This window comes from Streptomyces sp. NRRL S-340, from assembly GCF_000720185.1.
Taxonomy (GTDB): Bacteria; Actinomycetota; Actinomycetes; order Streptomycetales; family Streptomycetaceae; genus Streptomyces.
Genome location: NZ_JOIY01000032.1, coordinates 1 through 57,671, shown reverse-complemented (window position 1 = coordinate 57,671; position 57,671 = coordinate 1). Strand labels below are relative to the sequence as shown.

Sequence of the window (57,671 nt, the reverse complement as noted above, 5' to 3'; positions counted from 1 at the left end):
GAGACCCTCACCGACCAGCTGATCGCACACAACCGGGAGCACCTCGCGTGGGCCTGACCGCAAGCGTCCTCGCCATCGACGCGGGCAACAGCAAGACCGACGTCGCGGTCGTGGCGGCCGACGGGAACGTCCTCGCCACGGCCCGCGGCGGCGGGTTCCGGCCGCCGGCCGTGGGCGTCGAGACGGCGGTGGACGTCCTCGCGGACGCCGTCGGGCGCGCCTTCGCCGAGGCCGGCGTCACCTCGGTCGCGCACGTCTCGGCCTGTCTGGCCAACGCCGACCTGCCCGTGGAGGAGGAACAGCTCGCGGCGGCCCTGCACGCGCGCGCGTGGGGCACGACGGTGGAGGTCCGCAACGACACGTTCGCCGTCCTGCGCGCGGGCGTGGCCGAGCCGCGCGGGGTGGCGGTGGTCTGCGGCGCGGGCATCAACTGCGTCGGCATGCGTCCGGACGGCCGCACGGCCCGCTTCCCCGCGATAGGCCGCATCTCGGGTGACTGGGGCGGCGGGTGGGGCCTGGCGGAGGAGGCCCTGTGGTTCGCCGCGCGCGCGGAGGACGGCCGCGGCGAGCCGACCGCGCTGGCCCGCACGCTGCCCGGCCACTTCGGGCTGGAGTCCATGTACGCCCTGATCGAGGCGCTGCACCTCGACCACGTCGACCAGGAACGCCGTCACGAACTGACGCCCGTCCTGTTCGCGACGGCCGCCGGGGGCGACCCGATCGCCCGCTCGATCGTGGAACGCCTGGCGGAGGAGGTCGTGGCCATGGCGGCGGTCGCGCTGACCCGTCTCGGCCTCCTCGGCGAGCGGACGCCCGTGCTTCTGGGCGGCAGCGTCCTGGCCGCCCGCCACCCGCAACTCGACGCGGCCCTGCGCGAACGCCTGTCCGCCCGGGCCCCGAAGGCCGTCCCGCGGGTGGTCACGGCCCGCCCGGTGCTCGGCGCGGCCCTGCTGGGCCTGGACCACGTGGGGGCACCGGCGGAGGTCCAGGAAAGGGTACGGGCGCACTTCGAACGCTGAGCGTGCCGGGAACGCCGAACGGAGCGCGTAGGCGCGGCGCGTGTGACGGGCAGGACCCCTCGTGGTGTCCTGCCCGTCACACGTGCCGCGTCCGGCCCGGGCAGGCCACGGCCGCCGTGCGGAGGGAACCGAACCGGCCCGGGCGGCGTATTCATGGGCAGGGGGTGGTGCGGGACGTTCGTCGTGGGCTCGGCCGGGCGGCCCCGCCGCGATCGGATCAAGATCCAGTGAAGGCCGGTGCGGATGCCGGCCCGGGAAGGGATACTTGCGGCGACGGATGACCACGGGGGGTCAGCAGTGACACACTCGCCGAACAGCAGCGCGGCACCACCGGGCCCCGGCGCGCCCGTGCTGCCCGCCGTGCCGCCGCAGCCCTCCGCGCCCGTCCGGCCGCACGCGCCGGCGGCTCCGGTCCCCGCGCCGCCGCGCCGTACGGCGTTCGCCGAGGGCGCCGAGCGGCTGCGCGCCGCCGCCGTCACCGAGCCCGGCCGGCTGCGCCTGATCGGCGCGCTGCTGGCGCTGCTGGTCGTCGCGTTCGGCGCCGTCGCCGCCTGGCAGAGCACCGACCGGCAGTCGGCCGCCGACGACGTGCTGCACCACAGCCAGCCCCTCAGCTCCGAGGCCGCCGCGATCTTCCGCTCCCTCGCCGACGCCAACACCATGGCGAGCAGCGGGTACCTGGCGGGTCTTCAGGAGACGCGCGCCACCCGCGAGCGCTACGAGGCGGACATCCGCACCGCCGCCCAGGGCCTGGTCACCGCCGCCGCCAACTCCGCACCCGGCTCACCCTCCGCGAAGACCATCGGCGATCTCAACGAACTGCTGCCGCGCTACAAGGGCCTGGTGGAGTCGGCCCGCGCCAACAACCGCCAGGGCTTCCCGGTCGGCGGCGCCTACCTGCGCGCCGCCAACACCATGATGCAGGACCGGATGCTCCCGGCCGCCGAGACGCTGTACCGCACGGAGAACAGGCAGCGCAGCGCGGACTACGGTGACGCGACCCCCTACCCGTGGGCGGCCATCGCCCTCGGGGTGCTCGCCCTGGCCGCCCTCGGCTGGGCCCAGCACCGCGACTACCGGCGGACCAACCGGGTGCTGAACCAGGGCCTGGTGGCCGCCGCGGCGGCGACCGCCGCCGTCCTGCTGTGGCTGGTCGTCGGCCACAGCGTCGCCCGCGCGGGGCTCGACGACTCCCGGCACGGCGTGGAGTCGCTCAACGTGCTGCACGACGCCCGGATCGCCTCCCTCAAGGCCCGCGGCGACGAGAACCTCACCCTGGTCAGCCGCGGCGCCGAGACCCGGACCCTGGCGGACGGCACGGTCATGGACGCCTACGACTGGAAGTACGACCAGGAGATCGGCGGCCTCGCCAGGACCCTGGCCCGGGCCGAGTCGCTCGCCGACGACCCGGCGGGCCGCGATCCGGTGCGGGCGGCGAGCCAGTCGGTGAAGGTCTGGAAGTCCCGCCACGCGCTGGCCCGCGAGGCGGACGACGCCGGGGACTACCGGGCCGCCCGCGACCGGGTCATCGGCACGGGGGCGACGGCGCAGGCGACGGGCGAGTGCTTCGACGGCGTCGACGCCTCCCTCGCGACGGCGCTCGCCCACGAGACACAGGAGTTCGAGAGCGCCGCGAAGGACGGGCTGGCCGCGATGAGCTACCTGCCGGCCGGCTCCGCGGTGCTCGCCCTGCTCGGCGCCGCCGGTGCTCTGCTGGGCATCGGGCGGCGGCTGTCGGAGTACCGGTGAGAGAGGGCGGGACAGGGGTGGAAGGAGGCGTGCGGATGCGAGTGCGGCAACTGCGGTCCGGTCTCAAGGGCTGGGGCGGGGTCGGCGCAATGGCCGTCGTCTGCGTCCTGGCGCTGGCGTTCGCCCTGGCGCTGCCCAGCACCCAGACGCACGGCCGGCGCACCCCCCGGGCCGCCGGCGCCGCAGGGACCGCCCAGGGGATGCAGGCCAGGGCCGGGGACTGCGTGGACGGCGACGCCCAGAACCGCAGCCTCCCGCCCGCGGACGCCGACGGCCCCGCCGTCAGCGCGATCAGGAAGCGCGGCACCCTCGTGGTGGGCGTCGACCAGAACAGCTACGGCTGGGGCTACCGCAACCCGAACGACGCCTCCGACGACCTGGACGGCTTCGACATCGCCCTGGCCCGCCGTATCGCCAGGGAACTCCTCGGCGACGCGGGGAAGATCACGTTCCGGGCGATCCCCACCAACGAGCGCGAGCACGCGGTCGACTCCGGCCGGGTCGACATGGTGGTCCGCACCATGACCATCACCTGCAAGCGCCTGGAGAAGGTGGCGTTCTCCGCCCCGTACTTCCTGACCGGGCAGCAGGTCCTCGCGCCGCGCACGTCCCCGGTCACCGGCTACGACAAGTCGCTCGCCGGGAAGAAGGTCTGCTCCGCGACCGGTTCGACGGCCTACGACCACCTGGCCGCCGACAAGGAGAACGGCACCCTGCCCGCCTCCACCGACATCTCCACCACCGTCCCCAACCAGCTGGACTGCCTGGTGCGGCTGCAACTCGGCGAGGTGGACGCGGTGGTGACCGACGGCGCCCTCGCCGCCAGCCAGGCCGCGCAGGACCCGGCGGTGGAGCTGAAGGGCGGCACCTTCACCAAGGAGTACTACGGCGTGGCGATGAAGCGGGGCGCCGACGATCTGGTACGTCAGGTCAACCGGATACTGGAGAACTACCGCAAGGACGGGGGCTGGAAGCAGGCGTACGACCACTGGCTGTCCCGCACGCTGGGTAAGGATTCGGAGTCGGCGACTGCGCCGGCGCCCGGCTACCGGTGACCGGCACCCGGTGCCCGCACGGGCGGTGACCGGGGACGCCACCGGGCGGCGTACGACCGACGGAACACGAAGAGCAGCGAGAGGTGATCGATGGGCGGCGCGGACCCCGCCGGGCCGGTGCTGGACCGGGACGAGGTGGACCGTGCGCTGGCGCGGCTCGGCGCGGAGCACGAGGCGATCGAGACCTCCCTCCTCGCCCTGCAGGACCACGCGGGCCGCAGACTCCTCGAAGGCGCCCGGCTCACCGGCGTCACCCAGGAGCGCTGGGCGGCGGCGGAGGCCTCGATCACGCTGCTGTGGACGTACTTCGACGCCTACACGGGAGCGCTGCGCACCGCACGGGAGATCCGCTCCCGGCGCCGCTGGTCCAGCCGCGAGGACCTGGCGGAGCTGACCGAGCTGCTGCGCGGCGAGTCCGTCACGGTCCCCGGCTCGGCCGCCGCCGCGGCGAACGGGCGGGGCCCGGCGGGTCCGGGCCGGCTCAGCCACAGCTTCTCGCTGGCCGCGCTGGTGGACCGGATGAACGAGCTGTACGCGAGCAGCCTGGACACGGTGGTCGCCGCCGACGCCGTGTGGTCGGCGCTGCCCGCCCGGATCGATCTGCTCGCCGCCGAACTGCAGCGCACCCGCCGCCTGGCGCACTCGGTCGGCGTCCGCCCCGGCGAACACCCGGCGGGCGACGACCTGGAACGCATCACCCGCACCCTCACCGCCCTGCGCGAGCAGGTGATCAGCGACCCGCTCGCCCACTGGGTGCCCGCGCAGGGCAGTTCGGCGCCGGGCGGCGGCCGGCCGGACACCACGGTGTACGACCGGGAGGCACGCGCGCTGGAGGAGGTGCGCCGGGAGATCGACGCCGTGCTCGGGGTGCGGCAGGACGCCGAGCAGCGGCTGATCCGGCTGCGGGACGTGCTCTCGCGCGCGGACCGCACGCTCGCCGAGGCCCGCACCGCGCGCGGTGAGGTGCTGGCGAAGATCGCCGCCACGGAGGTGCCGGTGGTCAGCGGCCCGCCGACCGCGCTGCAGGAGCAGTTGGCGACGGCCGCCGAGTACCGCAGGCAGGCCCAGTGGCACCGCCTGTCACCGCTCCTGGAGGCGCTGGAGCAGAAGGCGGAGGACGAACTGCTGCGGGCCCGCGAGTCGTTGACGGCGGTGACCGCCCCGCTGGCGGTCCGCGCCGAGCTGCGCGGCCGGCTGGACGCGTACAGGGCGAAGGTGGCGCACAGCGGCCTGGCGGAGGACCCGCTGCTGGTCGAGCGGTACGACGCGGCCCGCCGCATGCTGTGGAGCGCGCCCTGCGACCTGCGGGTGGCCGAGCAGGCGGTGCTGCGCTACCAGCGGGCGGCGGCCGAACTGCTCGGCGCGGCGCGGGTGCCCCGCCAGGGCGGCCCGCGCGACGACGGGGACAGGGGGGAGTCATGAGCCAGGCGGGGCAGACCTGTCAGCGGCCGGCCTGCGGCGGCGCGTACGAGGACGTGGGCGGCGGCGAGCTGTACTGCGACACCTGCGGTCTGGCCCCGGTGGTGTCGGCGACCGGCATGGTCGCCTCGGCGCCCACCGGGGTCGCCGGCGGCGGCAGGGGGTCGGCGGGCAGCGGGAGTCCGGGCTCCAGCGCGCGCGGTGCCCGCGGCACGGGCACGTCGTCGCAGTCCTCGAAGTCGCGCCGCTCCGTGTCCGGGCGGCTCTCGCGTTCCCTGTCGGGCCGCTCCACCAGCCGCTCGGTGTCGGTGCGCGGTTCCGGCTCGGCCGCGAGCTCCTCCGGCCGCAACCGGCTGGGGGCCGGTCTCGTCCAGGTGCCGCAGGTGCCGCGCCCCGACCCGCGGTCGATGGTGCTGGCCGGCCCCGAGGTGCCCGAGCGCAAGCGGTTCTGCTCGCGTGCGGACTGCGGGGCGCCGGTGGGCCGGGCCCGCGGTGAGCGGCCGGGCCGTACGGAGGGCTTCTGCACCAAGTGCGGGCACCCGTACTCCTTCGTGCCCAAGCTGAAGGCCGGGGACGTGGTGCACGGCCAGTACGAGGTCGTGGGCTGCCTGGCGCACGGCGGTCTGGGCTGGATCTACCTGGCCGTGGACCGGGCCGTGTCCGACCGGTGGGTGGTCCTCAAGGGCCTGCTGGACACCGGCGACCAGGACGCGATGGCGGCGGCCATCTCCGAGCGGCGCTTCCTCGCGGAGATCGAGCACGCCAACATCGTGCGGATCTACAACTTCGTGGAGCACCTGGACCAGCGCACCGGGTCCCTCGACGGCTACATCGTCATGGAGTACGTCGGCGGCAAGTCGCTCAAGGAGATCGCCAACGCCCGCCGCACCGCGGACGGCAGACGCGATCCGCTGCCGGTGGAACAGGCGTGCGCGTACGGCATCGAGGCCCTGGAGGCGCTCGCCCACCTGCACAGCCGCAACCTGCTGTACTGCGACTTCAAGGTCGACAACGCGATCCAGACCGAGGACGAGCTGAAGCTGATCGACATGGGCGCGGTGCGCCGCATGGACGACGAGGAGTCGGCCATCTACGGCACGGTCGGCTACCAGGCGCCCGAGGTCGCCGAGACCGGCCCGTCGGTGGCCAGCGACCTGTACACGGTGGGCCGTACGCTCGCCGTGCTCACCTTCGACTTCCAGGGCTACACGAACGTCTTCGTGGACTGCCTGCCCGACCCGGACACCGTCGAGGTGTTCCGCCGCTACGAGTCCTTCTACCGGCTGCTGGTGCGCGCCACCGACCCCGACCCGGACCGCAGGTTCGCCTCCGCGCAGGAGATGGCCGAGCAGTTGACGGGTGTGCTGCGGGAGGTCGTGTCGCTGCAGACGGGCCGGGCGTGTCCGGCGCTGTCCACGCTCTTCGGTCCCGAGACCAAGGTCACGGACACGGAGTTGTTCCCGCCGCTGGAGGGGGACGTGTCCCGGCTGGGGACGCGGGCCCGGCGCGGCCGCGGATCCCCGGCCGCCGCTTCGGCACCCGCACCCGGCACCGCGCCTGCCGCCCCGGCCGGAGCCCTCGCCCCGGCCGCCGACCCCGGTCCGGCCCGAGCCCTCGCCGCCGCCGGCGCCGCCGGCCCGGCGCCCGTGGCCGCGCACGTCCCTGCCGCACCCGCCGCCCCTGCCGCCGTGCCGGTGCCCGTCAAGCCGGCCGGGGCCCCGGCGGCGGCGCTCGCCCTGCCCGTCCCGCACGTCGACCCCACCGATCCCGACGCGGGTTTCCTGGCGGGCCTGCCGGCCTCCGCGCCCGCCGAGCTGATCCACGCCCTGGCCGCCGCGCCCGCCCGGTCGGCCGAGACCCGGCTGCGCGAGGTCCGCGCCCGGCTGGAGACCGGCGAGGCGGCGACCGCCCTGCGGGTGCTGCGCGCACTGGAGGAGCAGCACCCCGACGACTGGCGGGTCGTCTGGTACCGGGGCCTGGCGTCCCTGGTCACCGCCGACCACGAGGAGGCGGCGCTCGCCTTCGACGCGATCTACGACGCCTTCCCGGGCGAGATCGCGCCGAAGCTGGCGCTCGGCCTGTGCGCGGAGGTGCTCGGCCAGCTCGACAACGCGGCCGAGTACTACCGGCTGGTCTGGGCGACCGACCCCAGCCATGTCAGCGCGGCCTTCGGGCTGGCCCGGGTCCAGCTCGCCGGCGGTGACCGCCGGGCGGCGGTGCGGACCCTGGAGTCGGTCCCGGAAGCCTCCATCCACTACACGGCGGCCCGGGTGGCGGCGGTCCGGGCGCGGCTGCGCCACCGTTCGGCGCCCGCCTCCGACACGCCGTTCCTGGAGGATCTGACGGCCGCCGCCGGGCAGGTGGAGGCGCTGCGGGCGTACGGTCTGGACCCGGCGCGGCGCGAGCTGCTGTCGGCGGAGGTACTCGGCTGCGCGCTGGACTGGGTACTCTCCGGGGGCCGGGCCACCGACCCGTCCTCGCGGCGGGTGCTGCTCGGCAGCGACCTGGACGAGCGGGGACTCCGCTTCGGCCTGGAGCGTACGTACCGCACGCTGGCCCGGCTGGCGCCCGGCGGCGAGGAGAGGATCGACCTGGTGGAACGTGCCAACCGTTACCGCCCCCGGACATGGGTGTAGTTGATGTCGCAGATGCCCCAGCAGGCCGCCTTGTCGAACTGCCCGAGCTGCGCGGAGCCGCTTGAGTCGGGTGACCGTTTCTGCGGCGCCTGCGGATACGACCTGTCCGTGGCCGCCGCGCCCGCGCACGACACGCCGACGGTCCAGATGAACGGCGGCGCCGTGCCGCGCCCCTCCGCACCGGCCGAGGGCGGCGCGGGGGGCGGCGCGTGGCCGCTCGCTCCCCGGCCGGACGGTTCCGGCGCCGCGCGCGGGCAACGCCCCGCGGACGTCGCGGGCACCGGATCGGGCGGCGCGCCGCTGCCCGCGCAGGGCGGGCAACCGGAACCGGCGCCACCGGCCCCGGGCGCGGGGCCCGGTCCGGCGGCGGAGCCCGAGGAGTACCCGCTGCAGGCCCCGGACCCGCGATCGGCCGCCGCCGGCGAGGACTTGGCCGGTGCGGACGGCATGCCCGGTGCCGGGGGCGCCGCGGCTGCCGCGGCCGGTGCCCCGGCGGCGGGCGCCGGGGGGCCCGGCGAGGTCTCCGTGCCGGGCGGGAGCACCGTACCCGCAGGGGCCGCCGCCGTCTGCGTGGCCTGCCGGGCGGGACGGGTGGACAGCGACGGGTACTGCGAGAACTGCGGGCACGCCCAGCCCCGTGAACGCGACCACATGGAACGGGAGTCGGGTCCGGTCGCCGCGGTCAGCGACCGGGGCCGGCGCCACCACCGCAACGAGGACGCTTTCGCGGTCGGCAACGCGGTCCTGCCCGACGGTTCGGCCGCGTCGGTGGCCATCGTCTGCGACGGCGTGTCCTCCGCGACCCGCCCCGACGAGGCCTCCCTCGCCGCGTCCCGGGCGGCGATCGACAGCCTGCTGGCCGCCCTGCCGCGGGGCACGCACCCGCAGCAGGCCATGCACGACGCCATCGTCGCCGCCGCGCGGGCGGTCGACGCGCTCGCCGAGGAGCCCGCGGGCGCCCGCGAGCACGCCCCCCAGCAGAACTCCCCCGCCTGCACGCTCGTCGGCGCGGTGGTCACCGCCGGGCTGCTGATCGTCGGCTGGGTCGGCGACAGCCGCGTCTACTGGGTGCCGGTGGACCGCGCGGCCCCGCCGGCCCGGCTCACCGAGGACGACTCGTGGGCCGCGCAGATGGTCGCCGCGGGCCTGATGAGCGAGGCACAGGCGTACGCCGACGAGCGCGCCCACGCGATCACCGGCTGGCTCGGCGCGGACGCCTACGAACTGGAGCCGCACACCGCCTCGTTCAAGCCGGACCGGGCCGGTGTGGTCGTGGTCTGCACGGACGGCCTGTGGAACTACGCCGAGACGGCCCAGGAGATGGCCGAGGTGCTGCCCCTGGACGCGGCCGTGCGCCCGCTGCACGGCGCCCGGGTCCTGGTCGGCCACGCGCTCGACGGCGGGGGCCACGACAACGTAACAGTGGCGCTCGTGCCGTTCCCGGCGCCGCCGCAGGGGGCAGGATCGGGCTGAGGGACACGGGTCCGGCCGGACCGCGCGACGGGGCGCGCCCGGTCCGGTGTCTCCGCACGGGCGGTCCCGAGGACCCGGGGAGCGAAGGGGCGAAGGACCGGGAGCCGGTGGACCGGAGGGCCGGGGTCCCGGGGAGCCCCGACGGCCGCACCGGGCCGGAGGGCCGGAGGGGGCGGCAGGGGGGCCGGCCCGGCAGAGCCGCACAGTCGTCAGCCCCGCTCGCGGGGCCCAGAGGGGGATCTGGGAAGACATGGCCAATTTCTCGAAGTCCAGCGTGCCGCGGTTCTCGGTGGACGTGTACCAGAACGAGTACCTGCCCCAGGGCGGCCGGGAGGTCAACGCCATCGTCACGGTGACGGCGACCGGCGGCGGCACCCTCGGGAGCGCGGTCACCGCCCCGCACCTGTACGCGTCGGGCGCGGGGCCGTCGGCGGCGGTGGTCATCATGGTCGACTGCTCGGGTTCGATGGACTACCCGCCGGCCAAGATGCACCACGCCCGTCAGGCCACGGCGGCCGCGATCGCCACCCTGCGCGACGGCGTGCGGTTCGCGGTGGTCGCCGGGACGCACGTGGCCACGGAGGTCTATCCCGGCGGCGGCCGGCTCGCCGTCGCCGACGCCACCACCCGCGAGCAGGCCAGGACGGCACTGCGCAAGCTCGGCGCGGGCGGCGGCACCGCCATCGGCACCTGGCTGCGGCTCGCCGGCCGGCTGCTCGCCTCGCAGGACGTCGCCATCCGGCACGGCATCCTGCTCACCGACGGCCGCAACGAGCACGAGTCGCCCGACGACCTCGCCGCGACGCTCGACGCGTGCGCCGGACGCTTCACCTGTGACGCCCGTGGTGTGGGCACCGACTGGGAAGTGAAAGAAGTCACAGGGATCGCCTCCGCGCTGCTCGGCACCGCCGACATCGTCGCCGATCCGGCGGGCCTGGCCGCCGACTTCACCGGGATGATGGAGACGGCGATGGGCAAGGAGGTCGCCGACGTCGCCCTGCGGGTGTGGACACCGGTGGGCGCCGGCATCCGCTTCATCAAGCAAGTCGCTCCGTCCGTCGAGGAGTTGACCGGCCGGCGCAGCGAGGCCGGTCCGCGCGCCGGGGACTATCCGACCGGGTCCTGGGGCGACGAGTCCCGCGACTACCACCTCTGCGTCGAGGTCCCCGGCGCGGACATCGGCCAGGAGATGCTGGCGGCACGGGTCTCCCTGGTGGTGCCGCAACCGGACGGCGGCACCCAGAACCTCGGGGCCCAGGGGCTCGTGAGGGCCGTGTGGACCGACGACCTGGCGGCCTCCACCGCGATCAGCCCGCAGGTCGCCCACTACACCGGCCAGGCCGAACTGGCACAGGTCATCCAAGAGGGGCTCGACCTTCGCAAAGCGGGTGATCGCGACGGAGCAACCACCAAACTGGGGCGCGCGGTTCAGCTCGCGAACGCCTCGGGCAACGCCGGTACGGCGAAGCTGCTCGCCAAGGTGGTGGACGTGGTCGACGCCGCGACGGGTACTGTGCGACTGAAGGCGAAGGTCGAGGAGGCCGACGAGATGACTCTCGAGACCCGGTCCACAAAGACTGTTCGTGTAAAGAAGTGATCTGCCAGACAGCGAGCCCGGCCCCTCGGGGTGGGAGAAATCCGGCCGCCGCGGCCGGAACAGGAGAGGGGGAAGCGCCGACATGCCGACCTGCCCGAACGGACACCAGTCGGGTTCCGACGACTGGTGCGAGGTCTGCGGTCACCGCATGGCCGGTGCCGTACCACCACCTCCCCCGCCGCCGCCCCCGGTCGGCGGCTACGGCTTCCCGCCCGCGCCGGGACCGGGCGGCCCGGGTGGCCCCGGCCACCCCGGAGCCCCCAACGGCCCTGGCGGCCCCGGCGGTCCTGGGGCGGCCGGCGGGTTCCCGTACCAGAGCGGGGGCCCCGGTTCCCAGCCGGAACTCTGCCCGCAGTGCCGCACGCCCCGTGAAGGCGGTGCGCCGTTCTGCGAGGAGTGCCGGTGGAACTTCCTGACGAACACCGCCACCTCGTACACCCCGGCCGCCCCGCGCCCGCCGGCGCCTGGCCCCGGCCCGGCCGGCGGCCCCGGTGCGGGTCCCGCCGGCCCGGGTGGCCCCGGTGCTCCCGGTGGCCCCGGCGGCGGTACCGGACCGCGCTTCCCGCAGGCGCCCGCCCCTTCCTACGGCAGTGGCGGTGACACCTTCGGCTACCAGGGCTCCCGGCCCTCCCAGGTGAACCGGCCGGCCGAGCCCATCCCGCCGGGTCCGCCCTTCGGCGCCGACCCCGCGGGCCGTCCGGCAGGCCCCGGCGGTCCCGGTCCTTCGGGCTTCGGTGGCGCTCCCCGCCCGGCCGGACCGCCGCCCGGAGCACCCGGGGGGCCGGGAGGCCCAGGCGGCCACTCCGGCTTCGGCGGCGATCCCTCACGACCGGTCCCGCCGCCCCCCGGCCCGACCCCGCCCGCCGGTCCCGGCGCGCCCAACGGCCCCGCGGGCCCCAACGGCCCTGGTGGCCCCGGTGGTGCCCCGCAGGCCTTCCACCGTCCCGGCCCGCCCGCGCCGCCCCCGTTCCCGCAGGAGGCGAACAGACCGCAGCCCGGCGGCCCGTCCTTCGGCGGTGGCGAGGACGACTGGGTGATCTCCCCGCCGTCGTCCACCGGACAGGGCGGCCCGGCAGGTCCCGGCAACCCGGCCGGCGGTCCCGGCGGCGGCTACGGCTACCCGCAGCCCGGCGCCACCCAGGCCCCGCCCGGCCAGGGCGGCGGCCCCGGCGGCGGTTACGGCTACCCGCAGCCCGGCGCCCGGCAGTCTCCGCCCGGCCAGGGCGGCGGTCCCGGCGGCGGTTACGGCTATCCGCAGCCCGGCGCCACCCAGGCCCCGCCGCCCGGCCCCGGCTTCCCGCAGCAGTCCCAGCAGCCGCCCCAGCCGCAGCAGCCCGCGACCTGGACGGCGACGATCGGCCCGGACCGCGAGTACTTCATGGCGATGATGCACCGCTCGGGCCCCGAGGCCGCGGGGCTGAACCTGCCCGCGTACTCGCCGGAGCAGCAGCGCACGCTCACCGGCAACCAGATCACCATCGGCCGCCGCCGGCACTCCACGGGTGACACCCCGGACATCGACCTGTCGGTGCCGCCGGAGGACCCGGGCGTCTCGCACCAGCACGCGGTGCTCGTCCAGCAGCCGGACGGCAACTGGGCGGTCGTCGACCAGAACTCGACGAACGGCACCACGGTCAACGGCTCCGAGGAGCCGATCCAGCCCTTCGTGCCGGTGCCGCTCCAGGACGGCGACCGGGTGCACGTCGGCGCGTGGACGACGATCACCGTGCGGCGCGGCTGACCGGTGTGCGTGCGGATCAACCCGGCAGGGGCCAGGTGTGCGGCCCCTGCGGGTGGTCCAGCCACGCCCAGGCACGCGCGCCGCTCACCGTGACGCCGTAGCGCTCCCGCGGCGGCCGTCCGGCGCGCTCCCACAGGTCGTAGGCCTCGCGGGCACCGGTGCGCCCGCGGACCAGGGCCAGCAGGAAACGGAACAGCTCGTCCTCACGGGCCCGGGCGGGCACGCCCTCCAGCGGTGGGAGCGGTGCGTCCGGTTCGCTCCCGCCGCCGCGCAGCGGTACGAAGTAGGCGGGCGTCCCGAGGAACGGCCCCTCAGCGTGCGTGGCGTCGCGCACGGTCAGCGCGGCCAGGCCGGTGGCGATCGGGAGCAGGATCCGGGCGCCGGGTGCGCACTGGGCGAGCCAGGCGGGCGGGACCGCGGGCAGCGCGCAGGTGGCGATGATCCGGTCGAAGGGGGCGCGTTCGGGGACCCCGCGGGCTCCGTCGCCGGTGACCACGACCGGGTGGTGGCCGGCGGCGGCCAGGTGGCGCCGCGCCGACTCGGTGATCTCCGGTTCCAGGTCGATGGTGGTGACGAGACCGTCGTCCCCGAGCCGGTGGGCGAGCAGGGCCGCGTTGTAGCCGGTGCCGGCGCCGATCTCCAGGACCCGGTCGCCGTCGGTCACCCGCAGTTCGGCCAGCATCTGCGCCATCAGCGAGGGCTGGCTGCTGGAGGAGACCAGTTCCCCGTCGCGCAGCCGCGTGGCCAGCGGCACGTCGGCGTAGGCGCCCCGCAGCCACCGCTCCCGTGCCGCGGCGTCCGGGCTCTCGCCCCACCGCCGTTCGTAGCCGCGGGGGCCGGTGACGTAGTAGTACGGCACGAAGAGGTGCCGCGGCACCTCTTCGAACGCCTCCCGCCACACCGGGTCCCGGGCCCAGGCCCCGCTCTCCTCGATCTCCCGCACCAGCGCGGCCCGCGCCGCGGCGGCGAGGCCGGCCCAGTCCCTGTCGTCGGTGTCGACGGCGTGCGCGCCCATGGCTCCACTGTGCGGCCCGATCCGCCGCGGGGCGAGCGTCCGCGGCGGGCCGAAGGACTCCTCGCGACCCCCCGGTCCTCCGTCCGGCCGTCTGAGACGATGAACGGGTGAATGAGATTCGGCGCGGCACGCTTCAGGAGCAGACCTTCTACGAGCAGGTCGGTGGGGAGGAGACCTTCCGCCGGCTCGTCCACCGTTTCTACGAAGGGGTCGCGGACGATCCCGAGCTGCGGGCGATGTACCCGGAGGAGGACCTCGGTCCCGCCGAGGAGCGGCTGCGGCTGTTCCTCATGCAGTACTGGGGCGGCCCGACGACGTACAGCGAGCGGCGCGGCCACCCGCGCCTGCGGATGCGGCACGCGCCCTTCACGGTGGACCGCGCGGCGCACGACGCGTGGCTGCGGCACATGCGCGTCGCCGTGGACGAGCTGGGCCTGTCCGAGGAGCACGAGCGGACGCTGTGGAACTACCTGACGTACGCGGCGGCCTCGATGGTCAACACCCCCGACTGAGCGGACGCACCACCGGCCGGCGGCGCGCCCCGCCTCCGCCGACAGGTCCGACCCGCTCCCTTCCCGCAGGGCCGGCGCACGGTTCCGTCACCTGCCGCAGGGGCCGACGTCGTCCCCGCCTACCTGCCGCAGGGGCCGGCGGCGCGCTCCCGCTCGCGTGGCGCACGGCTCGCGGGAAGGTCCCGGCCGAACGGCCCGTCCCCGCCGCCCTGCCGCGCGGCCCGTCCCGTTACCCTGCCCGGCCCGGGGCCGCCCGCCCCTGGCCGCCCTGTCCGAGGCCATCCGCGCCGGGACCGCCCGCCCCGAGGCCACCCGGCCCAAGGCCGGGCCCCCGCCCCCCCCGCCCGGCACCGCCCGCCCCGGCAGGCCCCCGGCCCGGGCAGGCCCGATCACGCCGCCCGGCATGTCCCTTCCGTCCGGTGCGCCCGCTCCTGCCGGGCGGACCGACCGCTCGGAGTCCCGCATTCCGGTCGGCCATCGCCGTATTCCGGTCACAATCCGATCAAGCTAGGTCCACAAGCGCTTACCCGACTCCTGTCTCCTCTGACAGCATCACCCGCAGGTCTGGACAACTTCTGGGGGAGCCGGGTGGGGGGATTCACGGGATTCGTCCTGTCGCGGGCGCGCGCGCACCGGCTGCTCCTGGCCGCCGCCGTGCTCTCGGTCCTGCTGACCACGGCGGTGCTGGCGACGCTCACCGCCTACTCCGGCGCGATCGGGGACGCCTCGCTGCGCCACTCGCTGCGGGACCCGCGCAACGCGGCCGCCGCCACCCTGGTCGTCAAGGCCGACGTGCCGCCGCGGTCCCGCGCCGCCGCCGACGCGGCCGTACGCGAGCGGGCCCGCGGCGCCTTCGACGGACTGCCGGTGACCGTGCGGTCCCTGGCCCGCTCCGGCCCCTACGCCCTCCCGCGTTCGCTCCAGCCGCCCGCCGCCCGCTCCGGCGACCCGGACCTGACGTACTTCGCCGCCCTCGACACCGCCCAGGTGCGGCTCGTCTCCGGGCGTCTGCCGCGCACCACGGCCGGCGGCGACCTGGAGGCCGCCCTGCCGCAGGCGGCGGCGCGGCGCCTGGGCCTGGAGCCCGGCGCCCGGCTGACCCTCGACGACCGGCTCGGTGACCACCAGGCCCGCGTACGGATCACCGGCCTGTACCGGCCCGCCTCGGCCGACGCGCCGTACTGGCAGCTGGACGACCTGGGCGGGCGCGGCATCCGCAAGGTCGACTTCACGACGTACGGCCCGCTCCTCGCCGACGCCGGTGTCCTCGCCGGGGGCCGGGTGAGCGCGGGACAGACCGCCTGGCAGGCCTCGGCCGACTTCTCCACGCTGACCACCGGCCGGACCGGCGCGCTGCGCGACGCCGTCCGCTCGGGCGCGGCCGCCCTGAAGAGGACGAGCGCGACCGGCGGCGAGCCGACCGTCACCACCTCGCTGCCCGACGTCCTGGACCGGATCGACCGCTCCCTGCTGGTCGCCCGCTCGACGCTGCTGATCGCGGCGCTCCAGCTGGCGCTGCTGGCCGGGTACGCGCTGCTGCTGGTGGCCCGGCTGCTGAGCAGCGAGCGCGCCGGTGAGACCCGGCTGCTGCGGGCCCGCGGCGGTTCCCGGGCCCGGCTGGCGGGCCTGGCCGCCACGGAGGCGCTGCTGCTCGCCGTGCCGGCCGTGGTGTGCGCGCCCCTGCTGGCCGGTCCGCTGACCCGGCTGCTGGCCGGGCGCGGTGCCCTGGCCCGGATCGGGCTGCACCCGGACGTCCCGGCGACGGGCGGGCCCGGGGTGTGGCTGGTGGCGGCCGGGGTGGCGCTGGGCTGTGCGCTGGCCGTGACGCTGCCCGCCCTGACGTCGTCCCTCGCGCCCGGCCGGCGGGCCCGCGCGCTGCCCGCGCCGCTGCGGGCCGGCGCGGACGTGGGTCTGCTGGCGGTGGCCGCGGTGGCGTACTGGCAGCTGAACCGGCAGTCCTCCGGCGCGGTCGGCGACAGCGGTACGGGCGCCCTCGGCATCGACCCGCTGCTCGTGACCGCGCCCGCGCTCGCCCTGCTGGCCGGCACCGTGCTGACGCTGCGGCTGCTGCCGCCGGTGGCCCGTCTCGCCGAGCGCCGGGCGGCCGGCGGGCGCGGGCTGCCGACGGCGCTGGCGGGCTGGCAGTTCAGCCGCCGCCCGACGCGCGGTGCCGGTCCGGTGCTGCTGCTGGTGCTGGCCATCGCGCTGGGCATGCTGGCGATCGGCCAGGGCGCCTCCTGGAACCGTTCGCAGGACGACCAGGCCGACTTCCTCGCCGGTGCGCCGGTGCGGGTCCTGGACGCCGGGGCGGGGGGCCTGGGCCGCAGCGAGCAGTACGCGTCCGTCCCGCACGTCGACTCCGCGGCCCCCGCCGTGCGCGCCTCGCTGCCGATGTCCGCCGACCGGACCGGGACCGTGCTCGCCCTGGACACCGCCGGCGCGGCGGGCACCGTGCTGATGCGCGGCGACCTGTCGTCCCAGCCGGTGGGTCCGCTGCTGAAGGGACTGGCGCCCCGGGCGGCGACGGCGGGGCTGAAGCTGCCCGCGGGCACCGCCCGGCTGCGGCTGACGACGGCCGTGCGCAGTTCCCCGGCCGGGCACCCGGCCGCCACGGTGGACCTGGCGGTCACCCTGGAGGACCGCTACGGCGTCCCCTACCGCAAGGCGCTGCCCTCGCTGCCCGCCGACGGCCGCGCCCGTCCCCTCGACGTGGACCTGCCCCCCGCCGCGGGGCCCCTGACGCTCACCGGTCTCGACCTGAGCGTTCCCCAGCCCGTCGACCGGGCCGCGCGCCACCGCCTGACCGTCTCGGCCGCCGAGGCCGACGGCAGCGGCGGGACGGTGACGAAGCTGACGCTGCCCACCGCCTGGACCGCGGTGTCCTCCGGCGGCGCGGACCCCCTCCCCGACGGCAGGAACACCCCGGGCGCCGCCGAGGTGGCCGCCGGCCGCCCGCTGACGGTCGCCTACGGCACCGGCTACGTGCCGCACCAGGACATGTGGGCGGAGGGCTCGGCCGTCGCCGTGCGGCTCCAGGTCACCCAGCCCGCCCAGGAGGAGATCGCGGCCGTGGCCACCGACCGCTTCCTGACCGCCGCCGGGGCCCACCCGGGCCAGCGCATGGACGTGACGTTCGCCGGCCGCAACCTCCCGGTGCGGATCGTGCGCGCGGTGCGGGAGCTGCCGACCACCGCCGGGGCGGCGCAGAGCGCCTCGCCGGACGCCGCGCACGACGGCGGCGGCCTCCTCGTCGACCTGCGGGCGGTCAACCGGATGCTCCAGACCCGCTACGGCGAGAACGCCGAGCCCACCGAGTGGTGGCTGCGCACCGTCCCCCGGTACGCGAGCGCCGTCGCCGCGGACCTGCGCTCCCTGCCCGACGTCGACCCGGCGCGAGTGGTGGTGCGCGAGGAGATCGCCGACAGCCTGCGCGACGACCCGTTCGGCGCCGGACCGGCCGCCGCGTTCACCGCGGCCGCGGCCGTGGCGGCGGCGCTGGCCGCGCTCGGCTTCGCGGTCAGCGCGGCCGGGGCGCTGCGCGAGAGGGACGCCGAGTTCGCCGTGCTGCGCGCCCTGGGCGCCCCGCGCCGCCAGCTCGCCCGGATGCTCGCCGCCGAACAGGGCGTGCTGGTGGCCCTGGGCCTGGTGGTCGGCGTGGCGCTGGGCGCCGTGCTGACCCGGGCCGTGATCCCGCTGATCGTGCTGACCGGGCAGGCCACGAAACCGGTACCGGCGGTGCTGGTCGAACTGCCGGTGGGCCAAGTGGCGCTGCTGCTGGCCGCCGTCGCCGCCGCGCCGCTCGTCGTCACGGCGGTGCTGACCCTGCGCCGGGCCGACCCGGCGGTGTCCCTTCGAGACCGCGGAGGTGAGTGAGGTGAACACCGTCGCTCCCGCCTGGGTCCGGGTACGGCTGCGCACCGCGCCGGGCGCCGCAGCCGCCCTCGCCCTGCTGGTCGCGCTGACCGCGTGCCTGGCCGCCGCCTTCCCGCGCGCCCTGGACCACTACGAGGACGCGGGCCTGGGCCGGGCCGTCGAGCAGGCGACCCCGAAACGCACCACGCTGACGGTGAGCGCCCCGCAGCCCGGTCTCCAGCTCCCGGCCGCCGAGCGGGAACGGGCGCTGCTGCCGCAGGCCCTCGGCCGCCAGTTCGACAGGATCGCCGACGCCGTCCCCGGCCCGCTCGCCGTCGACCGCGGCCAGTCGTCGTACGGCGTGCAGAACACCGCCGACCTGGAAGCGCCGGACGCGTGGATCCCACGGCCCAGCGGCATCCCGGCGCAGATCCGCCTCGTCGCGCAGAACGGACTCGCCGCGCACTCCTCCCTGCGCGCCGGGCGGCTGCCCCGCGCGAACGGTCCGGTCACCGCCGAGACCGCCGAGGTGGAGGCCGCGGTCACCGCCGAGACCGCCCGCGGCCTGCACATCGAGGCGGGTTCGGTCCTCCACCTGCCCGCCGTCTCCCGCGCCCCGCTCGCCGTCCGCGTCACCGGCATCGTCACGCCCCGCGTGCCCGACGGCGCCTACTGGGCGACCGAGTCGCTGCTGCGCTCCCCCGCCCTGATGCGGGTGCCCGGCAGCAGCGACCCGATGTACTACTGGCTCGGCGCGGTGCTGCTCCCGCCGCAGGCGGCCCCGGCCCTGCTGGCCACCAACGGCAAACCGGTCCGCTACTGGCAGATCGCCCCCGACAGCGGCACCCTGCACGCCCACGACCTCGGCCGGCTGAAGTCGGCGGTCGCCACCCTGGAGGCCGGCCCCGGTCTCGGGCGGATGCGCGCGGCCACCGACCCGGCCGCGCAGGCGAGCACCGAACTCGACGACGTCCTCACCTCCTACGACCGCCTGACCGCGAGCATCGGCCCGCTGGTCGCGGTCGCCGCGTTCGGCAGCGCGACCGTCGCCGCGGTGGTCCTGATGATGGCGGGCGGCCTGGCCGCCGACCGCCGCCGCGCCGAACTCACCCTGCTGCGCGCCCGCGGCGCCTCGCTGCGCGGCCTGACCGGACGGCTGCTGGCCGAGACCGCGGTGGTCGCCCTGCCCGCCGGGGCGCTCGGACTGGGCGCGGCGCTGCTCGCCGTCCCCGAGGGCCGCCGCCTCCCGGCGCTCCTCGCGGCCGCCGCCGTCACGGCCGTCGCCTGCCTCGCGCTCCCGTTGCGCGCGGCGGCGGCGCACCGGCTGGTGCGCCTGCACGGCCCGCGCGAGGACACGGTCTCCGTACGTCCCTCCCGGCGCCGTACGGTCGCCGAGCTGACGCTGCTGGTGATCGCCGCCGCGGCGGTGGAGGCCCTGCGCCGGCGCGGAGTCTCCGGCGCCTCCGACGCCTCCGGGAACCAGCTGGTCTCACTGGCACCGGTGCTGGTGGGGGTGATCGCGGCCCTCGTCCTGGTCCGGCTGTACCCGCTGCCGTTGCGCTGGCTGACGGGCCCGGCCGGACGGCTGCGCGGGGCGGTCGGTCATCTCTCCCTGGCCCGTGCGGGCCGTACGTCCGTGTCCGCGGTGCTGCCCCTGCTCGCCCTGCTGACCGCGCTGACCACCGCCGCGTTCGGCGGCTCCGTCCTGGCGGGGGTGGCCGACGCGCGCGACCACGCCGCGCTCATCGCCGTCGGCGCCGACGGCCGCGTCGAGGGCACCGGGGTGCTGCCGGCCGCGCTGTCCGACCGGGTGCGCAAGCTGCCCGGCGTGCGCGCGGTGACCGAGGCGGGCGTCAACTACGAGGCCAAGGCGGGCGACAACCTGACACAGACCACCCTGGCGGCCGTGGCCCCCGCCGACTACGCGGCCCTGGCCCGCCGCACCGGACTCGGCGCGTTCTCCGAGGACGCACTGCGGCGGCCGGCCGGCGACCCGAAGGCGCCGCTGCCCGCGCTGGCCTCCCCGTCGGCCGCCCAGGCCTACGGCACCCGGCCCTTCCCGGTCCGGCTGGACGACGGGACCACGGTCACCGTCCGGATCGCCGTCGTCCGGGACCGGACACCGGCCGTGATCGGCACCCGCTTCCTCGTCGTGGACCGGGCCGGACTGAGCCGCCAGGCCGCCCGCACGAGCACGCTGCTGCTGACCGGCGACCACCTGGACGCGGGCGCGCTGCGCCGGGCGGCGGGAACGTCCGTGGGCGTGCAGCTGCGCTCCGCCGAACGGGCCCGGTACGTCGACTCGCCCCTCCAGTCCGGCGCCGAGCACATCTACACGGCGGCGGTGGCGGCCGGCACCGGTTACGCGGTGCTCGCCCTGCTGCTGGCCCTGCTGCGGGCCGCGCCCGAGCGCACCGCGCTGCTCGCCCGCCTGCGCACCATGGGCCTCACCCGCGCCCAGGGCCGCCGCCTCCTCGTCCTGGAGTCCCTCCCGCAGGCCGTGCTCGCCGCGGCGGGCGGCGCGCTGACGGGCTGGGCGACCATCCGCCTGCTGTCGCCCGGGATCGACCTGACGACCATCGCGCTGCCCTCCAGCGCCGTCTCGGCCGGCGAGAACGTGCTGCGCACCGATCCGCTGTCGCTGGCCCTGCCGGCGGCGGGGGTCCTGGTGCTGGCGGTCGCCGTCGCCGTCGGACAGGCGTGGTGGACGGGCCGCAGGGGCTCCGTACGGGAGCTGCGGGCGGGGGACGCGCGATGAGCCCGTACCCGCCGCCCAGCCGCGCGGCCGGTCCCGCCGGCCGCCCTGGCCGCCCTGGCTGTCGCGACGACGACGACGGCAGCGGCGGGAACCGCCACGGCCCGGGCCGTGACAGCGGTCGCGGCAGCGGGAACCGCCGTCGCCGTGGCCGCACCAGTGGCAGCGGCACCAGCAACTGCCTCAGCCGTAACGGCGGTCACGGCACCGGCGACCGCCGTGGACGAGACCCTCGTAGCCGCCGTAGCCGTCTCAGCCGCCGTGCAGGAGTCTTCCGATGACGACGAACCCCACCCTTGCCGACCTGGCCCGGCGCGCCACCGAGGACCGCACCCGCCCGGCCTACGGCCACGACGCCCTGATCACCTGCGACCGGCTGGTGCGCATCTTCTCCACCGACGGCGTGGAGGTGCAGGCCCTCCAGGGGCTCGACCTGCTGGTGCGCCAGGGGGAGCTGATGGCTCTGGTCGGCGCGTCCGGCAGCGGCAAGTCCACCCTCATGAACATCCTCGCCGGCCTGGACACGCCCACGGCGGGCGCGGCCCGGGTCGGGGACCACGACCTGCTCGCCATGACCGCGAAGGACCGGCTGCGCTACCGCCGCGAGGTCGTCGGTTTCGTCTGGCAGCAGACCTCCCGCAACCTGCTGCCCTACCTGACCGCCGCGCAGAACGTCGCCCTGCCCATGCAGCTGTCCGGCTCCCGCGGCCGCACCCGCCGCGCCAAGGCCGAACGGGCGCTGGAACTGCTGGAGATGCTGGAGGTCGGCGAGTGCCGCGACCGGCGCCCGCACCAGATGTCCGGCGGCCAGCAGCAGCGCGTCGCCATCGCGGTGGCCCTCGCCAACAACCCCGCCGTGCTGCTCGCCGACGAACCCACCGGTGAACTCGATTCCCACACCGGCGAGCAGGTCTTCGCCGCCTTCCGCACCGCCAACGAACGCCTGGGCACCACCATCGTCATCGTCACCCACGACCAGGCGGTGGCCACCGAGGTCCGCCGCACGGTCGCCATCCGCGACGGCCGCACCTCCACGGAGGTGCTGCGCCGCAGCGAGGTGGACGAGGCGACGGGCGCCGAGCGGCTGGTCAGCCGCGAGTACGCCATGCTGGACCGCGCCGGACGCCTCCAGTTGCCGGCCGACTACACCCAGGCCCTCGGGATGCGCGACCGCGTGGCCCTGGAACTGGAGCCGGACCACATCGCCGTGTGGCCGGACGACAGCGAACAGGACTGAACCGGCAGCACGGGGCGATGGCCGCCCGGCGGAGGGTGGCGGCCCGGCGGGCCGGGCGAGACTGCCCGGCGGGCGGTGGCCGCCCGGCAGGCTGAGCAGGACTGCCCGGCGGGGTGGTGGCCGCCCGGCAGCGCGGAGCTGCCCGGCAGGCTGAGCTGAATCATCCAGCGGACGGTGGCCGCCCGGGGGCCGGGCGAGACTGACCGGCGGGATGTGGCCGCCTGGTGGGCAGGACAGGACGCCCGGCGGGAGGTGGCCGCCCGGCAGGCTGAGCAGGACTGCCCGGCGGGGTGGTGGCCGCCCGGCAGCGCGGAGCTGCTCGGCAGGCTGAGCGGAATCACCCAGCGGACGGTGGCCGGGCGGCGCCGTCTCAGCGGACGCTGACGCCCAGCGTGCCGAGGCCGGCCCGCCGTACGGCTATCGACCCGTACGGAGTGCGCAGCCGGAGCCAGGCGCCCGACGAGAACAGCGCGAGGCCGTCCGGCGCGGCGGGCGGGCCGCCGAGGGGGCCGGCGGCGCCGACGGGCGCGGCCGGCCGCAGGAAACCGAGGGACTGCGCGGCGTGCACGGCCCGCACGGGCAGCCCGGTCGGCGCGACCGTCCGGGACCAGATCTCCCGCCCGATCCGGTCGAGTTCACCGCGGGTACGGGCCTCTGGCGCCAGTTCCTCCGTGCGGGCGCGGAACTCGGCGACGGCCCCGGAGACCAGGGCGCGCAGGGAGTCGGCCGGGGGAAGCCCCCGCTCCGCCCGCCAGCCGCCGCGCGGGGGCAGCACGCCCGCCCACGGCGGCCCGGTCACCGCGGCCGGGACGGCGGCCGTTGCCGCCTTCTCGTCGACGGACTCCAGGAGTTCCCCCGCGGAGACGGTCACGTCGAGGGCGACGGCGAGCCCGTCCTCGTAGGGCTTGGCCAGAGCGACCGCGCGTACGGCCAGCACCTCGAAGGAGGCCGGCCGCCCGAACACCGCCAGGGCCGTCCCGGCCGCTTGGAGGCGGACGGCGGCGGCCCGGTCGTAGTGGAGCAGCCGGGAGAGGAAGGCGGCGAGGTCGGCCGCCTCCGTCTCGTCGGCGAGGTGGAGCACCGTCATGCGGCGACGGCCTCCTCCTCGTCCGTGTCCCGGTACTCGCGCAGGAACTCGCGCTCCTCCTCGGTGAGCCTGCGGGGCCGCTGCGCCTCGAAGTCGAACGGCACGATCACCGTGGAGGCCCGGACGTAGACCTGGTCGCCGTCCTTCACCTCGTAGCCGAGGGTGAAGGAGGCGGCCCTGATCTCGGTGACCCACAGCTCGATGTCCACCGGCTCGTGCCGGTGGACGAGCTGCCGCTTGTAGTCGATCTCGTGGCGCGCCACCACGGACCCCTGCTTGAACTGCTTGTCCGGGCGGAACAGGAAGTCGATACGGGCCTCCTCCAGGTAGCGGAGGAAGACCACGTTGTTGACGTGGCCGTACGCGTCCATGTCCGCCCAGCGCAGGGGGCAGCGGTATGTGTGGCGCATCTGCCGGCTCAGCCCCGGGTCAGCTTCTTGTAGGTGGCACGGTGCGGGCGGGCGGCGTCCGGGCCGAGCCGCTCGATCTTGTTCTTCTCGTACGACTCGAAGTTGCCCTCGAACCAGAACCACTTGGAGTCACCCTCGTAGGCGAGGATGTGCGTCGCCACGCGGTCGAGGAACCACCGGTCGTGGGAGACGACGACGGCGCAGCCGGGGAACTCGAGCAGCGCGTTCTCCAGGCTGGAGAGGGTCTCGACGTCGAGGTCGTTGGTGGGCTCGTCGAGGAGCAGCAGGTTGCCGCCCTGCTTGAGGGTGAGCGCGAGGTTGAGGCGGTTGCGCTCGCCGCCGGAGAGGACGCCGGCCGGCTTCTGCTGGTCCGGGCCCTTGAAGCCGAACGCGGAGACGTACGCCCGCGACGGCATCTCGACCTGGCCGACGTTGATGTAGTCGAGCCCGTCGGACACGACCTCCCACAGCGTCTTCTTGGGGTCGATGTTGGCGCGGGTCTGGTCGACGTAGGAGATCTTGACGGTCTCGCCGACCTTGATGTCGCCGGTGTCCGGTGTCTCCAGGCCCTGGATCATCTTGAACAGGGTGGTCTTGCCGGCGCCGTTCGGGCCGATGACACCCACGATGCCGTTGCGCGGGAGGGTGAAGGACAGGCCGTCGACGAGGACCTTGTCGCCGAAGCCCTTGTGCAGGTCGTTCACCTCGACGACCACGTTGCCCAGGCGGGGGCCCGGCGGGATCTGGATCTCCTCGAAGTCCAGCTTGCGCATCTTGTCCGCCTCGGCGGCCATCTCCTCGTAGCGCGCCAGACGCGCCTTGGACTTGGCCTGCCGCCCCTTGGCGTTCGACCGCACCCACTCCAGCTCTTCCTTGAGCCGCTTCTGCCGCTTGGCGTCCTTCTGGCCCTCGACCTTGAGGCGGGCGGCCTTGGTCTCCAGGTACTTGGAGTAGTTGCCCTCGTAGCCGTGCAGGCGGCCGCGGTCGACCTCGCAGATCCACCCGGCGACGTTGTCCAGGAAGTACCGGTCGTGGGTGACGGCGACGACGGTGCCCTCGTACTTGGCGAGGTGCTGCTCCAGCCAGTTCACCGACTCGGCGTCGAGGTGGTTGGTGGGCTCGTCGAGCAGCAGCAGGTCGGGGGCCTCCAGCAGCAGCTTGCACAGCGCCACGCGGCGCTTCTCGCCACCGGAGAGGTTGACCACGGGCCAGTCGCCGGGCGGGCAGCCCAGGGCGTCCATGGCCTGCTCCAGCTGGGCGTCGAGGTCCCAGGCGTTGGCGTGGTCCAGCTCCTCCTGGAGCTTGCCCATCTCCTCGAGCAGCGCGTCCGAGTAGTCGGTCGCCATCTGCTCGGCGATCTCGTTGAACCGGTCGAGCTTGCCCTTGACCTCGGCGACGCCCTCCTGGACGTTCTCCAGGACCGTCTTCTCCTCGTTCAGCGGGGGCTCCTGGAGCAGGATGCCGACGCTGTAACCGGGCGACAGGAACGCGTCACCGTTGGAGGGCTGCTCGAGCCCCGCCATGATCTTCAGCACGGTCGACTTACCGGCACCGTTCGGGCCGACGACGCCGATCTTGGCACCCGGAAGGAAATTCAGGGTGACGTCGTCGAGGATCACCTTGTCGCCGTGCGCCTTGCGCGCCTTGCGCATGGTGTAAATGAACTCAGCCAAGAGAAACCGTCCGGCAGCTTGAATCTGGCAGTGGGCAGATACACCCCATCTTGCCTGACCGCCACCCCTGGATGGAAACCAGTAGGGCGGCGGGGCTCTGAGCTGGGGTTTCGCCGGTGGTGACTGAGGGGCGCCTGTCACTGTCGGTCGCCGTTGGGTGGCCTCGGGCACCCTCGCACGGCCCAGGGACGGCCCAGGGCGGCCCGGGAAACAGAGTCCCGCCGGCACCGCTCCGGGCTATCGTGCCGCCATGACCAGCGCGGCGGAGCCCCCCGTCCTCTTCCTCGACGTCGATGGTCCGCTCGTTCCGTTCGGTGCGTCGTACGGCTCCCCGACGTCTGTCGATCAAGGGAACCCTCTGCTTGATCGACTGGACCCCCGCACGGGATGGCGCCTCCTGGCCCTGGGCTGCCAGCTCGTGTGGGCCACGACGTGGCTGGAGGACGCGAACGAGGCCGTCGCTCCGCGCCTGGGGCTACCGAGGCTGCCCGTGGTGGAGTGGCCGGACACCGGCGCCGAGAGCGGACCCCGGGGTCTGCACTGGAAGACCCGCCCCTTGGTCGAGTGGGCCGACGGTCGACCGTTCATCTGGGTCGACGACGAAATCAGCGCCATGGATCGCTTGTGGGTCAGTGCCCAGCATCCTGGGCCGTCGCTGCTTCATCGCGTCGACCCGGCTCGAGGACTCGGAGACGCCGACTTCGCGGCGCTCGGCGACTGGCTCGCCGCTGAGGGCGCCGGCTGACGGTCGACCGGGATCTCGTAGACGATCTCGCAGTGAGCGGCGGGCACGATGACGTCCGCCGTCTCCACGGGCCGTCCTTGGTCGCTGTAGTAGGTCCGCCGGACGTGGGTGACAAGCGCGGCCTTCTGGATGCCGGGCAGGGATGCCTCCTCGGCGGTGACCTGCCGGGGCTCGGGCCGCTCCACGGCGTGGCTGAGGTGACACCGATCGCGGCGATACGGTTCACGATGCCCGCCCGGCCTGCGGGCCCCCTTCGGGGAGGACGACGAGGGTGCCGGCGGTGAGGTCGTACGGCTCCCAGCTCGTCGACAACTGCACCGGCCTGCCGTCGCCCAGGAACTCGTACGCCGTCCGGACGCACAGGTCTCCTTCGGCGATACCGAGCCGGGCCGCGATGTCCGCCGGCGCCGGAACTTTGGCGTCGATCCTGCTCTTCCAATCCTCTTGCTTGCCCGCGGCCTTCATGTCCGCGCGGAACGGGGACCCGGTGGGCTGCTCACGCGCCGAGGAACGCACGACCCGAACGCGCTGCCGGGCCTCGGCGACGTAGGTACCCGAACCCGCGCGTCCTTCCAGTAGCTCGGCATGGCTGCCGTGATGCTGCGGCATGCGCGAGACGTACTCGCCGACTCGGACTCCGATACGGAAGAACTGCGGGCTTCGACCGCCGGACTGACCGGCTCTCTGCGGGACACGCTCCGAGTAGGTACCAGCCACGGCGAACACTTTCGATGACCGTCTGCAAGGTCGCGGAGCCCGTTCCGCTCTCTTTGCCCGTCCCCTGACCAACGGCCTGGCTCACCTGCGAGCCTGAGAAGGCCCACGGCTCTGACCTGCTCAGGCGCCATGGGCCTATCTCGCTCTTGGCTTACGTTGGAACAGCTCTCAGCTCGGGAAGTGGCGGTCATTAGCGGCTGGTGCGGCATCTGCTCCGGGCGAACGTCTGAGCCATGGAATGGTCGCGCCTCGCCGCCTTCACCTTAGTTCCCCGCTGATCCCAGCTCGGTCTGGTGCGGTTGCGGTGCGGGGATGCCGTACCGCAGGCCGGGTATCCGTCCATGCATGCTCTCGCTCTGGTGTATCACTCCTACCATGCGGCAACCACCGTTTGGGCGTTCGTTCTGTCCGTTTTGATCGTGCTGGCAGTGGGCTGGTACGTCCGTCATCGCCGATAGGTGACTCTCATGGCATCTCCTCCCATACGCTGTGGCTCACGACACGCCGCCGTCACAGCCAGGGGGAGCGTGATGGAGCAGCTTCGAAAGCTCGTTGCCCGTTACGGGGATTGCCAACAGAAGCCCGTGCGCTTCCGCCCGGAAACGTGGCGTCCGCGGTTGGAGTCGCACGGAGCGGCGCATGTACTCGATATCGGCGTCGGGTGTGCGAGCGGGTCGAGCGGCGACCGTCTCATAAGCCGGGGCGACCTGGCTCATCTCCGTGACCGCGCCAGGGGCGACGATCCCGACAGTCTGCGTGACCTGTTCGTGGCCGTCATGATCTGGGGCTCGGGCACCACGAACGGACGTGGGCCACGCTATACAGAAGCTGCTTTGTCCGACGCGCGCATGCCCGCTGTCCTCCGGACCACGCGCGAAGCGGTCAGAGACGGCGACCTGAGCGAGGCCTACCGGCAGTTCGCCCTCAAGGGGGTGGGGCGGTCCTTCTTCACCAAGTGGTTCGCGGCCGTGGACGACCGCGACGCCTCATGCGACCGGGCCTTGATCCTCGACGACCGGGTCTTCAGCTCGCTTAACGCCCTCGGGTGGATCAGTTGGAAGGCGGCCGGCACACGCCACTGGCCAACCCGATACGTTGCCTACGTCAGCTCCATGCATGATTGGGCCTCATCTATGGGCGTCACGGCTGATTGGCTTGAGTGGCTTCTCTTCCATCTGAACGGTCGCGTGGACGAGCCCTGAGTCTAGGAAGCTAAGGACACCGCGGCTTTCTCCGAGGCTGATCTACGGAGGAGTAGTTCAGGTGCCTCGTGGGCGGTCGGCTCGTTCCTCGTAGTTCCCTGCTCACTGTCCTCCCGTTCCCGGCACCGTTCCTGCCGGTGTTTCCGTATGTGCTCGCCAGCCCGGTTGCCCGATGGCCCGGTGGCCGACCCAGAACGCATCGCGCTCTCCCCGTCGTCGGCCGCGCCGCGCCCCTCACTGCCGCTCATCCTCACCCGTGGCCGCCCACGGGCGCCCTCACCCGGCCCGGGGCGGCCGGGGAAGCCCCGGTGTCCGGTCACTCGGCGGACATGACATCGTCGCGCCATGACAGCGGCGGAGGTGCGGGCCGGGCTGCGGCGCCTGCTCAACGAGTGGGACCCGATCGGCGTGATCGATCTTGAACAGGACGAGGATCCTGTCCAGGACGAGTACGACTGCCTCATCCCCCCGCTCCTTGATCGTCTGAGGCGTGGAGCCGACCGGACGGAACTGCGGATTTTCCTGTCCCACGAGCTGACGGACCACTTCGGTCTGAGCCACCCCTACGACGTCGACGGCATGGCTGCCCGCCTCACCACCTGGTGGGCGTCGGCACCTCCCCAGGTCTGACGCACGCCGGCCGCGGAGCCGGTGGCCCGGCTCCTCGGTACGGCACTGACCCGCCCGGCGCTCTTAAGAGCCGCGAAGGTGCCTGGCCGTCGAGGCCGGTGCGGGCGGGTTCGTCAGTGGTCGGCGGTCTTCTTCTTGCGGACGATGCTCAGGGCCGTGGCGCCGAGCACCAGGAGGCTGAGGCCGATGGCGGCGATCAGGGGGGTCGTGTCGGTGCCGCCGGTCTCGGCGAGGTTCGTGCCGTCGGGGACCGCGCCCGCCTTGGCCGGGGCCGGGACGGGCTCGCCGAGCGTCTGGGTCTTCGTGCCGATCGCGGCGCCCTGCGTCTTGCAGTCGAGGACGCCGGTGAAGCGCTGACCCCGGCCGTCCGGGCCGGTGAGCGTGAAGTCGTAGGCCTGGTCCTCCTGCAGCGGGACCGCGATCGTACGGGTCCTGCCCGCGGGGACGCTGTGGCCGGTGCCCATCAGCTCGAAGGTGTACGGCTGGTCGCCCTTGTTCGTCACCCTGATGTCCAGGGCGCCCTCGGCGCAGTCCTTCTGCGCCGACAGGGCCGGTATGGCGCCCTTGTCGGCCCAGGTGGCGACGGCGGTCGCGGAGACCGTCGACTCGCTGGAACCGGCCAGGATCTGCGTCTGGCTGCGGCTGTCGGAGGTGAAGGCGCGGCCGACCGGCACGGTGGTGGACGCCTGGACGGTCAGCTCCGCCGAGCCCGCCGCGTCGCCCGGTGCCGGGGAGGCGCCGTCAGCTCCGGCGGCGGAAGTCTTCGGCACGTCGAAGTACAGCCTGCTGCCGTTCCTGGCCGAGGTGACCGGCTTGCCGTCCTTGCCGACGATCCGCACGCCGCCGGCGTCCACCGGGGGCACCACCGTCACGCTGTTCGCGTCGGTGCGGACGGTCACCGGGCCCAGCCGCCGCCCGGGATGGCCGGAGACGGCGGGCGGGTCGAGACTGAGCGAGGCCTTCGGCTCGGCCAGGTCGCGCGCGCTGCTGTGCAGGTAGTCCGCGAGCTTCTCGGCCCGGGCGTCGGCGGCGTCCACGCGCGCGCCGTCGGAGTAGCGCCAGATCGCCACCTGGGTGCCCGTCGCCGCGTCCTGCTCGGTGAGGTTCTTGACCCCTGCCTTCGCGGCCAGTGCCGCCAGGTCGTTCACCTGGGGGTAGGAGTGGTTCAGGATCCAGCGGATCTTCCCGGCGTTCTTGTTGGCGCCGAGCGAGGTGCCGCTCCAGGGCGTCTCCTGGTACTTGGCGTCCTTCTGCGTGGGATTGTGGATGTCGACGCAGTACGTCTGCAGCATGCCGCCGCCGTCCACGGCCATTTCGAACAGCCCCGCGGAGATCTGGTGGTCACCGCTCTCGTCGTGCAGGACCGCGGCGCCGTACGTCTTCAGGCCGCTCATGGTGGCGGTGGCCCCGCCCTGGCTCTGCGGCGTCCCGTCGGCGGCGGCCGGGCCGGCGGCGGCCAGGACACCGGCGGCGACGAGTCCGGAGGTCAGGGCCACGGCGGCGAGACCGGCCGCCCGCCGCCCGCGCACGGACCGCGCGGAGTACGAAGCACACACAGAATTCCCCTTCGAGCAGGACCCGTTCATGTGGGGGTGCGGTCCCACCAGCAGAATCTCCAAGCCCAGAGAGCTACCTCGGCATCCTATGGACCCCTCACTGCGGCACTTGCTGTCAGGTCGTCAGGTGGCTGATCCGAATCGGAATCGTTATCGCCGCCCGCCGCCCCGGTGAACGGCCGGTATCGACAAATCCGTCCCGACCTGCTTTGTCGGGCGGGTGCCGCGACGGCGCTCGGCGCGCGAGGCGATGGGGAGGCGCGGGGCGGCCGGCCTCGGAGCCCGGGACCGGCCGCCCCGCGTCGTCACGTCACCGCGGCCGGTGCGCGCTCCGGCCGGCCCGCCCGCTCCGCCGGTGGTCCGGCCGGGGCCGGCCCCGGGGTCTCCCAGGACGGTTCGGGCCGCGCCGGGTCGTGTGGTGCCGGAGCGCCGGCCGTGCCGGGCTCCGGCCTGCCCGTCGTCCGCCGGAACGCCGCCGTCCCCCGCGCCAGGTCGTGCCCGATCGCCACGGCGTCGATGTCGGCCGATGTGCGGCTGGTGCCGTCGCGGGTCTCCGTACGCACCTTCAGCCGGCCCTGGACGAGCACGGGGTCGCCCACGTTCAGCGACGCCATCGCGTTCGTGGCGAGCTGGCGGTTGGCCCAGACCGTGAAGAAGTTGGTGTGCCCGTCGGTCCAGGCGCTCTTCTCCCGGTCCCAGTAGCGCGAGGTGACCGCCAGCCGGAAGCGCGCCGACGCGCCCGACGCCGGCTCCCGGTACACCGGCTGCGTCGCCACGTTCCCGACCACGCAGACCGTCGTCTCGTTCATCGTCTTCCCCTCCCTCGCCCGGCCCGTCCGGGCCGGGCGGACACGCGTACGGGGCCGTCCCGTACGGCTGCGTCTGCCGCGCCGACCGCGTCCGCCGCGATCGCCGCGGCACCAGACTGCCGCCGCCGGGACGGGCCCGCAGAGACCTGTGGACCACCGCCCGCCTGTGGACAACTCCCTCACCCGAACAGGTGAAAGGCCCTGACCGGGCGGTGGCTCACGCCCCCGCCCGAAGCCCCCGCCGCCTGTCCCGGTCTCACCCGTCTGCCTCACCTCTCGGCATGGCCTCTCGGCCCTCACCGTGAGGCGCACGGCATCCCTGCCTCACCGCGCCCCCGGCACCACTCCCGCGGCCACTCCCGCCCCGGTCACCCGGGAGTACTGCTCGCGCACCTCCCGGTAGCGCAGGAGTTCCGCCGCCACCGGATCCAGTACCCGGGCCCGGCCGCATCCCCCGGCCGCCTCCCGCAACCGGCGCTCCGCCTCCTGCCCGTACCGTCTGGCCGGGCCGCGGGCCGCGATGCGGCAGCTCCATTCCACGAGCGGCCCGCCGACGATCCCGGCGATCATCAGCAGCACCGGCACACCGAGGTTCGGGGACAGGACGCCGGCGATCTGGCCGACCAGCCACAGGCCGCCGACGACCTGGAGGATCGTCATCGACGCCTGGGCCAGGACGGCGGCCGGCCACCAGCCCGGCCGCGGCGGACGCCCCGGGGGCAGCCCGGCCCGGGCCGCCAGTTCGTCCAGCGCCTCGGGCAGTCCCTGGGCGCCGCGCACCGCGGCCTCGCGGACCGCCTGCGCCCACGGCGCCGGGAGCCCGGCCGCGGCCCGTTCGGCCACCGTGCGCACGGCCTGTTCGACGCGCTGGCGCGCCGTGGCCTCCTCGTCGGGCTGCGCGCGCACCGGCAGCCGCCCGGTGGGGGGTTCGCGCCGGTCCTGGTACCAGCGCCACAGCCGCAGCCACGGGGTGCCGCACGCCCGGCCGGCGTTGCGCAGCCAGGCGCGTTCGGCCGCCTCGCCCGCGGCGGTGGCGCCCACCGCGTCCGCGAGACGGGCCGCGAACTCCTCCCGCGCCTCCTCGCTGAGCCCGGCCCGCCGTCCGGTGGCGTACACGGGCCGCAGATGGGCCGCCGCCGCGTCGACGTCGGCGGCGATGCGCCGGGCCGCGGCGCCCCGCTCGGCCACGAACTGGCCGAGCGATTCCCTCAGTTCGCCGATGCCGTCGCCGGTGAGCGCGGAGAGCGCGAGGACGGTCGCGCCCGGTTCGCCGTACTCCCCGAGGGCGATGCCGTCCTCGTCGAGCAGCCGCCGCAGGTCGTCGAGGACCTGGTCGGCGGCCTCGCCGGGCAGCCGGTCGATCTGGTTGAGGACGACGAACATGACCTCGGCGTGGCCCGCCAGGGGGCGCAGGTAGCGCTCGTGCAGGACGGCGTCCGCGTACTTCTCCGGATCGACCACCCAGATGACCGCGTCGACCAGCCCGAGGATGCGGTCCACGTGCTCCCTGTGCTGCACGGCGGCCGAGTCGTGGTCGGGCAGGTCGACCAGGACGAGCCCGCGCAGCTGCGGATCGGCGTCGGGGCCCTGGACGGGGCGCCTGCGCAGCCGGCCGGGGATGCCGAGCCGGTCGATGAGGCTGGCCGCGCCGTCGCTCCAGCTGCACGCGATGGGCGCGGCGGTGGTCGGCCGGCGGACGCCGGTCTCCGAGATCGGCACGCCCGCGAGGGCGTTGAACAGCTGGGACTTGCCGCTGCCGGTGGCCCCCGCGATGGCGACGACGGTGTGCTGTCCGGACAGCCGGCGGCGCGCCGCCGCCTCGTCGAGGACCCGTCCCGCTTCGGCGAGGGTGCGGTTGTCCAGACGGGTGCGGGACAGGCCGACGAGTTCGCGCAGCGCGTCCAGCCGCGACCTCAGCGGTCCGTCGTAGGCGAGCGGGGGCACGGGCAGCGGCCGGGCGGGGCGCGGCTCGACGGGGACGAGGTCGGCGGCGCTCGTTCCGGTCTCGGTGACGCGGCGGGCGATGAGACCGTCGTCCCAGGCCCCGTCGGATCCGGTGCGGCCCGGTGCGTCGTCGTCCTTCCCGCGCGCGTGCCGGTCGGGGCGCTCCGCGGACCGGTCGGCGTACCGGTCCCCGTGGCCCGCCGAGTGCCCGTCCCCCCGCACTTCCGCGTGCCCGTGCGCGTGCCCGCCCTCCCGCCCGTCCGCGTACCGGTCCCCACGCCCGTCCGAGTACCGGATGCCGTGGGTGCCGGCCTCCCGCGTCCCCGGTCCGTCGGCGTGCTGGACGAGTGCGGCACCCGGCGCCGGCGCACCGCCCCTGCCGTCCCCGGCGCCTCTGAGGCCTCTGCCGTCTCTGTCGTCCCCGCCGCCCCTCCGCTCGCCCGCGTCCCTCATGACGTTGCCGTCCACCCTGTCCGAGCCCTCCGCTCTCTCGCGGGAGCCCTGGAAGCGCCCGGGGGCCGGGCTCCCCGGGTCCCGCATCCCGTGTCCGTCGGCGGGGACCGTGCCCTCCGTGTGGTCCGCGCGCCCCGTACGTGCGGTGCGTTCGGTGTTTTCCGTTCGGTCCTGGTCAGTGACGGCGGTCACCGGTCACCTCTCCTTCAGCAGTACGGACAGCGCGGCGATGAGTTCGGCCTGGGGCTCGGGATGCACCTCCAGGGCGTCGAGCGGGGCCAGCCGCCGCTCCCGTTCGGCGTGCATCACCCGGTCCAGGTAGTCGGCGAGCAGCCGCCCGGCGCGGTCGCGCAGCCGCAGGGCGCCGTGCGCGCCGATCCGTTCGGCGAGCCCCTCCCCCGCGGCCCGCCCCCGGCGGCCCCCCAGCAGCCCGGTGGCGGCCAGGGCGGCGACGACCTCGGGGTCCGGTGCGACGCTGCGGTCCAGTTCGCGCACCTCGTCCTCGGCGTACTCCTCCAGCTCCCGCCGCCAGCGCCGTACGGCCAGTCCGATGCGGTGCTCCGCGCTCTCCGCGGCGGGGGGGTGGTCGGCCAGGCCCGGTGCGGCCGCGGCCGGTTCGCGCCGCCAGGCGTCGTCGATGCGCTCGTCGGCGGCGGTCACCGCGCACAGCAGCAGGGCGCCGAGGCTCTCCACGAGCGCGTCGAGCAGTTCGCCCGCGGTGCAGTCCAGCGGGTAGGCGCGCCAGCGTTTGAGGGCGTCCCCGGCGAGCACGGCGCCCGCCTGCAGCCGGCCCCGAAGGCGGGCGTACTCGCCGTCGTAGGCGCTGTCCACGGCGGAGATGAGCCGCAGGGCGGCCGAGTGCTGTGCGGCGGCGGCACCGGCCAGTTCCGGCATCCGGGACTTGAGCGAGTCGATCAGGCCGTGGGCCGTGCGGGCCATCGCGTACTGGCGGGCCGCGGGGTCCTGCGCCTGGTGGACGAGCCAGGTGCGCAGCGGTGCGACGGCGGTGGCGGGCAGCAGTCCGCCGCCCCAGGCCGACTCGGGCAGTTCGGGCACCGTGAACCGGGGCACGTCGCCGAGCCCGGCCTTGGCGAGCAGGGCCCCGTACTGCCGGGAGACCTCGGAGACGACCTGGTGCGGCACCCGGTCCAGCACGGTCACGAGGGTGGCGTCGTACTCCTTGGCGGTGCGCAGCAGGTGCCAGGGGACGGCGTCCGCGTAGCGCGCGGCCGTGGTGACCATGACCCAGATGTCGGCGGCGCAGATCAGCTCGGCGGCCAGGGCCCGGTTCTCGGCGATCAGGGAGTCGATGTCCGGCGCGTCGAGGAGGGCGAGTCCGGGGGGCACGGTCTCCACCGTCTCGACGCGCAGCACGCGCGCGGGTTCGTCCTCGGGTCCCGGCGGCTCCGGCAGTTCGTCGACGACCGGTCCGGCTCCGGGGTCCTGGCGGGGCACCCACACACGCGCGAGGTCGGGCAGGACGCGCATGCCGCTGAACCAGTGGTGGTCCTCCGGATGACACACCAGTACGGGGGTCCTGGTCGTCGGCCGCAGGACTCCCGCCTCGCTGACCCGTCTCCCGACAAGGGAGTTGACGAGCGTGGACTTGCCCGCCCCGGTGGATCCTCCGACGACGGCCAGCAGCGGCGCGTCGGGCTCCTTGAGCCGGGGCACCAGGTAGTCGTCGAGCTGGGCGAGCAGTTCGTCGCGGTTGGACCGCGCGCGGGGGGCGCCCGGGAGGGGCAGCGGGAAGCGTGCGGCGGCGACACGGTCGCGCAGGGCGGAGAGTGCTTCGAGCAGCTGAGGCCGTACGTCCAAGGTCACCACATGTGAAGAATGCCCAATTTTAGGGGAATTCTGAAGCATATGAGCATGTCTGCGCGCCGACGGAACACAAGGGATGGAACGGACGAGTGGGACAAGGGCGCGGTCCAGGCATAACGAGTGCACAACACCCGGTGCCCGAGGCACCAAAAGCGGTGCACGATTCGTACCTGCCTGCGATTATCAGGACCGCTTCACTGAACCTCCACATCGAGCCACGGAGGCGAAGCAGCAGGGGCAAGGACGCGGGAGCCCTATCCTTGTCCCCGGCAACGTCACGGGACGGCCCGCAACGGGGCGGCACCACGACAGAGGCCACCACACCAGGCCCCCGTAGCTCAGTGGATAGAGCAGGCGCCTTCTAAGCGCTTGGCCGCAGGTTCGAGTCCTGCCGGGGGCGCTCCGCTCTTGCGGTGCTCACGCCCTCCCTCCGGGAGGGCGTTCTTGCTGCCCGGCAGCACAGTAGCGAGTGCGGCGTAGCACCGGCGTAAGCGCGCGCACCGCCGGCGGAACGTCCGGAACTCACCCCCGGGCGGCGCGGCCGGGCCGCGTTCAGGGGCGGTGGTGCGGCCAGCCGGCCAGGCCGCTGCCCTCGGGGGCGCGGCGCGTCGCCTCGGCGACGGAGGCGTGGAAGGCGTAGACGGCGTGCAGGCCGCCGGCCTTGAACACCTTGAGGATGCGCGGATCGTCGCAGGTGAGGACCAGCGAGCCCGCCTGCGCGCGCAGGCGCTTGGTGAGCGCCACGATCAGGCCCAGGCCCATCGAGTCCAGGAACGTCACCCGGCACAGGTCCAGGACGACGTGCCGGTGCCCCTCGTCGATGAGCCGGACGACGGCCCGCCTGATCCCGGGCGACGAGCAGACGTCGACCTCGCCGCTCACGGTGACGACGGTCCACCCGTTCTCCGCGCGCCGCCCGAGGACGCCGTCCCCCGCGGGGGACCGGTCGACGCCGCCCTCCGGGGCGGGCCGGTCGACGCCGTCCTCGGTGGTGGGCCGATCGAGGATGCCGTTCTCCGGGCTGGGCTGTGGGACCGTCCGCACTCTTCGCTCTCCGCCTCTCTCGCCGTCCTCCATGACGCACGCCACACATTCAGCACAAGCAGGAAATATCGCGCATGCCGCGTATGTCGCTCTTCATCCAGTAGACGGTTCCCGCTCCCCGCGCCACAAGAGTGCGATTTTCAGATGGTGAGCGAGAGTCCTCTCGTCACCCGTTCCGCCGCCGCGAGCAGCCGCTCGCCCGCGCTCTCGATCGCGCGCGCCCGGTCACCGTCCGCGCGCAGGGAGACACCGAGCGAGCCCAGCGTCTCGCCCCGGTACACGGGGACGGCGACGCAGACGGTCCCGAGGGAGTACTCCTCCAGGTCGGTGACCGCCGGGGCGTCGGGGCAGGCGTCCAGCCGCCGCAGCAGCTCCGTGCGGTGGGTGATCGTCCGGGGTGTGAGGTCCTCCAGGCGGTGCCGGGAGAGGTACTCCTGGCGTGCCTCGTCGTCCAGCTCGCGCAGGACGCACTTGCCCAGCGCGGTGGCGTGGCCCGCGTCCTCGAACCCCACCCACAGCTCTGCACGCGGGGCGCGGGGCCCGTCGACGATCTCCGCCACGCGGATCTCACCGTCCTCGTAGAACGTGAGGTAGGCGGCGGCCGACAGGTCGTCCCGCAGGGATCCCAGCGTCGGACGGATCCGGGTGAGCCGTGTCTGCGCGCCGCCGACGTCGTGCAGGGCCTCCAGCCGCTCGCCGAGGACGAAGGAGCCGTCCTCGAGCTTGCGCACGTAGCCGTCGTGCACCAGCGTCCGCAGCAGGTGGTACGTGGTGGCCAGGGCCAGGCCCGTCTCCCGCGCCAGCTGCTTGGCCGGCGCGCCGCCCTCGTGGGCCCCGACCGCCTCCATCAGCCGGAACGCCCGCTGCACGGAGGCGATGAGCGTGGGGCCTTCCCGCGCTCCCATACCTCCACCGTGCGGGTGACGGACGCGCTCGGCAAACGCACGCCAGGACGGCCGCGAGCGGAGCGTGAGCCCGTGGAACCGGAAGTGCATGGGCCGCCGGCCTGCCCCGGCCGGCCCCTCGACGACGGTCAGGGGGCCGGTCAGGGGGCCGGTCGGGGCGCGGCGCCCGGAGCGGCCGGGTGGTCACCGTCCGGCGGGCCGGTGGTCACCGCCCGGTTCCGACCGCCCCGGCCCCGGACCCGGCTCGGACCACCGCCGGGTCCGGACCGCCCCGCGTCAGATCCGCTGCCACAGGGCGGGGACGTTCGGCGGCTCCCAGCCCGGGTACGCGGTGTGGCCCTGGATGCACCGGTAGCTCACGCCGTCGTACGTCACGACGTCCCCGGGCGCGTAGGTGGCGCCCGCCTGCCAGCTGGTCTGGCCGCCCCCGCCGGGCACGGTCAGGGTGTAGGTGGTGGTGTGGGTGGCCGTGCCGGTGCCGGTGATCGTGAGCGTGTACGTGCCGGCGGCCGTGTCCGCCGCGACCTGGACGGTGGCGGTGGAGGACTGGCCGGAGGTCACCGAGGCCGGGCTGAAGCTCACGCTCACCCCGGACGGGGCGCCCGACGCCGACAGCCGCACGTTCTGCGCGGCGCCGCCGGTGGTGGCCGTGGAGACGGTCACCGTGGCGGAGGAGCCGGGCCGGACCGTGCCGGCGGCCGGGTCCGCGGAGATCGAGAAGTCGTCCCCGGGCACGGGGGTGTCCCCGACGGCGGTCTTCCAGATCGTGTACGCGACCCCGTCGGCGCTGCGGTTCAGCGCGGTGGCGTTGATGTTGCTCGTGGTGTCGCACGCCGAGTGGTAGCAGGAGTCGTAGGAGCGGCCCGCGGTGCCGCCCCACTTGGCCGCCTCGGAGGCGGACTTCACCGCGTCGGCCCCGGTGGCGTAACCGGAGGTGGGGATGCCGGCCTGCTGGAAGGAGTAGTCGTCGGAGCGGCCCTGGCCCTCGACGTTCTCCTGCGGGGCCAGGCCCAGGGAGTCCCAGTACGCCTTCATCGGGGCGGCGGCCGCCGAGTTCAGGTTGTTGACGAAGTAGCCGGCGTTGGGCGAGGCGACCATGTCGAAGTTGTAGTACGCCTTGATCCGGGCGCGGTCGGCGGCGGAGAGCGAACGGGCGTAGAAGTCCGAGCCGTTCAGGCCCTGCTCCTCGTCGGTCCACCAGGCGAACCGGACCCGGTTCTTCATGACGGGGTTCGCCTGGGCCAGGGTCAGCGCCGTCTCCAGGAGCGTGGCGGAGCCGGAGCCGTTGTCGTTGATGCCGGGGCCCGCGGACACGCTGTCGAGGTGGGCGCCGAACATGTAGACGCTGTTCGCGTCGCCCTGCGGCCACTCGGCGATCAGGTTGTTGCCCGCGCCCGGGGTGCAGCCGGAGGTGCAGGTCTGCTCGGTGACCGTGTAACCGGCGGCCTGGAGCCTGCCCTTGACGTACGCGAGCGAGGCGCGGTAACCGGCCGTGGTGGAGCGGCGGTTGCCACCGTTCTGCGTGGCGATGGTGTTCAGCTGGGCCAGGTGCGCCTGCACCTTGGCGACATCGACGTCGGGCGGGGTGCCCGGGCCGGTGCCGCCCCCGCCCACGGTGAGCGTGTACCGGGCGGTGTGGGTCCTGCCGCCGCCGCTGCCCGTGACGGTGAGGGCGTACGTCCCGGCGGACGTGGCGGCCGAGGTGGAGACCGTCATCGTGGCGCTGCCGCCGGAGGTGACCGTCGCCGGGCTGAAGGAGACGTTCACGCCCGCCGGGGCGCCGGAGGCGGTCAGCGAGATCTGCTGCGCGCTGCCGGTGACGGTGGTGGTGCCGACCGTGGCCCGCGCGGAGGCGCCGGCGTCGACGGTGCCCGCGGCCGGGTCGAGGGCCAGCGAGAAGTCGGACTGCTGGCCGGTGCACGTCGGGTCACCCGGCTGGGCGGGGACACTGATCGCGTCCCAGGCCGCCTTGGCGGCGTTGTACAGGCCGCAGCTCGCGTCGAGGTTCTTCGCCGAGGTCAGCGTGGCGGTGCGGTAGCGCTTGTAGGTCATGCCGCTGGTCTTGAGCAGCATGCCGCCGTAGAAGATCCTGCCCGCCGTACGGATGCCGACGCCCGTGACGGTGGAGTTGTTGCAGGTGGGGCTGGAAGGCTTGCCGCCGCCGGGGCTGGAGCCCTCGGCCAGCAGGTAGAACCAGTGGTTGAGCGGGCCGGCCGCGGCGTGCTCCTCGGTGGAGGGGATCGAGGCGGAGTAGCAGCGGGGGTCGTTGTTGACCCGGCTGGGGTCGTACATGTTGCGGATCGGGCCGCGGCCCTGGAGGTCGATCATCTCGCCGACGGTGTAGTCGGGCGTGTCGTACGGGGCCGGTTCGTCGGCGTACGCCTCGGTCAGGGCGCCCATGATGTCGCCGGTCGCCTCGCCCAGGCCGCTCTCGTGGTTGTCGCCGCCGGGGGTGTAGGTGTCGAGTCCGTGGCCGAACTCGTGGCCGACGACGTCGATCCCGGCGATCCACTCGTTCGCGCTGTTGTGGCCGATGGAGATGGTGGAGCCGTCCCAGTAGGCGTTCAGGTCGTCGAGGCCGACGCGGACCGGCCAGCTGCCGCCGTTGCCGTCGTGGCCGTTGCGGCCGAGCCAGTTCTTGAGCATGTCCGACTCCTTCTGCGCCGCGAACATCGCGTCGACGCAGCCGGTCTCCTTGCTGGTGGGGTTGCCGGTGCCCCAGTTGTCGGTGGCCTTGGTGAACACGCCGCCGCTGTAGTCCGAGCACTGCAGACCGGGGCGGGTGGTGTCGCGCAGCACGTAGCCGCTGCCCGAGCGGGAGGTGTCGATGGTCAGCGGATCGGGGCCGTTCCACTTGCTGGTGCCAGAGCCCGCGCGGACGTCGTCGTAGGAGTCGACGACCTTTCCGGTGCGGGCGTCGACGAAGACGTGCAGCCTGCTGGGCACGTCCGCGCCGGTGCGGCCGGTCAGCACCGTCTCCCAGGCGAGCGTGGCGGTGTCGTTCCTGACCCGGACCACCAGACGGCCCGGGGCGGCCTTCTCGACCCGGGCGAGCCGGGCGCGGCTGGTCGTGGCCGCCCGCGCCGCGGTGACCGTGGGCTCGGTGGGGACCGAGATCCGGGCGGTGGTGGCGGACTGGACGGCCCGGACCCCGCCGTCGCCGTCGGCGAGGACGACGGCGTCGCCGCCCACGACGGGCAGGCCCTCGTAGGTGCGCTGGTAGGCGACCGAGTAAAGCCCCTTGACCCAGGGGGTGACCTGGTGGCGGTCGTACTGCTCGTGCGGGCCCTTGGCCAGCGCGTCCAGGCCGCTGCGCACGGCCCGGTCGGCGGCGGCCACGGCCTTCGCGGCGGGGGTCGGCCGCGGCCCGTCCGCCCGGGGCGCGGAGGCCGGCGCCGCCGCGGCCGAGGCCGGCACCACCAGCCCCCCGAGGGTCACGGCCAGGGATATCCCGGCCACTGCCATCTTTCTCAGCATCGCGGCTCCTTGTGAGAGGTGTGCGGCCTGTCCGGCCGCACGCGAGTCAGATCATGAACACGTCAATTCCATGAACCCAGGGGCACCCCGGTGTCTCCGCGCGGCCCGCGGCGGGCAAGGAGGTGACGCTGACATGACATGGTCTGGACCGGCCGAACCCTCACACCGGCCCGCGCCCGGGTCAACGGTTTCCGGGGCGCGGTCCGGACCTGTCAAAATCCGGCAAGCGGGAGCCCGGCGCCCGCCCCCGCCGGGAGATCCTCACGGGCGCGCCTGCGCCGCTTTCCCCGGCCCGCGCGCCGGCCCGCGCGCCCCGGCCGCGGCCGGCAGCCGCTCGCGGTACTCCCTGACCTCCGGGACGTCGCCCCAGTCCGCCAGGAGCCGGGCGTGCAGGCCGCGCAGTTCGGCGTCGATCATCAGCTCGCGCGAGCCCAGCGCCTCGCCCAGCACCGGACCGGCCAGCGCCACCGCCGCCCCGGGGTCGCCGGCGCACGCCCAGCCGTCGGCGAGCCGCAGGGTGAGCAGCAGCCGGGTGGACCGCATCACCGCGGGCAGCAGGGCGCGCGAGCGTTCGGTGGCCTCGACGGCACGCCGGGCCGTCCCCCGGTCCCCGGTCACCGCGGCGAGGTCGCGCAGCGCGCCGCCGATCGCCGACTCCACCCGCATCTCCCCCTCGGCACCGGCCATCCAGGGCGCCTCCAGCAGGTCCCGCCGCCCGAGGCGGGCGAACCCGCGGCGCGCCAGGGCGATGTGCCGGCGGCACTCGGCCGCGTCGTGGCCGAGGGCGTACCCGCGGGCCTGGTACAGGTACGAGAGGGTGGCGACCCAGCGCCGCCGGCTGTCCACCGCCCCGATGGCCCGCGCGTACGCGAGCGTCGAGCCGGGGTCGTCGTCGAGCCGCACCAGGGTGCACATGTCGCTGAGCAGGGTCGCCCGGGCCGGGGCGTCGTGGACGGCGTCCGCCCAGCCCAGGCCGTTGCCGAACCACGCCATGCCGATGCTGCTCTGCCCCCGCTGCATCCGCAGACGCCCGGCGACCTGGGCGTACTGGGCGGCCAGGCGCAGTTGCCCATACGGCAGCCGGCCGGTGGCGTTGACCGCCTCGGCCCAGTGCACCACGGCCCGCAGCAGCCGCTCCACGGTCGCCACCCCGCCGGCGGTGGCCCGGTCGAACGCCTCGCGGATCAGACAGGCCAGCACGGCGGTGAGGGCGTGCAGCAGCTCCGACTCGGCGACCGCGCCGCCCTGCGGACCCGCACCCGCGTCCGCGCCGCCCACCGGGGCGCCCGGGAGCACCGCGACCGACGGGATCGCGCCGGTCTCCCCTCCTGGCAGGCCGGGCAGTCCCGCCAGGAGGGCCGGTAACCCGGCCTGCTCGGGCACCGCGCAGCCCGTCGTGCCGTGGAGCGGGCACGCGAGTCCCTCGGCGGGAAGTTCCCGGGGCCACAGCCGCGGGTCCCACGCCTCCCGGTCCCCGGCCGCGTCCGCCCCGGGCATGGCGCCGGACAGCTTCCGGTCCAGCGGAGGCGGGGTCCGCGCGGACGGCGCGCCAGGCGGCGCGGCGACGATCGCGGCCAGCTCTCCCCCGGTCTCCAGGACGGAGTCGAGGCGGCGCACCAGACCCGCGGGCGGCTCTCTGAGGCCGCTCTCCAGCTTGCTGATGAGGGTGTGGTGGTAGCCGACCCGCAGACCGAGCTGGAGCTGGGTGAGCCCGGCCTGTCTTCGCCGGGACCGCAACCGCCGCCCGAACTCCCCCCACCCCTGAGCCGCCTCGACGGACATGGCCCCTCCCGGACGAGGCTCGCGCCTCCAGCCGTGTGACACCGGACTTCGCCTCCCGCTACCGGACAGCACAGGGGAGCGGCCACCGCCCCGTCAATCGGGTTGACGGAACAGCCGTCCAATTGGTCTCTACCAGATGTCCAAAAAGGGTGATCCCGGGAGATACGCCGTGACCCGGGCGCAAAGGGGGCGTTGAACCGTGAGTGCGGTCGCGCGACCTGCTGCCGCACTCACCGAGCAAGTTAGGAGAACGTGATGTCTCGCATCGCGAAAGCGGCTGCCGTCGCCCTCGGTACGGGTGCCGTGGTGATCAGCGGAGCCGGTCTCGCCATGGCGGACGCCGGCGCCCAGGGCGCGGCCGTCGGCTCGCCCGGCGTCGTGTCCGGCAACACGATCCAGGTTCCGGTCAACATCCCGGTCAACCTGTGCGGGAACACCATCGACGTGATCGGCGTCCTCAACCCCGCGTTCGGCAACACCTGCGCCAACGTCGGTCACCTCGGCAAGCACGACGACAAGCCGGGCAACTACGGCGGCTGACGTCTCGGCGTCACCGCGCCGGAGGTCGTTCCCGCAGGGCACACCGTCCGCGCAGATTCCACAGGGAAGCCCCGGCACCTCGAGCGCCGGGGCTCTCCCGTGTGCCCGGGAACGGGCCGCCGGGGATCCCCCGTGTGCCCGGGGGCGGGCGTACCGGCCGCCTGCGCCCGGGGGCAGGCGCACCGCCCGGTGCCCGGGTCAGGCGTACCGGTAGATGCGGCTCACGTCCTCCAGTGAGTCCGGGGTGACGTCCCAGGGCGGCATTTTCTGGTGCCGGGCGACGATCCGGCCGTACTGCGCGTCGCCCGGCCCCGGCGGGGACGCGGGCAGGTAGCGGGCGCCCCGGTGGCGGCTCTGCCAGCGCGACCACTGCAGGTCGAGGAAGGCGTGGTGGAGCCAGAAGACCGGGTCGTTGACGGAGGCGGCGCCGAGCATCGCCCCGCCGACCCAGCGGTGCACCCGGTTGTGGTTGCGCCAGGAAACACTGCCCCGGCCGGTGCCCCACCCCTCCAGCTTGTTGCGGAACCCCCTGGTGACCGTCGAGTCCCAGGGCGCGACGTCGTACACGGGGTCCTTCAGCGCCCACTCCAGCTCGCTCCTGGTGGGCAGTTCGATCGGATCGCGGGAGCGGCCCAGGTCCCGGGTGAGGAACTGCCCGTCGGTGACACCCTCCTTGAGCGTCCAGCCGCCGTGCGCGTACGCGAACGGTCCGGTCGTCACGCGGCGGTCGGACGGCCGTCCGCCGCCGCCCATGAGGTCCGCGGTCCAGGGCGCCGAGGTGGTCGTGCGCTGGCGCGTCCAGTCCCAGTAGGGCACCGTCACCGAGGAGTCCACCCGGCGCAGCGCTCGTTCCAGTTCCAGCAGGAACTTGCGGTGCCAGGGCAGGAAGGAGGGGGCCATGTGGGCCGGCCGCAGCCCCCGTTCGCCGTCGGCGGTGAAGTGGGCGACGTGCGTGCGCACGAACTCGTCGTACTCGCCGCGCCGCTTGATCTCCAGCAGCGCGTCCACGAAGCGCCGCTTCTCGGTGCGGGTGAGCCGGGTGACGTTCTTACGCGTGTACGCCACCGTGCTCACCTCCGGTGGCCGGGTCCGCGGACGGGCCGCCGACGGGCCCGGGGGCCAGGTCGCGCAGCCGCCGCCCGGGGCCCATCTCGTCGACGGCGCCGCGGGCCGCCTCCAGGGGCGTGCGGTAGGAGCTGTAGTGGTCGACCATGCTCAGCCAGGTGCCGTCGGCGCGGCGCATCAGGTGCAGCGGACGGCCGTCCACGGTGACGTACCACAGGCCGGTTCCCTCGGCGCTGCGCCGCGGGGTCCACACGCCGCGGATCCGGCGGCCCCGGTAGGTCTCCTCGAAGGCGCTGCCGCCCGGTCCGCTCCAGGGGCCGCCGTGCGGGCCGGTCCCGGGGAGCAGGGGCCGGGAGGCGGCGGTCACCGGCGCCATCGCGACGACGGCCGCGCAGGCGAGCAGCCGCCGCCGCGTCGCCTCCCGCCGCGTTCCGCCCCCGGACCGCGCCGCGCCCGGGTCCGCCGCCGTGCCCGGGTCCGCCGCCGTGCCCGGGTCCCGGGCGGTGCCCGCGGCACCGCCCGTGCCGGTGCGCTTCCCGCCAGTGGCCCTGCCGCTGTCCCCGCCGTCGCTGCCGTTGCCGACGCCCATGGCTCACTCCTCGTCCGGTTCGGTTCTCCGCAGCCGTAACCGCCGAGGACCCCGGACGGTCACCGCCATACGGCCGGACGGTGAACCGGGGACACGGCCGGACGGTGGACCGGGAGGGCGGGCCGGGCCGCCGTCAGAGGCCGGAACCCGTCGTCAGGTCGGCCCCCGGCACGGTCTGCAGCGCGGGGGTGAGGACGCCCAGCTCCGGCAGGGTCAGCTCCGGGAGCCCGGCTCGGCCGGCGCCGGGCCCGGTCAGCGGGCCGTCCACGGACAGCCCCGGCGAGACGGCCCGCAGGCCGGAGGGGGCCGTCCTGACGCCGACGTGGTCGAAGCCGTCACCGAGGACGTGCGCCAGCGGGGCCCGGACGTCCAGGCCGGGCAGCCCGCCCTCGACGGGGAGCCGCGGCACCGCGCGCTCCGGCAGGAGCCTGCCCTCGGTGAAGCGGGGCCCTTCCGGACTGCCCGGGGCGGGCAGCGGAAGCTCCCCGCGCACACTGGGCAGTTCCATGCCGAGCGCGGACTCGGCGCCACCCAGCGGAACGGGGAGAGGGGCGGTGCCGGCCGCGGCGGCGGGAGTCGCGGCGGCTCCGACGGCCGCCGCAGCGCCCGCGACGAGGGCGGCAAGGGTTCCTCGGGTGGTCGGCTTCATGGCAGACACGGTCCCTTTCAGGTCGGGTTCGGGGTGGTCCGCACCGGTCAACGATCCCGGCCTCGCGACCAGCGCAAGATTCCCCCGCATGCCGCAGTAGTACGACGGTGGGACGGAACGACGGGGGCACCGCGCGGCGACGGGCGGGCGGGGCGGCAGGCCGGTTCGGCCCGGACGGCGTACGGCGGACGGCGTGGACGGCGTCGAGCCCGCGGACGCCGGACCGCGTACGGCGGACGGTGTCGAGCCGGCGGAGCGGTGCCGGCGCCCGCGGTCCTGGGCGCGGCGCGGTCTCAGCTCTGCAGCGGGAGCCCGCCGAGCAGCGGGGTCGCGGTGTTCAGGGCCTTGGTGGCGCCGTTCACCGAGTGGAGCAGCGAGCCCTTCTTCTCGGTGTCGAGCGCGTCGGACTGGTGCCTGACCGGCATGACGTCGATGGGGTCCCTGGTGAGCGAGTTCACGGCGCCGTTGAGGCTGGTGGGCGTCAGGTCGGCGGCGTCGTGGGCGAAGGCGGGCGCGGCGGCACCGGCGGCGACCAGGGATCCGGCGAGGACGGCGGCGGCCTTGAGCGACTTCATCGTGTTCCTTTCCGCGGCGACGGGGCGTCACCGGAGGGGACGGGGTCGCCCTGCCTAACGAGCCCCGGGCGGGCCGGAAACCACGGTGCGGGAGATTGCCGAGTCCTCATACGAGACCTTCCGCATACAAGATCTTCCGCATACGAGATCTTCCGCATATGACACCGGCCGCCACCGCGGGGGCCGGAGGCCGCCCGCACGCGACAGCCGCCGTGCCGGCCCCTGGGGGGCGGCACGGCGGCTGGGCGGTCCTCCGGCGGGTCCTGTGAACGGGTCCCGCGGCGGGTGGCCGGACGCGGCTTACGAGCCCGTCGCCGCCGGAGCCGCGACCTCGGGGACGGTGATGTCGGGCACCTTGATCTCGGGGACCTTGATCTCCGGGACGTCGGTCTCGGGGACGGTGGCGGGGTCGGTGAGGGCCGGCAGGGTCGACGGCGGGGCCGCCACCGGTGTCGTCGAGGTGGCCGGGGTCGTCGGGGCAGCCGCCGAGGTGTTCGGCATCGCCGCCAGGCCGCTGCCGGACAGCCCGGAGGTGACCAGGCCGGTGAGGTTCTTCACCAGCCCGTCGACCGCCGGGAGCACCTGGCCGACATCGCCCGAGGTGACCGCCTTCACCAGGCCGTCCACCGCCTTCTGCACGGCGGCCAGCGCGTCGCTCGCCGGGTCGGCGGCACGCGGTGAGGCCGCGCGGGCGTCGGCGGCGGGCAGCAGCACCCCGGTGGCCGCCTCCGGAGCGGCCGGAGCGAGCGTGAAGGGGACGGCGGGGGCGCCGGTCCGGGTGGCCGAGGCGGCGGCGAGTACCGCGTCCGCCTTGGCGAGGGCGTCCTTCGCCGCGGCACCGAGCTTCTGGACGTCGGGGGCGGACGTGGCGTTCCCGTCCGGGGTGAGCACCGCGGTCACCAGATCGCGGACCGGGGCGAGCACGCCGCCGAGGCCACCGAGTCTCTGGACCTGGGTGAGCAGCGCGCCGGCGTCCGGGGCGGGGGAGCCGGACGCCACCGCAGGGCCGTTCTCGCGGGCCGCGTCGGCCGCCATGACGGCCGGGCTGCCGGCCCCGACCAGGAAGGCGGCGCAGAGTGCGGTGGACGCGACACGCCGCGCTGACAGACCTCGCATGGGAGTTCCTTTCGATGAGCACCGGATCTGGTGCCCACCGTGAAAGCGACCGTCGCGCTCCGCAACCGATCATGCGCCCGTCGTGTGACGGGTATTCAGGTCGCCGCGCCTTCCGACCTGGTGGGACGCGTTTCAGGGACATCCCGGCGGCGCGCCGCCCGTTCGGGGGAGCGGCAGCGGCCGCCCTCCCCGCGGGGCCCCGCCGCGCGGTGCGCGGGGCCCGTGACCGGGGAGGGCGGCCACCGGAAGGACGCCGCGCCCGCGTCAGCCGTTGACGCAGGTGTTGCCGAACGCCGGGTTCAGCAGACCGATGACGTTGATGGTGTTGCCGCAGACGTTGACCGGGACGTGGATCGGGACCTGGATGACGTTGCCCGAGATGACGCCCGGGGAGTGGGCGGCGACACCGTTCGCACCGCTGTCGGCGGCGGCGATGCCGGCACCGCCGGCGACAGCCGCGGCGGCGGCGGAGGTAAGGACCAGGCCCTTGGCGATACGCGACATGGAAAGGAACTCCTTGCAGTTGACACACAAACACCCGGGCAGGGACGCCCGGCGCTGTGTCAACGCGCGGATCTCGCTGGGGTTGTGCCGCCGAAAGAGTGATCTACGGATCGGACAGGCTTCACAGTTCCGACACACTTGCCCGGTTTCGTCGCATTAGTCCCGTTGGCCACTAGAGTTGCGGACCTCCCGACCCACCCCTTCGACGGACACCCGAAAGAGGCAACGACGGTCATGCGGCTTCCTCATCGGCCGCGGGTCCTGCACCTCACCCAGCCCGTGGACGGCGGGGTCGCGCGCGTCGTGACGGACCTGGTGCGGGCACAACTCGCGGACGGCTTCGACGTGACCGTGGCCTGTCCGGACGGCGTCCTCGGCGGACATCTCCGGACGCTCGGCGCGGACGTGCGCCCCTGGAACGCGGCGCGCGCGCCGGGGCGTTCGCTCCTGCGCGAAGTACGGCAGCTCGTGCACGTGATCGACGACGTACGGCCGGATCTGGTGCACGCGCACAGCGCCAAGGCCGGGCTCGCCGGCCGCCTGGCCGTACGCGGCCGGATCCCGACCGTCTTCCAGCCGCACGCCTGGTCGTTCGAGGCGGTCGGCGGGGGCACCGCGGTGCTCGCGCGGGCCTGGGAGCGGTGGGGGGCGCGGTGGGCCACGCGGGTGGTGTGCGTCAGCGAGGGGGAGCGCGCGACCGGTGTGCGCGCGGGGATCAGCGCGCGCTGGCACATCGTGCCGAACGGCATCGACCCGCACCGCTTCCCCGCACCCGCACCCGCACTCGCACCCGCACCCGCACCCGCACCCGCACCCGCACCCGCACCCGCCATGGCTGCCACGAGCACCGGGACCACCACGGCCACCCCGGCCGCCGCGACCACCGATGTAACGGCTGCCGACGTAACGGCTGTCGGCGTCTCGGCCTCCGCGCCCGTCGTCGTCTGTGTGGGGCGGCTGTGCCGGCAGAAGGGGCAGGACGTGCTGCTGCGGGCCTGGGGCGCGGTCGCGGAGCGGGTACCCGGGGCACGGCTCGTGCTCGTCGGGGACGGTCCCGACCGCGACCGGCTGCGGCGGCTCGCCCCGGCGTCGGTCCGGTTCGCCGGTGCCGTCGCCGACCCCGTGCCCTGGTACCGGGCGGCCGGCCTCGTCGTGCTGCCCTCGCGGTGGGAGGGCATGGCCCTGGCCCCGCTGGAGGCGATGGCGTGCGGCCGGGCCGTGGTGGTCACGGACGTCGACGGCGCCCGGGAGAGCCTGCCGCCCGCGCTCGCCGCGCGGTGCCTGGTCCCGGCGGAGGACCCGGCCGCCCTGGCCCGCGCGGTCCTGGCGCTGCTCCTCGACCCGCCGCTGCGCGCGTCCCTCGGCCGCCTCGGACGCGCCCACGTCCTGTCCTCGCACGACGCCCGGCGCGGTGCCGCGGCGGTCACGGCCCTCTACCGCGACCTGCTGGCCGCGCCCCCCGCCAGGTCCGCGCCCGCCCCGCGCACGCCCCGCGGACCCACCGCGCCCAACAGGCCCACCGGGTACTCCAGGACCGCCAGGTCCGCCGGGACCACGCAGCCCAGCCGGCCCACCGCCCCCGGCGACCGCAGCGAGCACAGCAACCGGAGCGGGCGCAGCGGACCCGGCTCGCACGGGGAACCCGGCGCGCACACCGGACCCGGCACGCACCGCGAACACAGCGCGCCCGGCGACCACAGCGAGTACTGCGAGCCCAGCGAGTACAGGGAGTCCAGCCACCCGTGAGCGCGGAAAGCACCGTCCCCTCGCCCGGTCTGGCCCCCGGCCGGCCGCCACGGGACCACGGATCCACGGCCGTCCCGGTTCTCCGGCCGCGCCGCGGGTCCTCCGGTTTCCGCTTCCCGGTCCGGCGGCAGGGGCCCCCGCCGCGGCCGGCCGCCGCGCTGCCGCTGATCGTCGCGGACGGCGCCGCCGCCCTGCTGGGCGCCCCGGCGTTCGCCGAGGCCGAACACCGCCCGCTGCTGGTCGCCCTGCTCGTGACCGCGGCCCTGCTGCTGCGGGCGCAGCCCTCCGGGCAGCCCGTGCCGTCGGTCCTGGACGAACTGCCCGCCGTGTGGGGCCGGATCGCGGTGGCCTGGCTGGTCATGGCCACGCTGGTTGCGGCGTACCGGCCGGGGCACGCGCTGACCGGCCGCACCCTGCTGGCCGGGTTCGCGCTGCACGCCGCGGCGAGCTGCGTGCTGCGCGGCGCCGTGCACGCCCGGCGGCGCGCGGACCTGCTGCGCCGGCCGCGCGCCGCCCTCGTCGTCGGGCCGGCCGAGACGGCCCAGCGGGTGGCCGCGGCGCTGCTGCGGCATCCGCGGTGCGGGATGCGGCCGGTCGGGGTCGTCGCCGACCGGCCGGGCGGCGGCACGGGCGGCCTGCCGGTGCTGACCCGCGGGGCGGAGGTGGAGCGTGCGGTCGTGCAGAACGGGGTGCGGGCGGTGCTCGCCGTCCACCCCTCCGTACGGACCGGACAGGGGCCGCTGCTGCGGGCGCTGGCCGAGTCGGGCTGCGCGGTGTGGGAGATCGACGCGGACTCGCCGTCGTACGCGACGAAGCATCGGCTGGCCGGGTTCTCCTGCCGGCGCCTGCTGATGTCGGGCGCGCGGCGCGGCAGCGCGGGCAAGCGGGTGCTGGACGTCCTGGTCTGCGGTGTCCTCCTGCTGCTGGCCGGGCCGCTGCTGCTGGGCTGCGCGGCGCTGCTGCGGCTCACCGACGGGCCGGGTGTGCTGTTCCGCCAGGAGCGCATCGGCCGGGACGGCAGGCCCTTCACGCTGCTGAAGTTCCGTACGCACCGGCCCGCCGACGCGCACGAGGCGGCGACGCGGTGGAGCGTGGCGGGCGAGCAGGAGATGCGGCCGCTGTGCCGCATGCTGCGGCGGACCTCGCTGGACGAGCTGCCGCAGCTGTGGAACGTGCTGCGCGGGGACATGAGCCTGGTCGGCCCGCGCCCCGAACGCCCCTATTTCGCGGCCCGGTTCAGCCAGGAGCACCCCGGTTACGCGGCGCGCCACCGGATGCGGTCCGGGATCACCGGGCTGGCCCAGGTCCAGGGGCTGCGCGGGGACACCTCGATCGAGGACCGGGCCCGCTTCGACAACGCCTACATCGACAACTGGTCGCTGTGGCAGGACGTCTGCATCCTGCTGCGCACCGCGGTCGCGCTGGTGCGGCCGACGGGGAGCTGAGGACGTGAACCACGCCGCGCTGCCCGAACCGCCGCACCGCCTCGCCGTGCCCGCCCGGCCGCCGCGCCGGTCCGGCGGGACGCTCCGGCCGGTGTCCCGGGCCGTGCCGCACGGCCCGGTCCTGCCCGTGGCGGCGGTCCTGGCGGCCCTCGCCCTGCCGCTCGCCCCGGGGGGCGGCGCGGGACCCGCGGACGTGGTCTCCGGGGCCGTGGTGCTGTACTGCGCGGTGCGGCTGCTGCGCGCGCGGCGGCGGCCGCTGACGCCGGTGGCCGCCGTGGTGCTGGGACTGCCGGTGACGGGCTTCGCCCTGGCCGCCCTGGCCGCGCCCTCCCCGGCGGCCGCGTTCGCGGGGCTCGGCCGGTACCTCCAGGTCTTCGTCCTCGTCCCGGCGGCCGTGCTGCTGCTGATCCGGGACCGCGCCGACTTCCGGCTGCTGGCCTGGGCGTTCACAGGTCTCGGGCTGTGGCAGGGCGCGGTGGGCACCCACCAGTACCTCACCGGGACCGGTGCCTCCTACCAGGGTGCGCAGATCCGTGCCGTGGGCACCTTCGGGCCGGGGGACGTGATGGGCATGGCGACGGCTGTCGCCCTGGGCACGGTGTGCGCGGTGGGGCTCGCGCTGGACCGTTCCGGCGGCGCACGGCGGCGGGCGGTGGCCGCCGGGTGCGCGGCGGCGCTGCTGATGCCGCTGGCGCTGTCCTTCAGCCGGGGGGCGTGGATCGCGACGGCCGTGACGTGCGCGGCGCAGCTGCTGCTGGCCGGGGTGCGGCGCGCCCTGAGGGCGGGGCTGGCGGTGGCCGCGGCGGGCGTGGTCCTGGTGGGCGGGCTGGGCGTGGGAACGGCGCTGCTGGAGCAGCGGTTCGACAGCATCACGCAGGTCGCGGGCGCTCCGGACCAGTCGGTCCGCGACCGTTACGCGCTCTGGACGGCCGCGCTCGGCATCTGGCGCGAACATCCGCTGACGGGAGTGGGTTTGAAGAACTTCCCGGAGTACCGCGACGGGCACGCCCCGATGGCGCTGTCCGCGGCGAGCGACACCGAGGGCGCGGGTGCCGCGTTCCGCAGGCAGCCGCTGCTGTCGCCGCACGACATGTATCTGCTGGTGCTGAGCGAGCAGGGGCTGAGCGGTCTGGTGGCCGTCGCCGGGAGCTGGCTGGCGCTCCTGGTGTGCGGGGTGCGCCGGCTGCTGCGCGAGCGGCGCAGGCCGCCGTCCTCGGCAGGCGGGCCCGACTGCGCGCTGGTCGCCTGCGGCCTGCTGGTCTGGCAGCTCACCGACTTCGTCTACGGGGACATCGGCGGTCCTTCGACCGTGCTGACCGCCGTGTCCTTCGGGCTGGCGGCCTGGTGGGCGGTGGCCCGGCACCCCGTTCCCGGCGCGGACGGGCGGGCCGAGGGAGCCGTGACGCGATGACGGTGACCCCTCCTCCCCTGCCCCGTTCCGGCGGCCCCGGCGGCGACGGCACGGCGACCGTCCCCGCGGCGCGCACCGCCACCGGCGCCGGCGGTGCCCCGCGGGCGGCGTCGGGCTCCCGCGGGTTCCTGGCCAGGGCCACCCTGGTCACGGCCGTGCTGTCGGTGGCCGGGTCGCTGCTCGGCCTGGTCCGGGACCAGGCGCTGGCGCGGCTGTTCGGCGCGGGCAGCGACACGGACGCCTTCCTGGTGGCCTGGACCGTACCGGAGTTCGCCGCCACGCTGCTCATCGAGGACGGGCTGGCGTTCGCGCTGGTCCCGGCGTTCAGCGCGGCGCTGGCCCGGCGGGCGCGGGGCGCCGCGGGCGACCCGGTGCGCTCCCTGGTCACCGGCACGCTGCCCCGGCTGGCCTTCGCGTGCGCCGCGGTGTGCGCGCTGGCCGTCGGCGCCGCCCCGCAGCTCGTCCAGGTGCTGGCGCCGGGACTGCCCGACCCGCGCCTGGCCGCCGACTGCACCCGGCTGACGGCCACCTGCGTGCTGACCTTCGGGCTCGCGGGCTACTGCAGCGCCGTGCTGCGCGCGCACGGCCGCTACATGGCACCCGCGGCGATCTACATCGCCTACAACGCGGGCGTCGTCGCCTCGATGTTCTGGCTGGGCGGCGCCTGGGGGGTGCGCTCGGCGGCGGCGGGTGTCGCGGCGGGCGGCTGCCTCATGGTGGCCGTCCAGGTGCCCGCGCTGTGGAAGCAACTGCGCACCGGGGTGCGCCCGCCGGCCGGCACCGGCGGCGCGGCGGCCCGGCCCATGGACCTCGCGCTCGTCGCCTCCGTGCTGCTGTTCGCGCTGTGCCGTCAGTCGCAGGTCCTCATCGAGCGGTTCCTGGCCTCGCCGCTGCCCGCCGGGGCCATCTCGCACCTGAACTACGCGCAGAAGGTGGCGCAGATCCCGATGACGCTGTCGCTGATGCTGTGCACGGTCACCTTCCCGGTGGTGGCGCGGGCGCTCGCCGACGGCGACACCGAGCGGGCCCGCGACCGCGTGGAGCGGGACCTGGCGCTGGTCTCCTGCCTGGTGCTGCTGGGCGCGGCCACCGTGATCGCCTGCGCCCCGCAACTCATCGGCCTGCTGTTCCAGCGCGGCGCCTTCACCGCGGACGACACGGCGGCGACGGCCGCCGTGATGCGCGTGTACGCCCTCGGGCTGCTCGGCCAGGCCCTGGTGGGCGCCCTGGTCCGCTGCTACGTCGCGGGCGGCCGGCCCGCCTGGTACCCGCTCGCCGCGATGACCGCGGGCCTGGTGGCGACCTCCTGGACCGGCGCCGCCGCGGTCGGCCCCTGGGGCGTGGCGGGCATCGCCGCCGCCAACGCGGCCGGCATCACCGTGACGGCCGCGCTGCTGCTGGCCGGGACGGGCCGGTGCGGGGTGCCGCTGCGCGTGCGGCGGGTGCTGGCCGAGGCGAGCAGGCCGCTGCGCGCCGCGGTCGTCGCCACCGCGGCCGGGGTGTTCGCGGCGAGCCTGCCCCACTCCCCCGCCGCGGGCCTGGCGGCCGGCGCGCTGACCGTCACCGCCGTCCACGTCCTGCTCGCCCGCGCGCTCGGCGCCCAGGGCGTCGAACCCGTCCTCAGCTCCGTACGCTCCGTCACACGAAGGCTCCGGCATGGCCTCTCCCGCTGAAACCGCCCCGCCCGCCGACGCCGGCGAGCCCATCGCGCCCTTCCCCTGGGTGGCGATGTACCACTCGGTGGGCGACCGCTCGGACGATCCGTACCGCATCACCGTGACGCCCGAGCGGCTCGCCGGGCAGCTCCGGTGGCTGCGGCGGCGCGGGCTGCGCGGGGTGTCCGTGCGCGAGCTGCTGGCCGCCCGCGCCGAGGGCGGCGGCAAGGGCCTGGTCGGGCTCACCTTCGACGACGGGTACGCCGACTTCGTCACCGCCGCGCTGCCCCTGCTGCACCGGCACGCCTGCGGCGCCACGCTGTTCGTGCTGCCCGGCCGGCTCGGCGGCGACAACGTGTGGGACCCGCGCGGTCCGCGCAAGCCGCTGCTGGCCGCCGACGGCATCCGGCACGCGGCGGCCGAGGGCGTGGAGATCGGCTCGCACGGGCTGACCCACACCGACCTCACCCGGGCCGGCGACCGCGCCCTGACCGCCGAGGTCACCAGGAGCCGCGCCCTCCTGGAGGAGCTGACCGGAGCCCCCGTGGACGGCTTCTGCTACCCCTACGGCGCGGTCGACGACCGGGTGCGGGCGGCCGTGCGGGAGGCGGGGTACTCCTACGCCTGCGCCGTCGACCCCGGCCCGCTCACCGGCCCGTACGCGCTGCCCCGGCTGCACCTCGGGCAGCGGGACACGGCCTGGCGGCTGCACCTCAAACACGAGCTGCACCGGCTGCGCCGCCGCCCCGTGAAGGGCGTGTGAGATGCGGGTCCTGCACATCATCACCGGCCTCGGCGTGGGCGGCGCCGAGCAGCAGCTGCGCCTGCTGCTGCGTCACCTGCCCGCCGACTGCGACGTGGTGACGCTCACCCGGCCCGGCGCGGTCGCCGAGGGCCTGGCCGCCGACGGTGTCCGCGTCGTCCACCTCGGCATGGCCGGCAACCGCGACCTGTCCGTGCTGCCGCGTCTGGTCCGGGTGATCCGGGCGGGCCGCTACGACCTCGTCCACACGCATCTGTACCGGGCCTGCCTGTACGGCCGGCTCGCCGCGCGCCTCGCCGGGGTCCGCGCCGTCGTCGCCACCGAGCACTCCCTCGGGGACGAGCAGATGGAGGGCCGCCCGCTGACGCCGGGGGTGCGCGCGCTGTACCTGGCCGGTGAACGGCTCGGCTCCACCACGGTCGCCGTCTCGGCCACGGTGGCCGGCCGGCTCCAGCGCTGGGGCGTGCCCGCGCCGCGCATCGCGGTCGTCCCCAACGGCATCGACCTGGACCGGTTCCGCTTCGACGCCGGCCGGCGCGCGCGGACCCGGCGCCGGCTGGGCCTGCCCGAGGACGCGTACGTGGTCGGCGGCATCGGCCGGCTGACGGCGGGCAAGCGGTTCGACGTCGTCGTCCGCGCCCTGGCCCGCCTGCCCCGCGACCACTGGCTGCTCCTGGTGGGCGGCGGCCCCGAGGAGAGCGTGCTGCGCCGCACCGCCCACGAGGCCGGGGTGGCCGACCGGGTGCTGTTCACCGGCGAACGCCCCTGCGCGCCCGACGGCTCACCCGGCCCCGACCTGCCCTCGCTGACCGCCGCGATGGACGTGCTCGCCTCTCCGTCGCGGCAGGAGGCGTTCGGCTTGGCCGTGGTGGAGGCCCTGGCGGCCGGGCTGCCCGTGCTGTACGCCTCCTGCCCGGCCGTGGAGGACCTGCCCGCGCACGCCGCCGCCGGTGCCCGGCGTGTCCAGGGCGGCCCGGAGGCGTACGCCCGCGCGATCACGGAAGTACGCGCCGGTGGCCCGCACCCGCGCACGCCCCCGGCGGCGGCCCGCCACTACAGCATCGCCCGCACCGCCGCCCGGCTCATGGACGTGTACACCGCCGCGGTCCGGGCCACCACGCCCGCCCCGGCCCGCCCGACCCCCTCCGTCCCACCCCAGGGAGCGACTTCCGCATGACCGACCGCCTCACCCGGCCCCGCCGGTTCTCCCCCGCCCGTCTGCGGCGGCTTCCCCGCTGGTCGCTGGTGGTGGCCGGCACCGCCGCCGGCGGCCTGCTCGGCGGCGCCTACGGCCTGCTGGAACCCCCCGTCTACACGGCCACCAGCTACGTCGTCGCCGTCCCCGCCCAGAAGACCGACCCCGCCGCCGCGCTCGGACTCGCCCAGGCCTACGGGCGGGTCGCCACCCAGCTCGCCGTCCTCGGCGACGCCCAGCGGCAGGCGGACGTGCCGGTGCGCACGCTGCGCCGCAGTGTGCGCACGGCGACCTCGCCGGACGCGCCGATGATCGCCGTGTCCGCCACCTCCACCCGGCCCGCGCTGGCCGCCGGCATGGCCGACGCCGTCTCCGACGCGCTGACCCGGCACGCCGGCGACACCGCGCAGAGCACCCACGTCTCGCTCGTCCGCTTCGCCCGCGCGGTGCGCCCCACCGACCCCTCGTCCGCCTCACCGGCGGTGACCGCCCTGGTCGGCGCGAGCGCGGGCGGGCTGCTCGGCGGCCTGGCCCTGCTCGTACGGCCGCGGCGGGACGAACCCGGCGCCCCCGCGCCCGCTGCCCCGGTCCCCGGCCCGGCCCCGGCCGCCGACGTCCACGGCCGGCTGTGACCGCCACCCGCCTCGCGCCACCGGCGCGCCCGGCCCGTCCGGCGTACACGACGGAACTCGTCACCGACGCCCGCGCCTTCGCCGCCCTCGCCCCGCAGTGGGGGCGGCTGTTCGCCAGGTGCGGCGCGGCGACCCCGTTCCAGAGCCACGCCTGGCTGCACTCCTGGTGGCAGTCCTACGGCACCCCGGGGCGGCTGCGGCTGCTGCTGGTGCGCGAGGGCGGCGAACTGGTCGCCGCCGCCCCGCTGATGCTGCGCCGCACGCCCGTGCCCGCGCTGGTGCCGCTCGGCGGGGCGATCTCCGACTACGCCGACGTCCTCATCGACGACGGGCGCAGCCGGCCGGCGGCCACCGCGCTCGCCGGGGCGCTCGGCGAGGCGGCGCGGACGGCGCTGATCGACTTCCGCGAGGTCCGGCCGGGCAGTGCCGTCGAACAGGTCTACGACCGCTGGCGCGGACCGCGGCACCGCGCACCCGACTCGCTCTGCCTGGAGCTGCCCGCCCTGCCCCTGGACGAGCTGGTCACCCGGCTGCCCGCGGCCAGGGCGCAGCGGGTGCGCGCCAAACAGCGCAAGCTGCGCGCGCTCGGCGTGGAACGGCGCCTCGTACGCCCCGAGGAGGTGGACGCGGCGCTGCGGCGGCTGCTCGCGCTGCACCGTGTGCAGTGGCAGGGCCGGGGCGTCACCCCCGAGCACCTGCGCTCGCGCTTCGGTGAGCACCTGGTGCGCGCGGCGGGCCCGATGGTGCGCGCCGGGGAGGCGGTGGTCACCGAGTTCCGGCTCGACGGCGAGGTGGTGGCCGTGGACCTGACCCTGCTGTCCCGGCGGCTGGTGGGCGGCTACCTCTACGGCGCCCATCCGCTGCTGCGGGAACGCAAGGCGGACGTGGCGGTGATGCTGCTGGAGGCGTGCACCGCGCACACCGGCGAGGGCGCGCCGGACACGCTGAGCCTGCTGCGCGGCGACGAACCCTACAAACACCACTGGCGCCCCCGCCCGGTGGTCAACGAACGGCTGCTGCTGGCCCGGCGGCGCACCGCCCCGCTGCTGACCGCCGCGGCCGGCGAGGCGGCCCTGCGCCGGCGGGCCGGACAACTGCTGCGCAGGCGCCCGCCCTCGCCGTAGGCGGCGGTCGGTCCGGACGGCTCCCCCAGTGCTGCGACCGGGAGGGTCCACCGGCTCGCGACGCCCGGCACGGCGCCTCGCCGCGTTGTCGCGTCACCCGAGTGCATCCAGGACTCGGGTCATGTCCGCCTTGCGGCCCACCGCATCAGCCGGCCGCGTCGGCAGCCTGTCCGGACACCACGACTAGGCCGTACCGCCGGGGCCCGGGCACAGCCTGCCGCCGAGCCGGCGCTCCAGCCAGGCACCCAGGCCCCGCCGGGAACAGCCGGGAGCGGGCGGCACGGTGGGCGCCGGGGCGGGGGTGGACGGGGACGGGGCGGGGGCGAGCGGGGACGGGGTGGTGG

At 75.4% G+C, this 57,671-nt stretch carries 43 protein-coding genes, 1 tRNA gene and 1 pseudogene (1 of these 45 running past the window's edge); 26 read left to right on the top strand and 19 right to left on the bottom strand.

Features of this window, described 5'->3' with window-relative positions; translation table 11 throughout:
* The 9 genes from IG64_RS24155 to IG64_RS24115 form a co-directional block, all read left to right on the top strand.
* Window positions 1-57: the 3' portion of a 6-phospho-beta-glucosidase gene (locus IG64_RS24155; protein WP_037859774.1), read on the top strand. Its footprint begins 1,209 nt before the window's first position; the window shows 57 of its 1,266 coding nt (coding positions 1,210-1,266); its start codon lies off the left edge, out of view; it ends in the stop codon at window positions 55-57.
* Window positions 48-1,019: an N-acetylglucosamine kinase gene (locus IG64_RS24150; RefSeq protein ID WP_037859772.1), complete on the top strand. Its 972-nt coding sequence runs from the start codon at window positions 48-50 to the stop codon at window positions 1,017-1,019. Before IG64_RS24155 ends, IG64_RS24150 begins: the two co-directional genes overlap by 10 nt.
* Window positions 1,020-1,316: 297 nt before the next feature.
* On the top strand, window positions 1,317-2,768 hold the full coding sequence (locus IG64_RS24145) for a hypothetical protein (protein WP_037859771.1): 1,452 nt from the start codon (window positions 1,317-1,319) through the stop codon (window positions 2,766-2,768).
* 35 nt (window positions 2,769-2,803) lie between these two features.
* Entirely contained in the window at window positions 2,804-3,823 is a 1,020-nt protein-coding gene (locus IG64_RS24140) for a glutamate ABC transporter substrate-binding protein (RefSeq protein WP_037859770.1), read from the top strand.
* Window positions 3,824-3,913: 90 nt separating this feature from the next.
* Window positions 3,914-5,245, top strand: coding sequence for a hypothetical protein (locus IG64_RS24135; protein ID WP_037859769.1), 1,332 nt, complete (start codon window positions 3,914-3,916; stop codon window positions 5,243-5,245).
* Window positions 5,242-7,878, top strand: a complete 2,637-nt coding sequence (locus IG64_RS24130; RefSeq protein ID WP_037859768.1) for a serine/threonine-protein kinase — start codon at window positions 5,242-5,244, stop codon at window positions 7,876-7,878. The genes IG64_RS24135 and IG64_RS24130 overlap by 4 nt, the downstream gene beginning before the upstream one ends.
* A gap of 3 nt (window positions 7,879-7,881) precedes the next feature.
* Window positions 7,882-9,351 carry a PP2C family serine/threonine-protein phosphatase gene (locus tag IG64_RS24125; RefSeq protein WP_037859766.1) on the top strand — a complete coding sequence of 490 codons (1,470 nt, stop codon included), beginning with the start codon at window positions 7,882-7,884 and terminating at the stop codon, window positions 9,349-9,351.
* Window positions 9,352-9,601: 250 nt separating this feature from the next.
* Window positions 9,602-10,948 (top strand): vWA domain-containing protein, encoded by a 1,347-nt coding sequence (locus tag IG64_RS24120; RefSeq protein WP_037859764.1) that lies wholly within the window; start codon window positions 9,602-9,604, stop codon window positions 10,946-10,948.
* 82 nt (window positions 10,949-11,030) lie between these two features.
* A complete protein-coding gene (locus IG64_RS24115; RefSeq protein ID WP_037859762.1) occupies window positions 11,031-12,689 on the top strand; it encodes an FHA domain-containing protein in 1,659 nt (552 codons plus the stop codon).
* 16 nt (window positions 12,690-12,705) lie between these two features.
* Here the strand turns inward: IG64_RS24115 and IG64_RS24110 are convergent, their stop codons facing one another.
* Window positions 12,706-13,704 (bottom strand): methyltransferase domain-containing protein, encoded by a 999-nt coding sequence (locus IG64_RS24110; RefSeq protein WP_037859760.1) that lies wholly within the window; start codon window positions 13,702-13,704, stop codon window positions 12,706-12,708.
* Between the two features lie 107 nt (window positions 13,705-13,811).
* Here IG64_RS24110 and IG64_RS24105 point away from each other — a divergent pair, with 107 nt between their 5' ends.
* The 4 genes from IG64_RS24105 (at window position 13,812) to IG64_RS24090 (ending at window position 22,060) form a co-directional block, all read left to right on the top strand.
* The gene (locus IG64_RS24105; RefSeq protein ID WP_037859758.1) at window positions 13,812-14,216 is read left to right on the top strand and encodes a globin; all 405 of its coding nucleotides are present in this window, start codon (window positions 13,812-13,814) and stop codon (window positions 14,214-14,216) included.
* Window positions 14,217-14,804: 588 nt separating this feature from the next.
* A complete protein-coding gene (locus IG64_RS24100; RefSeq protein ID WP_037859756.1) occupies window positions 14,805-18,089 on the top strand; it encodes an ABC transporter permease in 3,285 nt (1,094 codons plus the stop codon).
* Between the two features lies 1 nt (window position 18,090).
* Window positions 18,091-20,826, top strand: a complete 2,736-nt coding sequence (locus IG64_RS24095; RefSeq protein WP_107474340.1) for an FtsX-like permease family protein — start codon at window positions 18,091-18,093, stop codon at window positions 20,824-20,826.
* Window positions 20,827-21,100: 274 nt separating this feature from the next.
* Complete coding sequence (locus IG64_RS24090) at window positions 21,101-22,060, top strand: ABC transporter ATP-binding protein (protein ID WP_037859751.1); 960 nt, start codon at window positions 21,101-21,103, stop codon at window positions 22,058-22,060.
* A gap of 370 nt (window positions 22,061-22,430) precedes the next feature.
* On the opposite strand, the gene IG64_RS24080 is transcribed toward IG64_RS24090, so the two are convergent.
* The 3 genes from IG64_RS24080 to ettA are packed head-to-tail and all read right to left on the bottom strand — an operon-like array spanning window position 22,431 to window position 25,230.
* Window positions 22,431-23,147 carry a hypothetical protein gene (locus tag IG64_RS24080; RefSeq protein ID WP_037859745.1) on the bottom strand — a complete coding sequence of 239 codons (717 nt, stop codon included), beginning with the start codon at window positions 23,145-23,147 and terminating at the stop codon, window positions 22,431-22,433.
* Complete coding sequence (locus tag IG64_RS24075; RefSeq protein WP_037859742.1) at window positions 23,144-23,557, bottom strand: acyl-CoA thioesterase; 414 nt, start codon at window positions 23,555-23,557, stop codon at window positions 23,144-23,146. Before IG64_RS24075 ends, IG64_RS24080 begins: the two co-directional genes overlap by 4 nt.
* An 8-nt stretch (window positions 23,558-23,565) precedes the next feature.
* Window positions 23,566-25,230, bottom strand: coding sequence for an energy-dependent translational throttle protein EttA (gene ettA / locus IG64_RS24070; protein ID WP_037859740.1), 1,665 nt, complete (start codon window positions 25,228-25,230; stop codon window positions 23,566-23,568).
* Between the two features lie 250 nt (window positions 25,231-25,480).
* On the opposite strand from ettA, the gene IG64_RS24065 reads away from it, so the two are divergent.
* Window positions 25,481-25,975, top strand: coding sequence for an HAD domain-containing protein (locus tag IG64_RS24065; RefSeq protein ID WP_037859737.1), 495 nt, complete (start codon window positions 25,481-25,483; stop codon window positions 25,973-25,975).
* Here the strand turns inward: IG64_RS24065 and IG64_RS24060 are convergent.
* A pseudogene (locus IG64_RS24060) lies at window positions 25,975-26,617 on the bottom strand (UTRA domain-containing protein); the annotation flags it as partial. The gene IG64_RS24065 and the pseudogene IG64_RS24060 sit on opposite strands and share 1 nt — an antisense overlap.
* A gap of 605 nt (window positions 26,618-27,222) precedes the next feature.
* Here IG64_RS24060 and IG64_RS24055 point away from each other — a divergent pair.
* Both IG64_RS24055 and IG64_RS24050 read left to right on the top strand, forming a co-directional pair.
* The gene (locus IG64_RS24055; RefSeq protein ID WP_037859735.1) at window positions 27,223-27,894 is read left to right on the top strand and encodes a hypothetical protein; all 672 of its coding nucleotides are present in this window, start codon (window positions 27,223-27,225) and stop codon (window positions 27,892-27,894) included.
* A 345-nt stretch (window positions 27,895-28,239) separates the two neighbouring features.
* Entirely contained in the window at window positions 28,240-28,524 is a 285-nt protein-coding gene (locus IG64_RS24050) for a hypothetical protein (RefSeq protein WP_037859732.1), read from the top strand.
* A 113-nt stretch (window positions 28,525-28,637) separates the two neighbouring features.
* Here IG64_RS24050 and IG64_RS24045 read toward each other — a convergent pair whose 3' ends face one another.
* From IG64_RS24045 to IG64_RS24030, 4 genes are all read right to left on the bottom strand, one after another.
* Complete coding sequence (locus IG64_RS24045; RefSeq protein WP_199811649.1) at window positions 28,638-30,110, bottom strand: Cys-Gln thioester bond-forming surface protein; 1,473 nt, start codon at window positions 30,108-30,110, stop codon at window positions 28,638-28,640.
* A 275-nt stretch (window positions 30,111-30,385) separates the two neighbouring features.
* Complete coding sequence (locus IG64_RS24040) at window positions 30,386-30,889, bottom strand: single-stranded DNA-binding protein (protein ID WP_037859725.1); 504 nt, start codon at window positions 30,887-30,889, stop codon at window positions 30,386-30,388.
* A gap of 324 nt (window positions 30,890-31,213) precedes the next feature.
* On the bottom strand, window positions 31,214-33,373 hold the full coding sequence (locus IG64_RS24035; RefSeq protein ID WP_420709971.1) for a GTPase: 2,160 nt from the start codon (window positions 33,371-33,373) through the stop codon (window positions 31,214-31,216).
* 108 nt (window positions 33,374-33,481) lie between these two features.
* Window positions 33,482-35,113, bottom strand: a complete 1,632-nt coding sequence (locus IG64_RS24030; RefSeq protein ID WP_037859720.1) for a dynamin family protein — start codon at window positions 35,111-35,113, stop codon at window positions 33,482-33,484.
* 324 nt (window positions 35,114-35,437) lie between these two features.
* Here IG64_RS24030 and IG64_RS24025 point away from each other — a divergent pair.
* A tRNA-Arg gene (locus IG64_RS24025) sits at window positions 35,438-35,510 on the top strand.
* A gap of 152 nt (window positions 35,511-35,662) precedes the next feature.
* Here IG64_RS24025 and IG64_RS42360 read toward each other — a convergent pair.
* From IG64_RS42360 to IG64_RS24005, 4 genes are all read right to left on the bottom strand, one after another.
* On the bottom strand, window positions 35,663-36,154 hold the full coding sequence (locus tag IG64_RS42360) for an STAS domain-containing protein (protein WP_324609589.1): 492 nt from the start codon (window positions 36,152-36,154) through the stop codon (window positions 35,663-35,665).
* A 140-nt stretch (window positions 36,155-36,294) separates the two neighbouring features.
* Window positions 36,295-37,059, bottom strand: coding sequence for an IclR family transcriptional regulator (locus IG64_RS24015; RefSeq protein ID WP_037859716.1), 765 nt, complete (start codon window positions 37,057-37,059; stop codon window positions 36,295-36,297).
* Between the two features lie 276 nt (window positions 37,060-37,335).
* A complete protein-coding gene (locus IG64_RS24010; RefSeq protein ID WP_037859713.1) occupies window positions 37,336-40,536 on the bottom strand; it encodes a M28 family peptidase in 3,201 nt (1,066 codons plus the stop codon).
* 261 nt (window positions 40,537-40,797) lie between these two features.
* Window positions 40,798-42,318: a helix-turn-helix domain-containing protein gene (locus IG64_RS24005; protein WP_051813296.1), complete on the bottom strand. Its 1,521-nt coding sequence runs from the start codon at window positions 42,316-42,318 to the stop codon at window positions 40,798-40,800.
* Window positions 42,319-42,573: 255 nt separating this feature from the next.
* Here IG64_RS24005 and IG64_RS24000 point away from each other — a divergent pair, with 255 nt between their 5' ends.
* Window positions 42,574-42,858, top strand: a complete 285-nt coding sequence (locus tag IG64_RS24000; RefSeq protein WP_037859711.1) for a chaplin — start codon at window positions 42,574-42,576, stop codon at window positions 42,856-42,858.
* A gap of 198 nt (window positions 42,859-43,056) precedes the next feature.
* Here the strand turns inward: IG64_RS24000 and IG64_RS23995 are convergent, their stop codons facing one another.
* From IG64_RS23995 to IG64_RS23970, 6 genes are all read right to left on the bottom strand, one after another.
* Window positions 43,057-43,923: a tyrosinase family protein gene (locus IG64_RS23995; RefSeq protein ID WP_037859709.1), complete on the bottom strand. Its 867-nt coding sequence runs from the start codon at window positions 43,921-43,923 to the stop codon at window positions 43,057-43,059.
* Window positions 43,907-44,512 (bottom strand): tyrosinase family oxidase copper chaperone, encoded by a 606-nt coding sequence (locus IG64_RS43105; protein WP_078884189.1) that lies wholly within the window; start codon window positions 44,510-44,512, stop codon window positions 43,907-43,909. Before IG64_RS43105 ends, IG64_RS23995 begins: the two co-directional genes overlap by 17 nt.
* Before the next feature lie 133 nt (window positions 44,513-44,645).
* Window positions 44,646-45,161 carry a hypothetical protein gene (locus tag IG64_RS23985; protein WP_037859707.1) on the bottom strand — a complete coding sequence of 172 codons (516 nt, stop codon included), beginning with the start codon at window positions 45,159-45,161 and terminating at the stop codon, window positions 44,646-44,648.
* Between the two features lie 293 nt (window positions 45,162-45,454).
* Entirely contained in the window at window positions 45,455-45,736 is a 282-nt protein-coding gene (locus IG64_RS23980) for a hypothetical protein (protein ID WP_037859705.1), read from the bottom strand.
* Between the two features lie 300 nt (window positions 45,737-46,036).
* Entirely contained in the window at window positions 46,037-46,852 is an 816-nt protein-coding gene (locus IG64_RS23975) for a hypothetical protein (RefSeq protein WP_051813294.1), read from the bottom strand.
* A gap of 264 nt (window positions 46,853-47,116) precedes the next feature.
* Window positions 47,117-47,356, bottom strand: a complete 240-nt coding sequence (locus IG64_RS23970) for a chaplin (RefSeq protein ID WP_037859702.1) — start codon at window positions 47,354-47,356, stop codon at window positions 47,117-47,119.
* Window positions 47,357-47,590: 234 nt separating this feature from the next.
* Here IG64_RS23970 and IG64_RS39230 point away from each other — a divergent pair, with 234 nt between their 5' ends.
* The 8 genes from IG64_RS39230 to IG64_RS23930 are packed head-to-tail and all read left to right on the top strand — an operon-like array spanning window position 47,591 to window position 57,327.
* Window positions 47,591-49,102 carry a glycosyltransferase family 4 protein gene (locus IG64_RS39230; protein ID WP_234438600.1) on the top strand — a complete coding sequence of 504 codons (1,512 nt, stop codon included), beginning with the start codon at window positions 47,591-47,593 and terminating at the stop codon, window positions 49,100-49,102.
* Window positions 49,099-50,547 carry an exopolysaccharide biosynthesis polyprenyl glycosylphosphotransferase gene (locus tag IG64_RS23960; RefSeq protein WP_037859700.1) on the top strand — a complete coding sequence of 483 codons (1,449 nt, stop codon included), beginning with the start codon at window positions 49,099-49,101 and terminating at the stop codon, window positions 50,545-50,547. Before IG64_RS39230 ends, IG64_RS23960 begins: the two co-directional genes overlap by 4 nt.
* Window positions 50,548-50,551: 4 nt before the next feature.
* A complete protein-coding gene (locus IG64_RS23955; RefSeq protein ID WP_107474339.1) occupies window positions 50,552-51,958 on the top strand; it encodes an O-antigen ligase family protein in 1,407 nt (468 codons plus the stop codon).
* A complete protein-coding gene (gene murJ / locus IG64_RS23950) occupies window positions 51,955-53,631 on the top strand; it encodes a murein biosynthesis integral membrane protein MurJ (RefSeq protein WP_037859699.1) in 1,677 nt (558 codons plus the stop codon). Before IG64_RS23955 ends, murJ begins: the two co-directional genes overlap by 4 nt.
* A complete protein-coding gene (locus tag IG64_RS23945) occupies window positions 53,615-54,376 on the top strand; it encodes a polysaccharide deacetylase family protein (RefSeq protein ID WP_037859698.1) in 762 nt (253 codons plus the stop codon). The genes murJ and IG64_RS23945 overlap by 17 nt, the downstream gene beginning before the upstream one ends.
* Before the next feature lies 1 nt (window position 54,377).
* The gene (locus tag IG64_RS23940) at window positions 54,378-55,553 is read left to right on the top strand and encodes a glycosyltransferase (RefSeq protein WP_037859696.1); all 1,176 of its coding nucleotides are present in this window, start codon (window positions 54,378-54,380) and stop codon (window positions 55,551-55,553) included.
* Window positions 55,550-56,203: an LPS biosynthesis protein gene (locus IG64_RS23935; RefSeq protein WP_037859694.1), complete on the top strand. Its 654-nt coding sequence runs from the start codon at window positions 55,550-55,552 to the stop codon at window positions 56,201-56,203. Before IG64_RS23940 ends, IG64_RS23935 begins: the two co-directional genes overlap by 4 nt.
* A complete protein-coding gene (locus tag IG64_RS23930) occupies window positions 56,200-57,327 on the top strand; it encodes a GNAT family N-acetyltransferase (RefSeq protein ID WP_051813291.1) in 1,128 nt (375 codons plus the stop codon). Before IG64_RS23935 ends, IG64_RS23930 begins: the two co-directional genes overlap by 4 nt.
* Window positions 57,328-57,671 lie beyond the last annotated feature (344 nt).

Coding starts and splice junctions, on each gene's coding strand:
- IG64_RS24140 (WP_037859770.1), top strand. CDS start 2,804: ATGCGAGTGCGGCAACTGCGGTCCGGTCTCAAGGGCTGGGGCGGGGTC.
- IG64_RS24135 (WP_037859769.1), top strand. CDS start 3,914: ATGGGCGGCGCGGACCCCGCCGGGCCGGTGCTGGACCGGGACGAGGTG.
- IG64_RS24130 (WP_037859768.1), top strand. CDS start 5,242: ATGAGCCAGGCGGGGCAGACCTGTCAGCGGCCGGCCTGCGGCGGCGCG.
- IG64_RS24125 (WP_037859766.1), top strand. CDS start 7,882: ATGTCGCAGATGCCCCAGCAGGCCGCCTTGTCGAACTGCCCGAGCTGC.
- IG64_RS24120 (WP_037859764.1), top strand. CDS start 9,602: ATGGCCAATTTCTCGAAGTCCAGCGTGCCGCGGTTCTCGGTGGACGTG.
- IG64_RS24115 (WP_037859762.1), top strand. CDS start 11,031: ATGCCGACCTGCCCGAACGGACACCAGTCGGGTTCCGACGACTGGTGC.
- IG64_RS24110 (WP_037859760.1), bottom strand. CDS start 13,704: ATGGGCGCGCACGCCGTCGACACCGACGACAGGGACTGGGCCGGCCTC.
- IG64_RS24090 (WP_037859751.1), top strand. CDS start 21,101: ATGACGACGAACCCCACCCTTGCCGACCTGGCCCGGCGCGCCACCGAG.
- IG64_RS24080 (WP_037859745.1), bottom strand. CDS start 23,147: ATGACGGTGCTCCACCTCGCCGACGAGACGGAGGCGGCCGACCTCGCC.
- IG64_RS24075 (WP_037859742.1), bottom strand. CDS start 23,557: ATGCGCCACACATACCGCTGCCCCCTGCGCTGGGCGGACATGGACGCG.
- IG64_RS24065 (WP_037859737.1), top strand. CDS start 25,481: ATGACCAGCGCGGCGGAGCCCCCCGTCCTCTTCCTCGACGTCGATGGT.
- IG64_RS24055 (WP_037859735.1), top strand. CDS start 27,223: ATGGAGCAGCTTCGAAAGCTCGTTGCCCGTTACGGGGATTGCCAACAG.
- IG64_RS24050 (WP_037859732.1), top strand. CDS start 28,240: ATGACAGCGGCGGAGGTGCGGGCCGGGCTGCGGCGCCTGCTCAACGAG.
- IG64_RS24045 (WP_199811649.1), bottom strand. CDS start 30,110: ATGAACGGGTCCTGCTCGAAGGGGAATTCTGTGTGTGCTTCGTACTCC.
- IG64_RS24040 (WP_037859725.1), bottom strand. CDS start 30,889: ATGAACGAGACGACGGTCTGCGTGGTCGGGAACGTGGCGACGCAGCCG.
- IG64_RS24035 (WP_420709971.1), bottom strand. CDS start 33,373: ATGCGGGACCCGGGGAGCCCGGCCCCCGGGCGCTTCCAGGGCTCCCGC.
- IG64_RS24015 (WP_037859716.1), bottom strand. CDS start 37,059: ATGGGAGCGCGGGAAGGCCCCACGCTCATCGCCTCCGTGCAGCGGGCG.
- IG64_RS24010 (WP_037859713.1), bottom strand. CDS start 40,536: ATGCTGAGAAAGATGGCAGTGGCCGGGATATCCCTGGCCGTGACCCTC.
- IG64_RS24005 (WP_051813296.1), bottom strand. CDS start 42,318: ATGTCCGTCGAGGCGGCTCAGGGGTGGGGGGAGTTCGGGCGGCGGTTG.
- IG64_RS24000 (WP_037859711.1), top strand. CDS start 42,574: ATGTCTCGCATCGCGAAAGCGGCTGCCGTCGCCCTCGGTACGGGTGCC.
- IG64_RS43105 (WP_078884189.1), bottom strand. CDS start 44,512: ATGGGCGTCGGCAACGGCAGCGACGGCGGGGACAGCGGCAGGGCCACT.
- IG64_RS23985 (WP_037859707.1), bottom strand. CDS start 45,161: ATGAAGCCGACCACCCGAGGAACCCTTGCCGCCCTCGTCGCGGGCGCT.
- IG64_RS23980 (WP_037859705.1), bottom strand. CDS start 45,736: ATGAAGTCGCTCAAGGCCGCCGCCGTCCTCGCCGGATCCCTGGTCGCC.
- IG64_RS23975 (WP_051813294.1), bottom strand. CDS start 46,852: ATGCGAGGTCTGTCAGCGCGGCGTGTCGCGTCCACCGCACTCTGCGCC.
- IG64_RS23970 (WP_037859702.1), bottom strand. CDS start 47,356: ATGTCGCGTATCGCCAAGGGCCTGGTCCTTACCTCCGCCGCCGCCGCG.
- IG64_RS39230 (WP_234438600.1), top strand. CDS start 47,591: ATGCGGCTTCCTCATCGGCCGCGGGTCCTGCACCTCACCCAGCCCGTG.
- murJ (WP_037859699.1), top strand. CDS start 51,955: ATGACGGTGACCCCTCCTCCCCTGCCCCGTTCCGGCGGCCCCGGCGGC.
- IG64_RS23945 (WP_037859698.1), top strand. CDS start 53,615: ATGGCCTCTCCCGCTGAAACCGCCCCGCCCGCCGACGCCGGCGAGCCC.
- IG64_RS23940 (WP_037859696.1), top strand. CDS start 54,378: ATGCGGGTCCTGCACATCATCACCGGCCTCGGCGTGGGCGGCGCCGAG.
- IG64_RS23935 (WP_037859694.1), top strand. CDS start 55,550: ATGACCGACCGCCTCACCCGGCCCCGCCGGTTCTCCCCCGCCCGTCTG.